The 57671-nt window shown below is 42.1% G+C and carries 46 protein-coding genes and 1 pseudogene (2 of these 47 running past the window's edge); 18 read left to right on the forward strand and 29 right to left on the reverse strand.

Going from position 1 to position 57671, the window contains the following annotated elements:
- The 12 genes from ALT761_RS16435 to ALT761_RS20960 all read right to left on the reverse strand — a co-directional run.
- On the reverse strand, positions 1-1231 hold the 5' portion of the coding sequence (locus ALT761_RS16435; RefSeq protein WP_129740009.1) for a M20/M25/M40 family metallo-hydrolase. 1064 nt of this gene lie to the left of the window's left edge; the window shows 1231 of its 2295 coding nt (coding positions 1-1231); the start codon lies at positions 1229-1231; its stop codon lies off the left edge, out of view.
- A gap of 168 nt (positions 1232-1399) precedes the next feature.
- Complete coding sequence (locus ALT761_RS16440; protein WP_129740010.1) at positions 1400-2779, reverse strand: hypothetical protein; 1380 nt, start codon at positions 2777-2779, stop codon at positions 1400-1402.
- Between the two features lie 118 nt (positions 2780-2897).
- Positions 2898-5327: an ABC transporter permease gene (locus tag ALT761_RS16445; protein WP_129740011.1), complete on the reverse strand. Its 2430-nt coding sequence runs from the start codon at positions 5325-5327 to the stop codon at positions 2898-2900.
- Complete coding sequence (locus ALT761_RS16450) at positions 5327-6034, reverse strand: ABC transporter ATP-binding protein (protein WP_129740681.1); 708 nt, start codon at positions 6032-6034, stop codon at positions 5327-5329. Before ALT761_RS16450 ends, ALT761_RS16445 begins: the two co-directional genes overlap by 1 nt.
- A gap of 60 nt (positions 6035-6094) precedes the next feature.
- Positions 6095-7336, reverse strand: coding sequence for an efflux RND transporter periplasmic adaptor subunit (locus ALT761_RS16455; RefSeq protein ID WP_129740012.1), 1242 nt, complete (start codon positions 7334-7336; stop codon positions 6095-6097).
- A gap of 71 nt (positions 7337-7407) precedes the next feature.
- The gene (locus tag ALT761_RS16460) at positions 7408-8340 is read right to left on the reverse strand and encodes a 3-oxoacyl-[acyl-carrier-protein] synthase III C-terminal domain-containing protein (protein ID WP_129740013.1); all 933 of its coding nucleotides are present in this window, start codon (positions 8338-8340) and stop codon (positions 7408-7410) included.
- Between the two features lie 38 nt (positions 8341-8378).
- Positions 8379-9659 carry a GNAT family N-acetyltransferase gene (locus tag ALT761_RS16465; RefSeq protein WP_129740014.1) on the reverse strand — a complete coding sequence of 427 codons (1281 nt, stop codon included), beginning with the start codon at positions 9657-9659 and terminating at the stop codon, positions 8379-8381.
- Between the two features lie 75 nt (positions 9660-9734).
- Complete coding sequence (locus tag ALT761_RS16470; RefSeq protein ID WP_129740015.1) at positions 9735-10172, reverse strand: hypothetical protein; 438 nt, start codon at positions 10170-10172, stop codon at positions 9735-9737.
- 18 nt (positions 10173-10190) lie between these two features.
- Entirely contained in the window at positions 10191-11135 is a 945-nt protein-coding gene (locus ALT761_RS16475) for an amidohydrolase family protein (protein ID WP_129740016.1), read from the reverse strand.
- Entirely contained in the window at positions 11128-11385 is a 258-nt protein-coding gene (locus ALT761_RS16480; RefSeq protein WP_129740017.1) for an acyl carrier protein, read from the reverse strand. The genes ALT761_RS16475 and ALT761_RS16480 overlap by 8 nt, the downstream gene beginning before the upstream one ends.
- A 21-nt stretch (positions 11386-11406) precedes the next feature.
- Complete coding sequence (locus ALT761_RS16485) at positions 11407-12897, reverse strand: AMP-binding protein (RefSeq protein WP_172602910.1); 1491 nt, start codon at positions 12895-12897, stop codon at positions 11407-11409.
- A gap of 726 nt (positions 12898-13623) precedes the next feature.
- The gene (locus tag ALT761_RS20960) at positions 13624-13959 is read right to left on the reverse strand and encodes a DDE-type integrase/transposase/recombinase (RefSeq protein WP_129740019.1); all 336 of its coding nucleotides are present in this window, start codon (positions 13957-13959) and stop codon (positions 13624-13626) included.
- A gap of 419 nt (positions 13960-14378) precedes the next feature.
- On the opposite strand from ALT761_RS20960, the pseudogene ALT761_RS16495 reads away from it, so the two are divergent.
- Together ALT761_RS16495 and ALT761_RS16500 are read left to right on the forward strand one after the other, a co-directional pair.
- Positions 14379-15530 (forward strand): annotated as a pseudogene (locus ALT761_RS16495) (IS30 family transposase).
- A gap of 1087 nt (positions 15531-16617) precedes the next feature.
- Positions 16618-17406 carry a lipase family protein gene (locus ALT761_RS16500; RefSeq protein WP_129740020.1) on the forward strand — a complete coding sequence of 263 codons (789 nt, stop codon included), beginning with the start codon at positions 16618-16620 and terminating at the stop codon, positions 17404-17406.
- A gap of 159 nt (positions 17407-17565) precedes the next feature.
- Here the strand turns inward: ALT761_RS16500 and ALT761_RS16505 are convergent, their stop codons facing one another.
- Entirely contained in the window at positions 17566-20709 is a 3144-nt protein-coding gene (locus ALT761_RS16505) for a WD40/YVTN/BNR-like repeat-containing protein (RefSeq protein WP_129740021.1), read from the reverse strand.
- Between the two features lie 253 nt (positions 20710-20962).
- Here ALT761_RS16505 and ALT761_RS16510 point away from each other — a divergent pair, with 253 nt between their 5' ends.
- Positions 20963-21220 carry a hypothetical protein gene (locus tag ALT761_RS16510; protein WP_129740022.1) on the forward strand — a complete coding sequence of 86 codons (258 nt, stop codon included), beginning with the start codon at positions 20963-20965 and terminating at the stop codon, positions 21218-21220.
- Between the two features lie 17 nt (positions 21221-21237).
- Here ALT761_RS16510 and ALT761_RS16515 read toward each other — a convergent pair whose 3' ends face one another.
- The 3 genes from ALT761_RS16515 to ALT761_RS16525 all read right to left on the reverse strand — a co-directional run bounded on the left by ALT761_RS16515 (position 21238) and on the right by ALT761_RS16525 (position 25136).
- A complete protein-coding gene (locus tag ALT761_RS16515) occupies positions 21238-22515 on the reverse strand; it encodes a histidine kinase N-terminal 7TM domain-containing diguanylate cyclase (RefSeq protein WP_129740023.1) in 1278 nt (425 codons plus the stop codon).
- Between the two features lie 247 nt (positions 22516-22762).
- Positions 22763-23881, reverse strand: a complete 1119-nt coding sequence (locus ALT761_RS16520; RefSeq protein WP_129740024.1) for an adenosylhomocysteinase — start codon at positions 23879-23881, stop codon at positions 22763-22765.
- 211 nt (positions 23882-24092) lie between these two features.
- Positions 24093-25136, reverse strand: a complete 1044-nt coding sequence (locus ALT761_RS16525; RefSeq protein WP_129740025.1) for a UDP-N-acetylglucosamine 2-epimerase — start codon at positions 25134-25136, stop codon at positions 24093-24095.
- 205 nt (positions 25137-25341) lie between these two features.
- Here ALT761_RS16525 and ALT761_RS16530 point away from each other — a divergent pair, with 205 nt between their 5' ends.
- Positions 25342-26424, forward strand: coding sequence for an ADP-ribosylglycohydrolase family protein (locus ALT761_RS16530; RefSeq protein WP_129740026.1), 1083 nt, complete (start codon positions 25342-25344; stop codon positions 26422-26424).
- 48 nt (positions 26425-26472) lie between these two features.
- A complete protein-coding gene (locus tag ALT761_RS16535; protein WP_129740027.1) occupies positions 26473-26829 on the forward strand; it encodes a RidA family protein in 357 nt (118 codons plus the stop codon).
- 42 nt (positions 26830-26871) lie between these two features.
- Here the strand turns inward: ALT761_RS16535 and ALT761_RS16540 are convergent, their stop codons facing one another.
- Positions 26872-28080 (reverse strand): M24 family metallopeptidase, encoded by a 1209-nt coding sequence (locus ALT761_RS16540; protein WP_129740028.1) that lies wholly within the window; start codon positions 28078-28080, stop codon positions 26872-26874.
- 84 nt (positions 28081-28164) lie between these two features.
- Complete coding sequence (locus tag ALT761_RS16545; protein ID WP_129740029.1) at positions 28165-29964, reverse strand: sensor histidine kinase; 1800 nt, start codon at positions 29962-29964, stop codon at positions 28165-28167.
- Between the two features lie 84 nt (positions 29965-30048).
- Between ALT761_RS16545 and ALT761_RS16550 the strand changes: the two genes are divergently transcribed.
- Complete coding sequence (locus ALT761_RS16550; RefSeq protein WP_057789594.1) at positions 30049-30468, forward strand: BLUF domain-containing protein; 420 nt, start codon at positions 30049-30051, stop codon at positions 30466-30468.
- Positions 30469-30594: 126 nt separating this feature from the next.
- Here the strand turns inward: ALT761_RS16550 and ALT761_RS16555 are convergent, their stop codons facing one another.
- From ALT761_RS16555 to ALT761_RS16605, 11 genes are all read right to left on the reverse strand, one after another.
- Entirely contained in the window at positions 30595-31302 is a 708-nt protein-coding gene (locus ALT761_RS16555; protein ID WP_129740030.1) for an HAD family hydrolase, read from the reverse strand.
- A gap of 82 nt (positions 31303-31384) precedes the next feature.
- Entirely contained in the window at positions 31385-32416 is a 1032-nt protein-coding gene (locus ALT761_RS16560; RefSeq protein WP_129740031.1) for an ABC transporter ATP-binding protein, read from the reverse strand.
- 10 nt (positions 32417-32426) lie between these two features.
- Positions 32427-33251 carry a carbohydrate ABC transporter permease gene (locus tag ALT761_RS16565; RefSeq protein ID WP_129740032.1) on the reverse strand — a complete coding sequence of 275 codons (825 nt, stop codon included), beginning with the start codon at positions 33249-33251 and terminating at the stop codon, positions 32427-32429.
- 3 nt (positions 33252-33254) lie between these two features.
- Positions 33255-34127, reverse strand: a complete 873-nt coding sequence (locus ALT761_RS16570) for a carbohydrate ABC transporter permease (RefSeq protein WP_129740033.1) — start codon at positions 34125-34127, stop codon at positions 33255-33257.
- Positions 34128-34195: 68 nt separating this feature from the next.
- Positions 34196-35503 carry an ABC transporter substrate-binding protein gene (locus ALT761_RS16575; protein ID WP_129740034.1) on the reverse strand — a complete coding sequence of 436 codons (1308 nt, stop codon included), beginning with the start codon at positions 35501-35503 and terminating at the stop codon, positions 34196-34198.
- 160 nt (positions 35504-35663) lie between these two features.
- A complete protein-coding gene (locus tag ALT761_RS16580) occupies positions 35664-36995 on the reverse strand; it encodes a hypothetical protein (protein ID WP_172602945.1) in 1332 nt (443 codons plus the stop codon).
- Positions 36996-37671: 676 nt separating this feature from the next.
- On the reverse strand, positions 37672-39420 hold the full coding sequence (locus ALT761_RS16585; RefSeq protein ID WP_129740035.1) for a diguanylate cyclase: 1749 nt from the start codon (positions 39418-39420) through the stop codon (positions 37672-37674).
- Between the two features lie 244 nt (positions 39421-39664).
- Complete coding sequence (locus ALT761_RS16590; RefSeq protein ID WP_129740036.1) at positions 39665-41806, reverse strand: GGDEF domain-containing protein; 2142 nt, start codon at positions 41804-41806, stop codon at positions 39665-39667.
- A gap of 207 nt (positions 41807-42013) precedes the next feature.
- On the reverse strand, positions 42014-42514 hold the full coding sequence (gene pedF / locus ALT761_RS16595; protein ID WP_013782738.1) for a cytochrome c-550 PedF: 501 nt from the start codon (positions 42512-42514) through the stop codon (positions 42014-42016).
- Positions 42515-42678: 164 nt separating this feature from the next.
- A complete protein-coding gene (locus tag ALT761_RS16600) occupies positions 42679-44466 on the reverse strand; it encodes a PQQ-dependent methanol/ethanol family dehydrogenase (protein ID WP_129740037.1) in 1788 nt (595 codons plus the stop codon).
- Positions 44467-44670: 204 nt separating this feature from the next.
- Positions 44671-45570, reverse strand: a complete 900-nt coding sequence (locus ALT761_RS16605) for a substrate-binding periplasmic protein (RefSeq protein WP_129740038.1) — start codon at positions 45568-45570, stop codon at positions 44671-44673.
- A 183-nt stretch (positions 45571-45753) separates the two neighbouring features.
- On the opposite strand from ALT761_RS16605, the gene ALT761_RS16610 reads away from it, so the two are divergent.
- The 12 genes from ALT761_RS16610 to ALT761_RS16665 all read left to right on the forward strand — a co-directional run.
- The gene (locus ALT761_RS16610) at positions 45754-47025 is read left to right on the forward strand and encodes a hypothetical protein (RefSeq protein WP_232043482.1); all 1272 of its coding nucleotides are present in this window, start codon (positions 45754-45756) and stop codon (positions 47023-47025) included.
- A 47-nt stretch (positions 47026-47072) separates the two neighbouring features.
- On the forward strand, positions 47073-48017 hold the full coding sequence (locus tag ALT761_RS16615; protein ID WP_232043601.1) for a PQQ-dependent catabolism-associated beta-propeller protein: 945 nt from the start codon (positions 47073-47075) through the stop codon (positions 48015-48017).
- Entirely contained in the window at positions 48008-48727 is a 720-nt protein-coding gene (locus ALT761_RS16620) for an ATP-binding cassette domain-containing protein (protein WP_129740039.1), read from the forward strand. The genes ALT761_RS16615 and ALT761_RS16620 overlap by 10 nt, the downstream gene beginning before the upstream one ends.
- Before the next feature lie 60 nt (positions 48728-48787).
- On the forward strand, positions 48788-49681 hold the full coding sequence (locus ALT761_RS16625; RefSeq protein ID WP_129740685.1) for an ABC transporter permease: 894 nt from the start codon (positions 48788-48790) through the stop codon (positions 49679-49681).
- The gene (locus ALT761_RS16630; RefSeq protein ID WP_129740040.1) at positions 49678-51372 is read left to right on the forward strand and encodes a leucyl aminopeptidase; all 1695 of its coding nucleotides are present in this window, start codon (positions 49678-49680) and stop codon (positions 51370-51372) included. The genes ALT761_RS16625 and ALT761_RS16630 overlap by 4 nt, the downstream gene beginning before the upstream one ends.
- A gap of 95 nt (positions 51373-51467) precedes the next feature.
- Positions 51468-51539 (forward strand): pyrroloquinoline quinone precursor peptide PqqA, encoded by a 72-nt coding sequence (gene pqqA / locus ALT761_RS16635; protein ID WP_073324441.1) that lies wholly within the window; start codon positions 51468-51470, stop codon positions 51537-51539.
- 70 nt (positions 51540-51609) lie between these two features.
- Complete coding sequence (gene pqqB / locus ALT761_RS16640; RefSeq protein WP_013782730.1) at positions 51610-52530, forward strand: pyrroloquinoline quinone biosynthesis protein PqqB; 921 nt, start codon at positions 51610-51612, stop codon at positions 52528-52530.
- A 1-nt stretch (position 52531) separates the two neighbouring features.
- The gene (gene pqqC / locus ALT761_RS16645; RefSeq protein WP_129740041.1) at positions 52532-53287 is read left to right on the forward strand and encodes a pyrroloquinoline-quinone synthase PqqC; all 756 of its coding nucleotides are present in this window, start codon (positions 52532-52534) and stop codon (positions 53285-53287) included.
- The gene (gene pqqD / locus ALT761_RS16650) at positions 53287-53562 is read left to right on the forward strand and encodes a pyrroloquinoline quinone biosynthesis peptide chaperone PqqD (protein ID WP_129740042.1); all 276 of its coding nucleotides are present in this window, start codon (positions 53287-53289) and stop codon (positions 53560-53562) included. Before pqqC ends, pqqD begins: the two co-directional genes overlap by 1 nt.
- A complete protein-coding gene (gene pqqE, locus ALT761_RS16655) occupies positions 53555-54718 on the forward strand; it encodes a pyrroloquinoline quinone biosynthesis protein PqqE (protein ID WP_129740043.1) in 1164 nt (387 codons plus the stop codon). Before pqqD ends, pqqE begins: the two co-directional genes overlap by 8 nt.
- A gap of 10 nt (positions 54719-54728) precedes the next feature.
- Positions 54729-56489, forward strand: coding sequence for an insulinase family protein (locus ALT761_RS16660; RefSeq protein WP_232043602.1), 1761 nt, complete (start codon positions 54729-54731; stop codon positions 56487-56489).
- A 129-nt stretch (positions 56490-56618) separates the two neighbouring features.
- Positions 56619-57671 carry the beginning of a TonB-dependent receptor gene (locus ALT761_RS16665; protein WP_129740045.1) on the forward strand. The gene runs 1392 nt beyond the window's last position, so the window shows 1053 of its 2445 coding nt (coding positions 1-1053); its start codon is at positions 56619-56621; its stop codon lies beyond the right edge, outside the window.

A 57671-nucleotide genomic window follows, 5' to 3' on the forward strand; every position in this document is an offset into this window, starting at 1 on the left:
CCGTGGTCCAAAGCGCTAACCAATTCGCTAAGTGATTGCTATTCCAGGGTGTAGTGTATCCATTTATGAATATCATTATCATGTTAAGCAAATAAGCACCAGCGCCTGCGACAACCAAAGATAAAACGAAAGTTGTCAGCCCACTTACCACGCTACCCAAGCTAAACTGAGTTAATTTCCTAATGCGCCATGCCGCAAAAGTGAAAAGTATTGTTAACGATAAAGCTAGGAACAAAGAATAAGATTCTGGCCAACTAACAACTCCATATCCCAAGATATCAGTAAACACTAAATCTCCAGGTTTAGTCGTCGAAAAATCAAAATCCATCAGCAGAAGAAGAGTGTCATAAACATTGTCTCCATGATGCTGCAAACTCCCCATGTCTAATTTTTCTAAACTGTCGTTTGCAGTATGGTAGTTAGGTAGTTTTTCTGCGTACGCAAAATTCAAACCGAATACATCTGCACTATTATATAAAGTAAGGTCTGTATTATTAGGTAAAAATTTGTAAATTTCATCAAACATCGAGTTGGTAGTTGGCCTTCTCGCACTCTCACTGTATAAGTCAATTAGCCAACTATTGTTCCTACTTGTTTCGAACAGAATACTTTGTCCACTTGAACCCCGTGCTTCAATATTTATTGCTAGTTTGACATCATCAAAAAGAGGGTTTTGCTCAATAAAGCTATGCGCTCCCAAGAGACCAACTTCTTCACCCTCGTTAAAGAGAAAAATAACATCATTTTTAGCTGGCTCACTTTCTTTCAGCATCTGCGCTATCTCTAGTAGCGCTGCAACTGCTGAACCTGCATCACTAGCCCCTGGGGCAGCAGCAACAGAATCATAGTGCGCTGATAACAAAATTGTGCCTGTATTATGCGTACCTTTATGGTGAGTAATTAAATTTCTCACCCTAGCACATACGTAACGGTTATAATATCTGCAAGACACATCATCCTGCACTTCAACTTCATAACCCATAGCGGTTAACTGTTCAGATATACGCTTTTGAACATCTCTATTGGCTGGCGAGTCGACGGGATGAGGTGTTTCATCAGCTAAAACTTTATCTAATAATACCTTTGCTTCGACGGCTGAGAATCGGCCTTGTTCAGTATCTACTGGTGAGATAGGCTGCATACGAACTTGAACTATTATTGTGCATACAACCAAGACAGCAAAAAGCCATGTATAAGATAATTTATTGTTATGAGAAATGCTACTAGACACACTTCCTCCTTTATTTTAATTGGACTTCATTGCTAGTTTTGGTTTGCTCCTTTGTGAGGCGCTTTTTTGAATAGCAATGTTGAATTTATTTTTACACTATACAGCTATTGATAACTGAGCTTTACCAATACGTAATTATTTGGTTAACCCTACAAAGGGTTAGAATAGTTAACTTTCAACTTCAAACACTATTGTCTCTTGCGCGCCTCGTGCAGAATTTATCACACCATCTTCACATTCCTCGCCCATTAATCTAAGCCAACAGCCACCATAATCCCTGCCATAGCCAAATATTCCCCAAACAACATCGTAGAGGGAGAAGGCCTTATCCCCATAACCATAATATTTTAGCGACTCACAAAAAGACTGTACTAACCAACTCGAGTTATCGGCAATAGCGTTTTGGACAATTTTTTGCCACGCTTGATTCGTTTGAAATTTGCCGACATAAACATCATCGCCCTTTAAACCTTGCCCAATCTTAATAACGAATTCGTCTTTGTTGTTAACCAAAAGCTCTATCAAATTATATTGCCGACCTTTATATTCAACCTGCTTGTCTGAAATGACAGTGGTCCATGGAAGATATTTTTCAATACAGCGTTGCTCGTCTGGGGTAAAATTTGAATGCTCTATGTATTGGTATAAAATAGATAGCGAGCGCTTATCTCCAATAATCATGCAATATGGATTGTCTGGCCAGAATACTTGGTTTGCTAAATATGCCCGGTATAGCTCTTGTGGTACTTTAATGTTCTCATCTAAGTAATGTGTAGAGGTAATTGCACCGAGTTTTTTACCTTTAAAATATACGCTGTTTAATTGAAACGTGACGTCTTGGTAACTGTTTTCAACATATAAATTTCCGCGTAGACCATATTTTTCGAGAGCGGAATCAAAAAACACTTTGAGTGTGTCTTCAAGTTCGTTCTCATAAAAGACTCTATCTGTTACGAGAAGAATATCCACTTCACCAGAAAAATTAGCAAGTGACTGAACCTTTTTTACTAAAAAGTCAAAATAGAGATGCGGGATATTTCTGGAAAAGCATTCGTATTTGTTAAAAAACGAAGAAAGTCCTTCTTGATTTCTATATAACTGTTCTACCCATTGTATCTGCCAACCTCCAATGGTTGAGCCGACATTGACTTCCATTACTTTCAGTCCACTTTCAGTCCAAATAGCATCGATTCGCTGAGCAGATTCAACCATATCGATCTTTCCGTCTAAAAATAGAGAAGCAAGTATTTCAGGTATATTGAAAAATTCTGCTAAACGCTTTGGTTGTTGATTAAATTCAAGCTTCAGCGCTTTGTAAATCAATTTTGGAACTTCTGTCACACACTCATCAAGTATTTGCTTAGTTTCTTCATTGATAAAACAGGGCCATGAATTAAGCGGGTATTCATAATGCTGCAGCATTTTAGGTATATCAGCATTCGTTAAACTGATAGGCTCTAAGAATTGCTTATTTTCCTGAGCGAAGTAAGCAAACTCTTCTGCCACCGCTGAAAGCTGTGCATGATTTTTTATAATTTCGGGCTTCATTATTATTCTTAAGCTCTACATATCACCATTGTTTTTGTTCAAAGTTCGATAGGATGTACCAAACAATTTTAAACTGGGAAACAAAAGTAGTTAGTTATCAAAAATTCTCAATCGTCAATTAACTTTTTAATGCGTGATTAGGATCTAATTTACAGGCTCTTGACGCTGGCAACCATGACGCAGCTATACCAACAATAAATAAGGTAAATCCAACAATCGCAAACAGAACAGGTTCAAATGTCGATACGCCATAAATAACTGATTTTACAAATTCACCAATAAATACGGCCAATACTAGTCCAATAACTAGCCCCAACATTATTAAGATACTTCCCTGCTTCAAGAACATCGAACGAATGTCCGCAGGCTCAGCTCCTAGAGCGACACGAATCCCAATTTCTTTAACTCTTTGGCTAACCGAGAAAGCTAAAAGTCCACTGATACCAATTGCAGTAATAGCAAGAGCCAGCGCAGAAAACAATGACAACAACTGAGAAACCATTTTTGGTGAAGACACCTTCATCGAAATCGCTTCACTTAAGCTAATCACTTGATTAATAGGTTGTCCCGGATCATGCTTTGCCACCGCTGATTTAATTAAATTAGACACTGTATCTAGGGCTTGAGAAGATTTTACCATTAGGTTTAACGCTCCATTTGGAAACTGCATGTAACTCAAATAAATCTCTTCAGAAAAAGGTTGATCTGGAGACACTTGTTTAACATCGCTAACAACCCCCACTATGGTTACCCAAGATTTGCCTTGGTCAAATGAAATACGCTTATTGATTGGGCTATTTGACGGCCAATGCTTTTGCATAACTGATTCACTTATCAAAGCAACATCCAAGTTATTCTCGTCATCATCTGATCTGAAAAAGCGTCCTGCAATAAGCTCGATATCGAGCATCTGGAAATACTGACCACCCACCGTCCTAAAATTAATTCTTTCTCCACCTGAAAGACTCGTATTCACGCGGTCATCGAAAGTTACGTTTACATTACCTAATGAAGTGCCAAGACCATTTCCAAAAGGATAAGCTGTTGTGATTGCCACTTGCTCAATCCCATTGCTATTTTTTAAATCAGTCTGAATTTGCCTGGTTAAGTTTCGAATAGAATTATTTTCATATTTTGACCAGTTTAAAGGAATGGTAGCAACTGTTATATTGTCGCTTTCAAACCCTAAATCGATGGACTGTAAAGAAAGGTAACTCTTAATCACAAGCCCTGCAGTTGAGAGTAATAAAAACGCAATCGCTACCTGACTAATGATAAGCCCTTTTCTAACATTTTGTTTTTGGCGGCTCATGGTAGCGTGCGTACCACCTTCTTTTAGTGGTGTTAAAATGTCTTCTTTACCTAAGGCAGGAATAAGTCCAACGATTACGCCCGTTAATAGGGATATTCCCAAGTTAAACAATAATACATCTTTATTGATAGCAATTTCCTTAGCTCTTGGTGAAAACTGTTCAACAAACGCAATCAAAAAGTCCAGCGAATAAAAAGCAATCAGCAATCCTAATAGCCCACCTATCAAAGAAAGTATCAAGCTTTCACATAATAACTGCCGCACTATATTCCATTTACTAGATCCAAGAGCAGCCTTAATTGCGAGTTCTTTTTGCCGTTTCGATTGTTGTGCGAGGGACAAATTAATGACATTAGTACAAGTGATCAACAACACCAGCAAGGTGGTAGCAATTAAAATATAAAGTGATGGTTTTATATCTTTTGTCAGCTCTTCTTTCAGTGAATAAGCTCTGGTTCTCATTCCTGCGTCATCGGGGTAACTTTGTTGATGCTCCTTGTGCATTCGACTGGCAATTGTACCTACTTCCGTATTCACTTCGATTAAAGACTGATGTTTCCCTTTCCTCCCATATAATTTCATCATCCTTGAGTTTCGATTCTCAATAAAACCATCACTGCCTCTCGTTGGGCATCCCATTGTAGGCATATATATATCATTTGATTCAGGAAAATGTATGAATCGAGGCAAGATACCAATGATTCTATTGGCTTTGTCATTCATCTCGACTAATTGCCCAATAACATTCTCATCCCCCTTGTAGTGGTCTTGCCAAAAGTCATAACTCAGCATGATAACTGGCTCAGCATCTAAGCCATCATCCTGACTCACAAAGCTTCTTCCATAAAGTGGTTTGATTCCTAAGAAATCAAAGAAATTTGCAGAAACAACGCCTGTTCGAACCAATGCGGGTTCTTGGCCCATCATAAAAAAATACATAAAGTGATACTCTATATAATCTTCTATGTCTTTACTTTGATTGCGATAATCATTCACTTCAGCGACTGAGAATCCTGTGTTTTGTAGCCCCTTTTTTACTGCTTCTTGCCTTAATTCAACTATGTCATCACCTCTATCAAATGGTAAATCACGGAATAGAATGCTATTAACTGCCGAAAAAATCGCGGTGTTTGCGCCTATACCAAAAGCTAAAGTGAGGATGATGACGATATTTGAGCCAGGATTTGATAATAGGCGCTTAAACGAGTAGCGAATATCTCGTATTACCGCTTCCATTACACGTTCTCCAATGTTTTATCTGGATAGAGTTCAATATTTGACTCAGCCAGGTCGCCTACTATTTTGCCGTCAAACAGCTTAACAATTCTCTTAGCGTAGTCGGCATACCTACTATCATGCGTTACGATACAAATAGTCACACCTTCTTGATTCAACTCCTCAAGCAATTGCATCACGGCGTCACCATTTTTGGAGTCTAGATTCCCAGTTGGTTCATCAGCAAGTAAAATTGATGGTTTTCCCACTAACGCTCTTGCTACAGCAACTCGTTGCTGTTGGCCACCTGAAAGTTGCGAAGGTAAATGGTCAGCTCTTTTATCCATACCAACCTTAGCTAAACAAGCAATTACATTTGCTTCACGTTCCTCTTTTGGCATGTTACGAAAGGTTAGTGGAAGTTCAACATTTTGAAAAACAGTTAAATCGCCAATCAGATTGAAATCCTGAAAAATAAATCCAATTTCCCGATTTCTAATTTTAGCTCTTTGAGCGACGGACAAATTAGACACATCGAAATTATTTAAGATGAATTTTCCATTGGTTGGAGAATCTAATAGCCCAAGTATAGAAAGCAAAGTCGACTTGCCACATCCACTAGGGCCAGAAATAGATACATAATCGCCTTTATGTATCTCAAAATCGAAACCTGACAACGCGTGTGTTTCTAGCTTATCGGTATAGAAAATTTTATTAATATTTTCCATTTTGATAAGAAGGTTGGTACTGTTATTCACTTGATTCTCCCATTTAGGTTATAAACGCCCTTAATTCAATTGTATTTTTGGCGAGTTTGGCCATGACGTTGTATCCGATAACACAATTTGCTCTCCTTCATTTAGCCCTCTAATAACCTCGATGAATGAACTAGAAGCGCGACCTAGTTCAACCGAAGATAAAGACGCAACGCCATTTTCATCGACTTTGTAAAGTTTAGTTAAACCTAAAGCATCAACTTTGATTGGTTTTTCTATGTAAAGAGCACTTATGATTCGCTCAATTTCAATACTACCGTTTATCCTTAAGTTAGGCCGTAATGCTTTAGGTAAATCGCCATTTAAAGCTACATCTACTGTAACAGTGCCATTGATAACGGATGGATCAATTCTAATTACTTGACCTTCGAACGATGCATTTCCAGTCGTTAGCTTTACTGTTTGTCCAATGATGACCTCTCTTGCTTGACTTTCAACTACCTTCAACTGTGCTTTTAATTGATTTTGCTTCGTGACCAATGCCAAAATTTGCCCTTGCGCCACACCTTGACCTTCCTCAACCATTACCTCTTGTACTATACCTTCAATTCCGGCTCTGACATTCAAAGCATCTACTAACTCTTTTTGCAACGATACCTGCCTAGTTAACAAAGCTAACTCGGCTTCTTTTGCAACAACCTCTGACCGATGAACGGCCGGTAATCGCTCGAGTCGCTTCATTTCTATATCTAACTGTTCCCTATATAAAGCTTCCTCAAGCTTCGTTTTTTTATAACTCAAAATCGATACAATATTATTTTCGATTAACTTTTTTTCAGAGTCCATTTGAAGCGAAGCTATCTCATGCTTCATTTTATATGATGCAACAATAGACTGATAGCTATACAACTCATTTTGATTTTTTTCTTTCAGAGCTTTCAACTGAGCCTCAGCGAGCAAAAATCTCGACTTTGATTCATCATACTGTTGACTTAGCATGGGGTTACTCAGTTTCATTAACAACGTATCTGGCTCAACTAATGTTCCAGGCTGAGCTAAGATGCTTTCCACTCGAGCCTTTGAAATAGTTGGCACGAAGCGATTATCTATAGCTACGAGTGAACCAGTGCCACTTACAGTTCTGAGCATGTCACCACGTTTTACATGATCAATATAAACTGTATCCTTACTAATCTTAGGCAGTGCAGAATCCAAATTGAATAATGCAAAAAAGGTTGACACAACCATGATTGCACCGATTATCAGAACACCTTTTTTTTTACTTTTTGTGCCAGTTTTTCTTAGATAATCCATTATAAAAAGTCCTCAGTTTCATAAAACCTCCCTTAAGCGAATTCGATTTTGAAGTGCTCAAGTAAGCTCAGTTAGTTCGCTCTAATGACCATTGATGCCATGAAGCCTGGTGCATATGACTGCAATAAATACAAGGCTCCAGAGTGTGCTTCTTCATTTTTCAAATAATGTGCAAAATTAATCAAAGGATCCGAGCAAACACAATGAGCCATGTTCATTGCTGTACCATTGTAAACTTGCTCTTTTTTTAGTGACAATGTATCTGCACTAAACTGAGTTACGGGTTTGTAAAAGTTCGTTGTAAATACTTTAGTAATATCATTTATGGTAGCGCCTGACTTTGAAAGTACGTTCTGCGTAACTCGCTGCGAGAGTTGTTTTCTCGAATTAAAGTCATCCTTACCATTTGCTCCTTTAATGTCATATCCGTTTTCGTAGCACATTATTTGATGGAGAGCACTAGTAGAATGTCTTACAATGCACGAACTCACTGCGTCACTGATAACACCGAATGATTTAACTCTATCATCTTCAACCGATATTTGGTCAAAACTGATAACGAGTATATTTTTATAACTTTGGCATTGAATATACATCCTGGCTATATCTATTGCCGCCAATAACGACGTACATTCCTGTAATGTAACGGCAATTGGAATGGCCTGCTCAATGTTAAGCGTTTTGAGCATTTGGCAAACAAGGCTGGGCTCATGATGGATGTGGGCCAAGTTAGCCGAAGCAAATATTACCATATCCACAGGTTCATTCATCTGTGAAAATTCCTGCAAGGTCTTCTTTGCTGGAATAGTAATAAACTCATGCAACGAAAGGTCATTACGCAAGTAACTATTTGAGCCCAACAATTTCTTGTTTAATGGAATACTAACCGCCTTGAACTTTTCTTTAGCATTGGTTATTGATTCAATGTCTTCAACCCGATTACCACCTTCAAAATGAATCGCGCTTATACCTACTTGATGACTTTTATCAGTTGACCAATTCACAATTAACTCCGTGTTTATTAACTAAGAAAGTCGTGGCTTTATGAGCTTTGCTGTTTTTCATAAGCTTTCGCAATTCCATCATACATTTCGTAAAACAGGTCACAAGTTTTACGCACCACTTTTAACGCTTCTTGCTGCATACTAGCAGTTGTGCAAACGTCAGCAACTACACTAATTCCCTCTTTAACATGACCAACATCTTCTTTTTGATGCACAGAGAAAAAATAGAGGTCTTTTTCTGTGAGGTTATAAGTTTTTGGTAATAATTCGTGGCGAGCCTCACCAGCAGCTTCTTCAAGGTTTTGACCTTCACTTGCGATCATTACAGCTGCGCACCCCAAATGAAAGGTCATAGGATTTTTTACAAGATCCATTCGATAATCAATCAACTTCTGTGTACTCGGCAGCGCAACAACAGCATCTCTATCCTCATCACTTACACCGATAGCACGAATGAAATTTTGCATTAATTTAACGTGATTTCGGGTTTTCGAAAAGTGGCCAGTTTCTTCTTCAAATAGATTGTACAGCAATCGGCGCTTATGCTTGCCTTCTGGGCAGTGATAGTAAAGGGTTTCAATGTAATCAAGAAAGTGCTTTGTGAGCTGATAACCTTGAAGAGTCATCATTCTTAGCAATTGCCAATTTTGTTGACCATTAAGCACTTCAAGTATTAAAGGGTGTGTCATTGTTATCTTTGATTCGAGCTCAGTTCTGAGCAGTTTTTTAAAGGTTTCATTGTCCAAAAGCCCAGTACCGTTTTTCTCCCTCCCCTGAATCAAATGCTCAAGACGACAAATTAACAGGTTTGTTTCAGTATAAAGGTATAAGCCGGGATTTGATTTTCCTGCAACTCTTGCATAATCTTTTAATTCACCGAAAGGCTTAAATCCAATTGACTCCCAAAGCATATGGGCCTTAGAATTTTTTCTAACATCTACCGTTAACACGTCTATACCAGCGGCTTTTGCACGCTGAGCTATATTTAAAAAGGCATGTTTCATAATACCTTGTTTTTGGTAATCCGAACGAATAATGCCTTTTGAAACTTCTGCTGTATGCTCACAATTAGGCATTGAACTTTTAGTAAGTACTGCCATACCGATTATGTCAGGCCCTGAGAATATCGTGAACAATTCTATTTTATTTTTTGCTAATGAGTGATTGAGTTCGTCAACGATTTCTTTTCCACGCTGTTCAGAGATTTCTTCTTGGTAACCAATGATAGGTTCTGTTTTTAAGGTATCATTATATAAATCTATTATCATCTTCCCTTGTTCTTGGGTGATATTATTTAACCAACAAAAATCTGTACTCATGATTTACCCTGATTTCTTGTAGTGGCATTAACGCCAATTAATTTAAATTAAAAAAACTATGAGCGAACAGAAACATTAGACTGCTTCATTTTGCTCAAAATAATCAGACAAGTATTGCTGAGAATGCTGTTTAGTTGATGACAAAACGTGTTTTACATAGCTTTCTCTTTCGAACCAAATTATTTTAAGATCCCAAACACAAAACGACTCATCAACAGCTGGACGCCAATGTGAATCGTATCCAATAAAAACTTTAATAAAACACTCGTTTTCATTAGCCCAATAGCAGATAACCAGATAGTCTTCTCTTACACCTGAATGCCGAATACAAAAGCCGTATTTGCTATCGATGAAAGACTTTTCAGTTTTCAACATACTTTCCGCAAGTTGAAAGCCAGCTGAAAAAGTCGTCGGATTGACATTATCTCCGCTGTAAGAAATATCATATTGCTTAAGCACTGTATGGCCGAAATCTATATTTCCAGCATAAATTGTTTTTCGATCTTTATACACAATATTACCACCCAATGACTATTGGCGTTGACCAATTAACCTAAGTATATTTCCTGCCATTATATTTTTGATGTCCGTGTTATTTGCATCTCTTAGAGGTCCGTCATCGCTCATCAACCCTTCGATCATAGCGGAAAGTGACTCTTTCATTGAAAAGACTGGCCAATCGCTTCCAAAAATCACTTTATGATTGATTTTCAATCTAAACAAGTCATATAAATGTGACTTCCATCCATTTGGGTTCAAAACTGATGGAAAGCCGGAAAAATCCAAAAATACGTTGGGACGATATTGGCAAAGCAGTTTGGATTGTTCAACAAAATTAACGCCACCATGTGCTAAAATAAAATTGACCTTCGTAAAATCTTTTGCAGCTTGATCTATTAGGCTTGGAACAGCCATTTCAAAATTAAGAGTGGGAGATGTAGGTCCTGTATGTAAAAGTACAGGAAGACCATATTGCTGGCAAAGTTCATAAAAAGGATACAACCGCTTATCACTTGGTGAATATCCACACGGAGGATAAAGTTTCAATCCATCAAACTGATACTCTTTAATACAGTACTCAAAAAATTTTAATCCAGTCTGCCCCCACCTAGGATCAATTCCCTGAAATACAAAAAAGCGGTCTGGGTGGCGTTTTTTTGTTTCAAAATGCTGTTTAGCTAAATCTCTGTATGAAAAATCTGATTCGAAAATATAGGTAAAATCGGGTGCGAGCAACACTGTCTTTTCAATACCAGCATCATTCATTTGAGAAACTAGTTTATCACCATAATGATCATCATATTGCGACAACAACATCGACTTAATATTTTCACTATCAGTTTGGACTCCCTGTGCTGTTAGCGATGCGTTAATATTGCTTACTACTCCATCAAAAAAAGCACCAGGGATACATCGACTAGAAGATAAATGACAATGCCCATCTACAATCAGTTTCGGTCTTTTGATTTCACTCATTATTAACTAATAACCCGTCAATATATTCCGTTACGCTATTTATAGAAGGACATCCTAGCAACGCCTCTAATCGGGAAGTAAGTGAAAGATTAAACTCTTGCTCCATTAGCGTAACTAACATTATTACATTAATAGAGTTAAGCCCTAAATCCTCAACGAATCTAACATCGCCACTGAGCTCTTCTTCATACTCGCTTTCAGAGGAAACTTTACTCACCAGCTCAATCATTTTATCTAGAGTCTTATTCATTAATTTTAGCTCTCTGTAATTCTACTTACTTGATTCAATTCTATTTTCGAAGTTTGTATATATTGCTTTCCGATTTAATTTCAAATTGCGTGTCAGCATTTCATTTTCAATCGTAAAAATGGTATCCGTGAATACAAAATTTTGAATCTGCTGGTACGATTCAAGCGAGTAGTTAATCGCTTGAGCTTGCTCTAATATATTACTGCAAAATTCTTTGTCGGTATTAGGTACTACGATAACAGCATGCACTTTTTTAGTTTCTTTACTAATTACGACGACACTTTGTAAAACATCAACAATTAAATTTAGTCTTTTCTCAATCTGTTCAGGGTGGAACTTTATGCCTCCTGAAGTGACAATTATCTCTTTTTTTCGACCTATTAAAAACAAGAATCCACTTTCATTAAACTCACCTATGTCGCCTGTGGCAATTAAGCCAGAACCCAAATAAGTGTTTTTATTATCCTGGTCACTACATTCAAAATAGCCTCTTGAGAGCGGAAACGGTCTATCTATCAAAATTTCTTTGTCATCGGTCAACAGAACGTGATCGCGATTTATAGGCTTTCCAACTGAACCAATGCAATTTTCACTAAAAGTATTCCACGCAATCATCCCCGTTTCTGTCACTCCATAGGCCTCGAAAAGAGGTAATTCCCATTTTGAAAATGCTTGCAGAATATTGGTTCGAATGGGTGCCATTCCAGTAATCATGAATCGAACATTATTGCCTAAAAAGTTTGACACACTTTCTTTCGCATTTTCGTCCTGCAAATATAAGTGATAAATATTCTCATAAATTGCAGGTGGTGCAATAATAAACGTAGGACTTACCCTTCTCAACTCATTAAACACCACCGAAAAATGGCATAAAGCAATTGACGCCCCTGAATAAAGACAACCATAAACTGACAACCTTTGTTGATAATTTGATAAGGGTAAAAAAATTAGATGCTTGTCTTCATTGTTTAGGCTAAATGCGTTCACAAAATCGAGAACCAATCTTTCAGTACCTTGTGAACTTATCTCCAATCCTTTCAGGTAACCTGAAGTTCCGGAAGAGTAGACTCTTGTTAATAGATCACTTTGATTAGATCTTACAGCATTCGAATTCACTACTATAGGTTCACCACTAAGCGCCACATCCAACAGACAGACATGCTGCACTTGCTCAATGACATTTTTATTGTTAGTCACCCAAAGAGCTATTTGGTTTTCCCTCTCAAATTTTTTTATATTATCTAATTGAGACTCCTCTGGGAAAAAGTGAATGATTGAGCCAAGTTCAATTGTAGCTAAATCCCAAACCAATGCCTCATAACAATTTGGGCTCTGTAAACCTATAAAGTGTCCCTTCGAAATACCAGCTTTGGATAACCTACTAGCTAGATTACGCACATCTTCAACAAATTTATCAAACGTGACGAAAATTTGTTGACCACTACTCGACTTAGTATCAATTGTGCTATTAGAAAAAAGGAGAGCTCTTTCCAACAAATGAAGTTTTTTCAAATTTGTCACTTCCATTGATCGTATTATTTTTCTGCAAAAACCCTATCAGAAATAAAGTTATTGAGCAACACACGTCCCCTTAATTTTTACCCTTACATCTCACGCGTGAGATGTAAGGGTAAAAATTACTACTCATTTGATGTAAAGGAATCCGATATACTTCCAGAGAACTGTTAAACCCTATTAACCATACACCAGTTCAAGTACCCTAGGTGGCTACATTAAATTGTCACGTCCTGATAATCGAAGATGTTCTAGGATTATCCACTGTAAAGACTCGGAGCCAGCACGGATATCCGACTTACCTTTACAAAACCTACGAACTCATCAATTTTTGTGAAGGGAGTGTTTTAAAAATTACCTCTGACTTCTTATTTTCTATCGAGCAAAAATATAAATCCCGATATAACTCAATCACCCCAAAAAAAACTATAACACATTGATAAAATTGAACTATTAAATCTTCCCCAGTTAGTCACACAAAGATTATAACTCAGTTTCAGTGAAATATAAGACGAACTCAAAAATCTTATAGAGGCACCCCATCTATCGTCCACCAACACCTTCAATTCTGTCAAACTGCACTTAAGCTAAAACTAAAAACTACACTTATTGTTAAAACGCATATAATTAGCAAAATCAATTTTCACGTATTTCCGGGTCAGTTGTGGCACTTTGAACAGCCAGTCATGCTTCAAGCTAACGAAGAATCTTTCCACCACTGCATTATCCCAGCCCCACATCACCCATTCTGGCTCGTATACTATCGCTGTTTAGCCGGGTTCGATAATGCTTGCCAGTGTATTGTGAGCCTTTGTAGTTATGAAACACCAAGCCTTTAGGTGGTTGGCGCAGGTTATACGCTCTCATCATTGCTTTACTAACCAAGTCTATGGTCATGCGTTTATCAATCTGCCAGCCAACAATTCTGCGCGAGTATAGATCCATGACGATAGCTAAATACATCCAGCCTTCGCCTTTTTTCAAGTGCTTCACAACGCCGGCCCACACCAGATTTGGAGCGACTGGATTTAGATACTGATTTAATACATTGTCAGCCACAGCATCACTGTGTTTGCGCCTGGCAGTAACTTTATAGGCAACTCATTGCGTCACCACCAAGTTCCAGTTTAGCCATCAGCTTTTGTGTGTCTTAATCACTGATTGCGAAGCCCTCATTGTATAACCGAGTGCGCAGCTCTCGATAGTCCAGACTATTGCGGCATTGCTTAGATATCCCCTTCGCTGTGCGATATAAATACAGCTACTCTGTTTTAATTACGTTAGCCGGTTTAGTCAGCCAGACTTAGTAGGCCGAGCGACTGACATTCATGCGGTTGCAAAGCTGAGTGATAGGATACTCCGAAGCTACCTGTTTTATCTTTTCAAAACTTACTTTTCCTTGAGCAAAAGAGCGCCTGTAGATTCAAAAAACCAACGCAACAGATTTACTAAAAAACTGATTTGCGTGAATACTTTTGATGAAACGACCAAAACGAATTTTTACTCAGGGCGAGAAGGAACTTGTCTTTGATTTATGGAAATAAGGAGCAGACTTTAGTGATATCGGCAAATATTTTAGCTGCTGCGTCTGGAACTGTTTTACAGCATAAAGAGAAAACGGAGGGATTAACCCTCCTCGAGAACCACACGCACTAATCACCTTACTCAAAGTGAGCGTGAGGAAATCAGAGTCGCTTTGTCCGTTAAAATGTCGTTAAGAGCCATTGCTAAATTGCTTAACCGTTCTCCGTCAACCATATTAAGAGAAGTGGCAAGAAACCGCGGCAAGGCTACTACAAAGATGTCGATGCCGATAACAGGGGTGACCGTATGGCTAAGCTGTCTAAATCCGGAGTATTAGAGCAATTTCCGGAACTAAGGCGAATAGTGATATCCAAGCTCAGTTTAAGTAATCTACAGAGCAGATTTCTGGCTTGTTACGTTTGGAGTTATCGCGGAAAAAGTACATGCAGGTTTCGCATGAGACGATATATAAATCAATCAACGTTTGCTCTAAAAACATCATTCATTACCCTTACAGCCAGCATTTGCGAAAAAGCAGGCCAATGCGCCATAGCCGATTTCATCGACGAAGTGGAGATAGGAGTTTAACTAATATTGTGAATGGTATCTCTATCCATGAGCGCTCAAAGAATATCGACAATCGTAGAGCGTCGAGCATTGGGATGGTGATCTTTTATCAGGTCAAAAAACACCCACATTGCCACGCTTGTAGACAGGAGATCACGCTTAACCGTAATCCCAACACTGGTGGGAAAAGATGCTGAGTCTGTGTATACAGCATTGCCGGCTACTTTTAAGCAAATGCCCCGCCAATATCGTAAATCCTCGACTTTGGAGCGAGAAATGGATTAGCTAAACATGCTGAGTTAACAAAGGAAATTGTTATTCGGTTTACTTCTGTGCTCTTCAATGCCCATGGCAAAGAGGCGCTAATGAGAGTAACAACAACCTTATTCGCGAATACTTTCCCAAAAACAGATTTATCACCTCACTCTCAAGAAAGGCTGAATACTGTAGCTACCCAATTAAATGAGCGCCCGATGAAAACATTGAAATTTAAAGCATCGTCGCTCATGATTGAAAAGGGTGTTGCGATGATCACTTGACTCTTCACTGGCCTTTTTTAGTGTATCTTTTTCCATCCTTAACTCTTTATTTTCTTTGCGAAGACGGATCAGCTCGGCACACCCATCAGCGACAAGGCTTCACCAGACTGCTCTGCTTCAGACTTGGCTTTAAGTCATAAAGCAATTTGTCAATGACCCTAAAGAGGCGGCCGCCTTAGGCACGCTGTTGCCTCGCTCAGTCAGCAATGCGACTGCTTCTTACTTAAATTCGTTGGTATATATTCTTTTTTCATGCTGTTATTTTACACTTCGATGTCAGGATTATATTCCTTTATTTAAGTGTCCGGTCTGATTATAGCAGATCATTAGGGCCGCCCACGCAAACAAAACTAATATTACACGAAACAATTAAATGCCAAACCTGTGATATAACTTAACGGTAAGCATTTTTTCAGCTGAACTTGCAACCTGTATTTTAGGTGTTCCTGCTTGGATCCTTTTCGACGAATTCCTTATCAGTACTAACATCCACAAATATTTGAAACTTTTTTAGGCTTTAGTGTCTGTGTGTGCACAGCACGACTTGGCTTTCCATTCACCACATTTGCCCAGGTAAGATGCTTAGCATAAACATAGGTATTCACCGCTCATTTAACAATTTCTTTATCGAGGGCTTCCGCCAGGCGTCAACTTAGCCTTAGTCTGACGCCTCACTCACCGAAATTTTCGTTAGTAAACTTAAGATTAAGTGTTTCAAAAACTGTTTGTGCATAGGAGCATGCAAAGAATTTGCAAAGCCCCTTTAACCCTTCTAACTAACTGATATTAATACAATAAAACAGACACAAACTTTTCAAAATCCGTTGCCAGCAATGGCGTGGCGGTTCAAGTCCGCCCACTGGTACCATCTCTTTTCTTACCAATGAAAGAGATAACAATAAACCGACTTAAAGTCGGTTTTTTTGTGCCTTATAGGTAGCCCCACCCTGATGATAATGTACTCTGCCCTTTATTCTCGCCGTAATCCAACTGAAACATAAACACTATAACTTTATAGAATTCGAGTCATTGTGTGTGAATCTATTCTGTTCACAAAACAGAGCAAAGCGAGTTGATATAGTTTTCTATGAAAAAACTGAAACGCTATCAATACGAGCGATACGCCATTCTCTGCCAACTCTCCTATCCCGACGCTGAAGCGCACTACCGCCAAGTATTAAAGCCCTTTCACGAACGTCACTTGGTCGATAAATATGGCCGGATGAGCGTCAGGATCCTTTGGGTAGATAATAAAAAAGAAGCCATTGTGGTATTTAGGGGCTCGCTGGGACTAAAAGACTGGCTCGCAAATTTGGTATTTCTACCCACTAGAATTAAACAAGTCGATAAAAAGTTTTATGTACATTGGGGCTTTAGTCGACTACTTCATCAACCCATGTATTCAAGCACGAAGACGATTGACCAAGCACTGCCATTGCAAGAGCTTTTGGTTAAAGTACTAGAGCCTCTGCAAAATAAGGGTAAGCGTTTTACGTTTATAGGGCACTCTTCCGGTGGCGCAGTAGCCGTGCTGATGGCCGATTATTTCGAAAGAAAAAATACTAAAGCGGTTAAGCGTGTCGTAACCTTTGGCCAACCTGCAGTGGGCAGTCGCTCATGGTATAAAAACTATCTATTACATCACAAAACATACCGTATTTGCTGCGACTTAGACGTAGTAACATTTATGCCTCCTTTCCCTTTTTACTTTTGGCACGTGGGTAAAATGCTATGGCTGCACGACGATCAAATTTATGAAAACACGCCCACGCATAAGCGTTTTTTTAAATCGTTAAGTAGCTGGCTATTAAGACCTATTACCTACCATTACATGAGAAAATACATCAGAAATAAGTCTTTATTTGATGAGCATTAGTGTGTATTCACGCTATAGCGTTTTTGATGTGAAGGCCTAATTTAAAAAACAAAAAACCGACTTAACGTCGGTTTTTTGTTTAAAGTGTGCCGATAATACTATCGAACACCTTCATCGTACCTTCATTTTACAAAGTACAATTCAATACGCACAAGCAGCCTACAAACTTTCTAAATCGTAAACGCCCTTTTCAGCAAGCGCTTCATTGACTGGCTTAACATTTTCACGAAATAGAATTTCTAACTGTAGTTTGTACTTCTGCCATCTGGCCTCTAAATCGTCTAAACGTTGTACCGCCCCAGCTTGTGCTGGCGCGCCGGTTCTATCGAAGTTATCCATTAAAAAGCGAACTTGTCGGTCGAGCATATTTGGCCAGTTAATGTCGTCTTCAAAGGTTTGGTGCTTAGGTTGAATAACCAATGCTTCCCAATCATCAATAGCGCTAACAATACGGTCAATTGATGCCGACACTTCGCTGGCTAGTACCACGTTAGACTCAGTTACCCCATTTAGCGTTTCACGCACGTTACGGGCTTTTTGCAAGTGCTCAAATAGCTCGTTTAGTAAGTTTTCACTGGCCTGAATGCTTTGCTCAACAATTTGTAATTGGGCGGCATCAGCTTCCTCCCTTGGGTCTGGCAATACCTTAAACGGTCGGGTCTGAGACTGCTCACCGACAGTGATAGTCGCTTTATAGTCGCCAGGCATTACTCTGGCGCCATTCCAGCCGCCAAATAACTTCACATTATCAATACAGTTCAAAGGTGAGCGTCGTAAATCCCATACAAACTCGTTATAACCTTCATTTGTTGAAGGGTGTGTAAACTTCAGCGGGCTGCGAGCGTCTTCGTTACCCTTGGCGCACTTTTCAAACGCATCTGCGGTTGACGATAACGTACGCACGAGTTGATTTTTCGAATCAAAAATATCAATGCGAAGACTTTCACTCTCTTCAAGCTCCTCTTTTAAGTAGTAACGGAACCTTGCTCCGCGAGGAGGATTTTTCGCTTCTGGTTGGCCGCTCATATTGCCGCCAGACAACAAGCGCACACCGTCGACAGGGCTAAATTGAAACAGCGCTTCATTGTGTAATGAACCACTGACTTCACGCAGCGGGTTTATATTGTCCAAAATCCAAAAGCCGCGACCTTGCGTTGCCACAACTAAGTCATCACCTTTTACCTGCATATCAGTTATTGCGACTGGCGGTAAATTAAGTGCCATCTCCTGCCAGTTTTTACCATCGTCAAAACTGACAAACATACCGCTTTCAGTTCCCGCGAACAGCATACCTTCCTGCTGCTTATCCTCACGTACTACGCGTACAAACGCATCTTCAGGCAAGCCTTTATCTATGCGAGTCCAGCGTTTTCCGTAGTTTTCTGTTTTATAAATATAAGGCTGATAGTCGTTCAGTTTATAGCCGGTTACCGCTACATAGGCTTTACCCTCAGCGTGAACGCTTAGCTCAATAGCATTAACCTGTGCTTCTTTTTTATGAGGCGTAATGTCTTTCCAATTTTCACCTTCATCTGTGGTTAAATGTAACTTGCCATCATCTGCACCTACCCATAGTTCACCTGCATTTGCTGGCGATTCAGCAATATAGAAAACCGTATTGTAATATTCAGCACCGGCTTGTTCGTTGGTGATAGGTCCGCCGTTTAAGCCCTGCTTTTCTACCTCGTTGCGGGTTAAATCTGGGCTTATCTCTTGCCAGTTAACACCTCTATCGGTGGTTTTTAATATCATCTGCGTACCGTAGTACACTGTTTTAGGGTCGTGCTGCGACACCAATACCGGCGCATTCCAGTTGGTACGGTATTTCTGATCTCGCGCGTTGCGCCCAAATACGTATTCAGGATAAGGCATAATAGGGCGAGTAAGCCCCGTGTCCTTGTTGAACTCGGTTAATGTGCCATTAATAGTGGTGGCGTAAATCAGCGTAGGATTGTCGGCATCAAAGGCGATATGTGCGCTTTCACCACCACCTACGGCGAATTGCTCGGCTATTCCAATGCCCCCATCATAGGTAGAAGAAGGGGTCGCCATTGTGGTGTTATCTTGCTGGCCGCCATAGACATGGTAGGGTTCAAGGTTATCGGTTACTACACGATAAAACTGCGCAGTGGGTTGGTTATAAATACTCGACCACGACTTTCCACCATCAAACGTTACGGTTGCGCCACCGTCGTTGGCATTTATCATATTCAGGCTGTTTTCAGGGTTTATCCACATATCGTGGGTATCACCGTGTGGCAATGATTTAATCTCAAAGGTTTTGCCGCCATCGATAGACTTATGCAGCTGTACATTCATCACATACAGGGTGTTTTCGTCGTTAGGGTCAACCTTAATATGATTGTAATACCAGGCTCTGGCTTTAAGAATATTATCGCCATTCATTAGCTGCCAAGAAGCACCAGCATCATCGCTGCGGTATAAACCACCTTTATCAGCTTCAATTATGGCGTAAACGCGCTTCGGGTTAGAGGCAGAAATATCTATTCCCACCTTACCAATAAGCTTAGGCAAGCCTTTTTCTAGTTTATTCCAAGTCTCACCACCATCTGTGGACTTATAAATACCGCCGCCGTCACCACCAGAGTTTACAAACCAAGGCGTTCTTCCATGGTGCCACATGCTGGCGTAAAGCACTCTCGGGTTAGATGGGTCTAGTGCTAAATCTGCAGCCCCTGTGTTGGCATTAACGTTAAGTACGTGCGTCCAGTTTTTACCACCATCGGTAGTTTTAAACACACCGCGCGCTTCATTTGGCGCCCAAATATTGCCCTGAACAGCCACCCACGCGACATCTGGATTCGTGGGATGAATACGAATTTTGGGAATTTGACCACGGTTTTCTAAACCAACTAGCTCCCAGGTTTCACCCGCGTCGGTAGACTTATATACACCTTTACCGTGGCTGGTGGTTACACCGCGAATAGGCCCTTCTCCCGTACCCACATAAATAACGTTATGATCTGAGGGGGCTACAGCAATTGCTCCAATGCTACCTACTTTAAAGTGCTTGTCAGACAACGGTTTCCAAGACAAACCGGCATTATCTGTTTTCCATACGCCACCACCAGCGGCCCCCATATAATAAAGGTTTGAGTTACCATCAACGCCTGAAACGGCTACGGAGCGCCCCCCGCGAAACGGCCCAATATTACGATATTCCATTTTGTCGAAAAGCTTGGGGTTAACGGTATCTTCTAGTGCAAATGCCGGGAAAGAGAGACTAACTAGCGTGCTAATAGATACTGCTAAAGCGGCTAGTGTTCGCCGTAATGTCATCATTGGAAGCCTTTTTATATTTTATTGTTTATGAAGGATAGGTGCTTATGATTTATATAGTGCAACGTATTTAGCCATACGGTAAAGGCTAAATAGCTAATTCATTAGGAATTCGTATTGCCTTAATGAGTTCATCCACTTGTGTTTTTTTTAAACATTACCATTAAAGCATAGTGAAGGGATTTTAATTGGTACGACAAATACAGCATCTTGTCGCATCGAATAACGGAAGTGGAAATGGAAAAGGCAGTGCAATATGGATTTGTTTAGCGATACCCTGTTCGCACTTAGCGTATTTGTCGGTTTCGCTTTCATTGTCGGCTTCTTTGCTCTTATGTATCTATGGGCCAGAAAACAAAAAGGCGCTGCGATAGTGTTTGGTATGTTGATGCAGATGATTTTACCCGATCCCAAGGTGCAGCATACTATCGAAATGGTTACCGAAGCTAAGCAAGAAAAAAGCGGACAAGAAGACAAAAGCGAAGATGATAAAGATAAGGACGAGCTAAGCTAGGTTCAATAAAGACAATATTAATCACTGAAGGTGGCAATGCAGACCGCGTTTTTACCTTGGTTCTTGGCGCGATATAAAGCTTCATCTGCACCCGATAGCATTTGGTTTGCCAAGTCCTGTACTTCGTCCACATTGGTTACAGTCAATTGTTCTGGCATAACACTAACTATACCGAACGAACAAGAAGTATTAAACGTGCACTCGCCTTTACCGAAATCTGTTTTTGCAATGCGCTCACGAATTCGTTCTACCGTAGTCGGCGCATAATTTTCATCTTGTTTGCTGGCAAATAAAATAACGAACTCGTCCCCTCCCAACCGTGCTATACAATCAGACTGACGAATATTGTCTTTTATAATAGTTGTAATTTGGGTGAGCAACGCATCACCATTAGCATGCCCATATTGATCGTTGATATTTTTGAAGTTATCTACATCAAATACGCATACCGATAGCCCGCTCAACTCCCCACGTCGCATTAGGTTCACAGCTTCCGTTAAACGTATCTCCAAATAACTGCGTGAGAATGCTTGGGTTAAATGGTCATACATAAGGCGGTTACTCAGCAACCGCCTTTCTTCATAAAGATCATCTATATGTAAAACCAACACCCACGCAATACATGAAGTAACCGAAAATGAGCCTATCCAACTCAACGGCGGTAAATCAACAACCTGAATACCGGTGAACGTATCGCAAAGGCCTGTAATCACCCACATCACATTTGCTACCAACAGCAATAACACCGTATTTGTATTACTATTTTCTTGCCTAATGCGTTGTCGATTAAACACTCTCACAAGTATAAAAATACAATAGGCGGCCAGTACTAATATCCACGCTCCCCACAACTGGAATAATGCTCCATATTCCAAGCCTGTGTAGTACTGAGATGTTGAGTAGAAAGCATTATTAAGAAAGTACGGATTGGGTACCATGGTCAACAAGGAAAAAGCACCACAAATTACGTAGCACCACTTCAGAAAAATAGGCACTTTGTATTGAAAAAAAGCAATGTAAAAATGCAGACTCAACACTATGGTAAACATAGCCGCAATAACGGTTATACGGTTAGAAATACTCAGATAGGTAAGGTTTTCGCTTGAATTAACGAGTACGGCAAATGCACCAAAAAAAACACCACTGGTTAATGCTGAAAACGCGAAAATAAGGTAATAATTTACGAACTCTTCATGGCGGGAGATCAAGCGATAATACAGAAGCAAAAAGAAAAAGCTTAAAAGAAAGCAGATACTGGCAGTAATAAACAAAGGAATAGAAGATGCTTGAATCATACTACTTGCTCATCTCCCCAACTCCTTTTAGTTATGTGCCTTCTGTAAGCGTCTTAGCGAAATAATTCAGTACATTACGCTTACATGTTAATAGCATGTTAACGCAAAAGCATTCTACTCGCTTGCTCTTTCTATAACGAACTTTGTCAATCTGGTAACGATAGAGGGCTTATATTACGCAGCCCCATAAGGTAGAACCCCTTATATCTTTGATAAACCTATCATCAACATAATAAGGGGTAGCGCCCTAAAGCGCCGCCTTCCATGCCTTTTCAGGTAGTAAATATAAGCCATTTTTGTGGGTACTACCTTCCCCGACAATATGCCCAATACCGGCTGCCATTACCGCCAAGGTAACGTCGAAAGCATTTAAGCTATCACCATAGCCTGCGGTAAGGTTAAACATAGAGCCATCTGCCAGTAAAAATAGGGTTTTACCATTTAAAGTATAGGCATTCACATAAGGCATTGGTTCACTGTGATTGGCATTTTCTTTAAGATATGGCACATCGATTTCTTGCGCCACATGCCCAACATTTAATATAAAGGTACCTTCTTTCATCGCATCCAAGTGCTTTGCACTTACCACGCCGTAACCACCTGTGGCAGTGGCAATAACATCGGCATCTTTTACCGCATTGCCCAAATCAACCACTGGCCAGCCATCATATTTAGCTTGTAGCGCGCGAGCAGAGTCGAGTTCAGCAACTTGTACTTGTGCACCAAAAGCCTTTGCAGATGCCGCCACGCCCTGCCCCACTAAACCATAACCTATGACGACTACTACTTTTTCATGCAGGGTAAGGTGTGTGGTTTGGAAAAACGTTTGCCATGCACTTAAGCCCACCATGTGGCGATTATGTAAGCCTTCTTTTACGGGCAAATCATCCCAGTTAAAAATAGGATATTCAGGCTGCATACCGTTTAACCGCGTAATGCCTGAACCAGTCGCCTCCAACCCCGCAACAATACTTGGAACTGTTTCATTCGACTGCACTTTTTCATGCAAACGTGTGGTTAAATCCGCACCCATTTCACACAAGTGTGTGGGTTTCCAAGCCAAGGCTTTATCAAAAGAATCTGACCAATCGGCGTTACTCATGTCTCGCCATGCATGCGCCGTTGCCCCTTTATCTACCAGATACTTTACTAGATCATCTTGAACTGTAGTGGGATTACAAGTTGTCAGAAAAACCTCACACCCACGCGATAATAACCCTTCAACCAATGGGGCCATCTTTAAATCTAGGTGCATATTACAGGCTAACCTAATACCGTCTAAGCTGGGAAGAGAGGAAATAGCGTCACGAGTGCGCGGCATATGTAAACTGGCCCATGAAAGCTCAGCTTGAAAATCTTGATACATAGAAAAGTCTTAATGTCGAAAAAGGGAAAGCACTATAGTACGCCACAATATCTTTGCTCTACAACTATCATTTTTCACTAATCTATTGAAATAACACATTGATATGTATAAAGATAGTTTTATATTGTTATGCTGAGTTTCAAGTTAACGATGCCTATACTGCGCGACAAACCCAGCGCGACAAACTCAGCGTTTTAACTCACTGTCATCCTCAAAACTTCCAGTAGTTAAGTTTCTTTCTAATTTTGAAGTTTCTTAATAGGTTTCTAGGCTTTTTATCAACCCAGTTACTGCCCACCATTTCTTCAACCGCTTTCACCACCCGATGTGACGACTTTCCGTCTAGATAGGGGGTAATCGATGGCCCGTATTTTTGAATGCTATCGATAAGTTCGGGCGAAGGTGACAACGCTTGTTTTATTGCACCTTCTAGCGCATCGCTTTCTGTAATGTTAATAAAACAATCGAGCGGGTTGCGGTTATTTACCGTCACGACAGGTTTATTTAAAAGTAAGAACTCTTGAAAAATAGAAGAGTTGTCACAAATCATCACATCCGCTCTGTGCAACGCTTCGATGACTTGATTATTTTCAAAAAACATTAGGTTTTCACATTCTAACGCCTTGTATTTTTCAACCGTAGAGGCGGCCATTTTCGGGTGCAGTGTCACTAACCACTGCCAGTTCCCGCTTTGACTCAACCGTTTAACCTCATCATAGACGAACTCGGCGCAGGACAAGGATGCAGAGAAAGTGGAACCAAATAGCACCTGTGGTTTATCGAAATGTTCTTTCGATTGATATTGAAATAATGAGTCTAATTTTACCCACCCGGTTTCAACCACATTGTAATGGCCTTTATTACTGCCTGTTAATGTACCCGTGCGTTCAGGCCCTTCTGTGCAATATAAATCGAACAGCCCACGCTCAGGATAAACATTGCCTCGCTTACTTTCATTAAGACCATGAAAAACCTGTACTTTAATGCCGGGAATGAAATTTGGCACCCTATCGCCGGGTACGAACACCGCATCAGGTTTAAAGCTTATCGCTTGCTCAATGGAAGCTAATGCCTGCTCGTTTTCGTGTAAAAAGTGTTTGGACGCATCATTTCCCACCACCAACCATCTAACCTGATGACCTTGCTTTATCGCTTCATTTTGTATGGGACGAAGTATGTCGAAGGAGTAATTTTGTTCTACATATAAAAGAAAATTTAAGGGTTTCCCCACAGTACTTAATGGCGATGCATGCATATTCTTACCCTTCAATTTCAAACCAAAACCAAAACAACGAATAGTAATGAGGCTGCCACTTTTTAGCAAATGGCTTTTGCAATCGTTACGCTGCGATCAATATTCACGCAGAATACGTACAAAGCCCTTAGATCATTCAATGTTTTTTGCTCATCGATTTTATATTGAAACCGATAGGTATATTAGCTATTAAGGGGAAGACTCAGTGCCATCTGAATTACATAAATCACGGGCAATAGCGGCGCTTAAAAATGCATTTATTGCTGACGCTTTGGCAATGCCAGTACATTGGTATTATAACCCTGCGGACATTTTAAAAGATTTCCCCGGCGGCATTCAGCAATTTGAAGACGCACCATCATTTCACCCCTCCTCTATTATGTCTTTGCATTCCACCAGCGAGGGGGGCCGGTCCAAAGCGTCTAAGCATGAAAAGAGAAACATTGTAGGCGACGTTATTTTAAAGGGTAAACGACAATATTGGACTGGCGCTAATCAGCATTATCATCAAGGCATGAAAGCCGGAGAAAATACGCTGAATGCGCATTGTGCAAGAGTACTACTTAACGTTTCAGCACCACACTATCAACAAGCTACTTTTTTAAATGAGTACATTAAACTGCTGTGCGCAGATAAGCCAGCTCACCCAGACACCTACGCGGAATCGTATCATAGAGGCTTTTTTGCAAATCTAGTAGCTGGTAAACCTGCCGATAAGTGCGGTGCAGTGACGCACGATACGGCATCTATAGGTGGCCTTGTTACCATTGGGCCTTTAGCGCTCAATTGCGCCCTAAAAGGTGATGACCTGAGTGATATTCAAAACCTATGCAGAAGCCATTTGTATTTAACGCACCCCAGTGACGCGCTAGGTGTAGTTTGTGATTATTATGTCGAGCTGCTGTATCGATTGCTCTACCGCACGGACGAATCGCCTCAAGACATACTTGAAGATATTGCCCTACGGGGGAACCATCTTTCTTTGGCAAAGCTGGTTGCCAAGAATAAAAGTGATATCGAAATAGTGGGCCGTCAATTCTCTCCTGCATGCTACATTTCTGATGCATGGCCCAGTGTGCTGTATTTTGCTTATCGCTACGCAGAAGATGGAAAAAAAGCACTCACAGCCAACGCCAATGTTGGAGGAGATAACGTGCACCGTGGTTTTGTATTAGGTACACTCGTAGGTTTGATTGCAGGCGCGCCAATTCGCAACATGTTTGAACAACTTGCTGATACAGAAGCGTTAGAGCATGAAATTCAGCAAGCTTGTAAATATGAAGAATGAAGAATAAACCATTAAAACGTTAAGATTAAAAGCACGGACAATCAAACAATGACCATAGAGCGAATAGAAACAAAACAGCGTATGAGCCGCATAGTAAAACATAACGGCACTATCTATTTATGCGGCCAAGTGTGCGCCGATGCTACCCAAGGCATTACCGAACAAACTCAAACCATGTTAGATAAAGTGGATACCTTGCTAGCACAAGCGGGTAGCGATAAAGAACATATTCTATCAGCCACTATTTACATCAAAAGCATGGAATACTTCGCGGGGATGAACGCCGTATGGGACAACTGGGTGCCAGAAGGACATGCCCCTGCTCGCGCTTGCGTTACCGCAGATATGGCTCGTGAAGCGCTGTTAGTTGAAATAACAGTAGTCGCTGCTGAGAAGTGTGTATAAAACCCGCTTTATACTCTTCCAGCATCTCCCCCAGAGAGCCTTTTAAAAAGGCTCGTCTATGGATTTACTTGGCTCGGTGAACCACACTGCGCCAGTGTCAGATACATAGAAGTGATCTTCTAAACGAATACCAAATTCGTTGGGCACCACTATCATAGGCTCATTGCTAAAGCACATACCTGGAGCTAAGGGGTGTGGATTATCCTTCACCAAGTATGGCCACTCGTGAATGTCCATACCAATGCCATGCCCTGTTCTATGAGGTAAACCAGGGAGTTTATAATCTGGGCCTAAGCCATCAGACGCTAAGCTGTCTCGCGCGGCCTTATCAACATCTCCACAGGGTACGCCTGGCTTTACTGCATTAAAGGCGGCGTACTGCGCGCGTTTTTCACTTTCCCACATCGCCTTTTGCTTTGCCGTTGGCTTACCAAAGCAGTAGGTTCGCGTAATATCAGATAGATACCCATGAACTTTACAGCCGGTATCAATAAGTACTAAATCGTTTTCTTTTAATACTTGCGGGTCTTTTACCCCATGTGGAAATGACGTTGCTGTACCAAAAAGTACAATGCAAAAGTAGTTGCCACTGGCACCCACTTTTCTGTGAGCATCATTGATAAAGGCTTCTACTTCTGTGGTAGTAATCCCTGCATAGAGCATACTGGCTGTAGCTTTATGCACTGCAAGAGTCATATCCATAGCACGCTGTATAAGCGCAAGCTCATTAACCGATTTGTGCATTCGGCAGTGGGCAGTAATCTCTGCGCCATTAATAATGCTGGCGCCTTCAGGAAGGGCTTTATTAAACCCGTCAACAACGAAAAATTGAGTCGATTCATCTACCGCGATTTTCTTGTCACCACCAGTATCAATTTTACCCAGTAAACGAGCAACCAGTGCATAAGGGCTTTCATGCTCTTGCCACCCTATAATGTCGCCGTTAATCACTTTACGCTCTTCAAGGGAGTCGATTTCAAAATAAGGTGCCACGTAGATAATATCGCCAGAGGCAGGAAGAATAGCGCCCACTAAACGCTCACTGGCATACCATTGCATGCCCGTAAAGTAAGATAAGTTGGTGCCGGCATTAAGGTACAGCGCAGCAATACAATTTTGCTGCATATATTGCTGAGCTTTATCTATGCGAGATAAGTATTCACTTTTTTGAATAGGCGCTACATCGCTAGTCATATTTGAAAGACTGCCCAGTGCTTCTTCCTTTGTTTTCCCGCCAATAAGTGATGTCATAACCTGCCCTTATAATGTTATTCGTTGATAAAGCAGGTGCACTGTACAACACTGAAATGAAAAGTCGAGAAGCCAGTTAAAGGATCATTCATCCCCTACCTGCTTGGGTAATTTAAGCGTAAATGTGGTGTCTAGGTCGTTCGATTCTTCCATAGGGGCAAGTGTTAGCGTTCCGTGCATTTTCTTCGCTAAATTAGAGCAGACAGACAACCCCATTCCCGTTCCTTTACCTACATCTTTAGTCGTGAAGAAAGGGTCAAATACATGCTTTCGACTTTTTTCAGGTATACCTCCCGCATTATCAGACACATTAATTAGCACACACTCTGTTTTTTCTGTGACCTCAACTTTAATAATCTTCTGCTGAGTTTGCTTATCTGAAGTGGCATGAGCTTGAATCGCATTTTTGACCAAATTTGCAAGTATCTGTTGGATAAAACCTTTATGTGAAGTTATCTGAATATCGCTATCGATGAGCAGTTGAACTTCTACCTCATCGCTCAATTCATATTTAAGCATTCGAACGGTTTCACTGATAACCTCACTGAGGTTTAACAGTTGGTTCTCAAGTGACTCTTTGCGAGAATAACTCCCTAGATCACTGATGATATCTCTTACTCTAAGCAAACCTTCTTTTGAATCATGTACAAGTGCTTTGATATCTTCGGTCACAAAATCAATCTCACTGGTTTGTTTAAAGCTTTGTATTGATTGGGTGAGCTTCTGGTTTACTGGTTGCTCAATCTCGTTAATTGATTGGATAAGTTGCTCATGTAAATCCACCATGCTGATTAACGTTTCTACATAATGGTCGAGGGGATCAAAGTTACTAATAACAAACGCCAATGGATTGTTTATTTCATGGGCAATTCCTGCTGCCATATGCCCCACAGATGCCATCTTTTCTGCATGAATTAAATGGTTTTGGGTTGTTTGTAGCTCGGCCAAAGTTTCTTTTAAACGCTGATAATGCGTGGCCATTCGCGATTCGGCAAATCGCCGTTCTAATATTATTTTGAGTTGTAAAGAAGCATCACGCATAACATTTAGCTGCGTGGTAGATACGCTGTCTAGCGCATCTTCACTTATGAAACAAATAATGGACGCTAAATTATTGTTATACACAATTAACGGAAAAACCAAATAGCTTGCCACTGGGTTTGGCAGTATTTCAATTAATGCCTGCATAGCTTCAAGCTCTGGCGACAAGTTAACCACGGGGGCTTTACATTGCAGGGCTAGGTTGATGATATATTGCTTAGTATCATCATCTACAGTATCAAGTTGGCTCTGGCTGATAGAGGGCTGTGATGTTTGAACACTGGTAACTTTAGCGGGAGTAACCACTAACCCACTATGCCCACCACAAAATTGTAGCAAGGCTTCTGCATAGGATGCGATTAATGCTTGAATGTTCTGACGTTGATGGGAAAATCGATTCACCGAGGTGAGCATATTCACTTGCGCATCTTTTTCCATTAGATGCTTTTTGTTAATGATAATACGCTTGATAATACGCGCAATTTTACGCTGTACAAACGTAGTGTCTTCCTTATTTAAGCGGATAACATCGTCCACATCGGCCTTATTCATTATTTGGCTTGGTGTGGTAGAAACGGTATCACTTACAAAGATTACCAAGGTGCTACTATGGGATGCCAATGCCGTTCGCACATAGTCCACAATTTCTATACTGTCGGACTCACTTTGAGCATCAATAATATGGAAGAATATTTTTTCTGGCGTATTGGAGCGCAGTGCTTTTTTTAGCTTTTTGACTGATGAATAATAATGAATATCGAGACTTTCGGGTACAAATTCGGCTAATTCAGATGGCGCGTTAGTGTATATCATTGCTATTTGTGGCAGAGTAGAATTCATCATAGATTTGAAGATTTCATCCTTTTGCTCTATCTATTCTTAATAAACTTATAGTTTGTTTTTACAAAAAGGAGTATTAATAACTCTATGAAAAATATAGTGCGCTTGATTTATTTGAGCTCGGCAACCCGAGATATGTCGCTTTCAGACATGAAAGATATTTTAACTTATGCCCGTAAAAATAATCAGTCTTTAGGTATCTGCGGGATGCTCTGCTATGACAACCGCTATTTTGTGCAAGCCCTAGAAGGTGAGCGCGAAGCGGTTAACGAGTTATTTTTTCATATTTCAGATGATGCTCGACATTCAGATGTCATTATCACCAGTTACGAATATATCGATAAGCCCACCTTTACAGAGTGGAATATGGGTTATGCTGGCAGTACGCCAATTTTCACTGAGTTACTGGCTCGATTATCGCAAACCGAGTTTGAACCCACTAAACTTCCCCCGAAACAGATTTATGCCTTGCTTAGGCATCTTTCAGCACATCAGCAAAAAGTTTAATTTTACCGACACCTGGAGTGTTTGTTGGAAAATTGTCGCTTACTTTGACGCTAAGCGTTGAGTGTAGTTTTCAACTCTAGACATCAAGCTTGAATTTGAGTACTGGCGATACACAGTAAAAAAACGTTAGACCTTAGCATTCGTTTTTAAACTAGGGTACAAGCTAAAAAATTCACTCCAATGCGATATTAAACGCACACCCTCGCGCTCACTTTCTAGTTCTATGGGTAAGTCTTTTAGATGACTGGCTCCGGTATATTTCACTACCTGCATATCAGCGGCCAACGCCCCTTGAATACCCGCTTCTGAGTCTTCAATGACTAAACACCGCTTAGGCTTAATTCCCATCTTTGATGCGGCAAGTAAAAATATATCGGGAGCAGGCTTTCCGTATAACACTTCTTTGCTTGTGGTAATGCGCCCATCAAAAAAAGTGAGTAAGTTTGCGGTTTCTAGCGCAAACGCCACACGCTCTGGACTGCTGCTGGTTGCAATACAATTTTTCACGTTCAAATGCGCTAATACATCATGTAACTGGGGAGTTGTTTGTAACTCTTCAGCAAACACTTTTAACAGCGCAGTTAGGTAGTTATCTCGAAACTCAGCCGGAAGCATGACATTGAAATCAGCTAAAATCTGCTTTTGCGCGGACTCATAACTCTGCCCTAGGAAATAAGTGTCAAAATAGTCACTTGAAACCACTACACCTAAGTCGCCTAGCATGGCGATGATGACCCGTTTACACAGCACTTCACTATCGACTAATACGCCATCACAGTCGAAGATCACAAGTTCAATGTCTGTACTATCGAGGGAGGTTTGACTGCTACCCATTTAATAATCCTTGTATATTTCGTCCTTAAAAACGTGCAGGCTATTGTTGAATGCAATAACCCGCACATCAATTAAAAACGAATTATGCTACACGTTCTTCGCCCCAAGAAAGTGAGGGAATAGTTACGCCATCTTTGTCAAAATGCATAATTTTACTTTCTGCAGCAGTTAAGTTAACCCTATCGCCATAGCTCACTGGGCAATCACCGTCAGCTTTAACCGTGAGCGCACCAGCGCCTTCTACATGCACATGTAAAAAGGTTTCTGACCCAAGGTGCTCCACTACGCCTACTTTGCCTGACCACAACCCTCGCTCTTGGGTAATTTTTAAGTGTTCTGGTCGCACGCCAATGGCATGTGTGTCGTCGCCGGCTTTAGGCATCACATCAATGAAATTCATTTTAGGCGAGCCAATAAACCCAGCTACAAAGCGGTTAACTGGCTTTTGATATAGCTCTAGCGGCGTGCCGACTTGTTCGATAATACCGCCATTGAATACCGCTATACGATCGGCCATGGTCATGGCCTCCACCTGATCGTGCGTAACATAAATCATGGTGGTATCTAAACTTTTATGAAGTTCTGATATTTCTAGGCGCATGTTCACTCGAAGTGAAGCATCCAAGTTAGATAATGGCTCATCGAACAAAAATGCCGAAGGTTGGCGCACAATAGCACGGCCTATCGCCACACGCTGACGCTGACCACCTGATAATTGACCCGGCTTGCGATCAAGATAATCGGTTAGGTTCAGCATTTTAGCCGCTTTTTCAATTTTTTCGTCAATCACAGCAGGCGCTACTTTTGCGCGCTTAAGTGGAAACGCAATATTACTGCGAACAGACATATGCGGGTATAACGCGTAAGACTGAAACACCATGGCTAAACCACGTTTCGCTGGCGGCATATTTGTGGCGTCTTCACCGTCAATATCAATGTTGCCGCTAGTCGTATCTTCAAGCCCTGCAATCATGCGAAGTAAGGTAGATTTACCGCAGCCCGATGGCCCAACGAACACAATGAATTCACCGTCACGGATATGTAAATCTAGCGGTTTAATAACATTTACGTCGCCAAAGCTTTTTGTCACTTGTTTTAAAGTAATGCTTCCCATTGGAATACTCCTACTTAACCGCGCCGAAACTTAATCCGCGCACTAATTGTTTTTGACTGAACCAACCAAGAATAAGGATTGGCACCACAGCCATCACAGAGGCTGCTGATAATTTCGCGTAAAATAAGCCTTCTGGGCTTGAGTAACTGGCAATAAAGGCCGTTAACGGTGCTGCATTCGCGGCGGTAAGAATGAGTGTCCAAAATGCTTCATTCCACGCCAAAATAACGTTTAGCAGCAAGGTTGACGCAATCCCGGGTAAGGCGATTGGTAGTAATACGTGAAAAATTTCTTCTTTAATGCCAGCGCCGTCCATTCGTGCCGCTTCAAGAATTTCATGAGGGATTTCTCTGAAATAGGTGTAAAGCATCCACACCATGATAGGCAAGTTAATCAGTGTCATTACAATCACCAAACCTAAGCGTGTATCTAGCAGACCGAAATCACGGAACAACAGATAGATAGGAATTAGCACCCCAACCGGTGGAAGCATTTTGGTTGATAGCATCCACATCAACAGGTTTTTAGTTCGCTTCGTTTGCACAAAGGCCATCGACCATGCAGCCGGAATAGCAATTAGCAACCCAAGCAAACTTGCCCCTAATGAAATGATCACAGAGTTCATAAAGTGATCGAAATAAGGTGAGCGAGCTAACACATCTTTGTAGTTCTCTAACGTCCACTCAAACATAAATAAGCTTGGTGTGGCTGAAATCGCTTCAGATTCCGTTTTAAAGCTGGTGATCATGGTCCAAAGAATAGGAAAGAAAATCATCCCACTGATGGTCCACGCTAAAATGGTGTAAATGACTTTTGATTTATTCGTGCTGTTCATTACCTAGCCCTCCAAATTCTTGCCGATAAGGCGCATTAAGAAGATGGCAACAATGTTGGCAATAATGACTGCCACAATTCCACCTGCTGAACCGCCGCCCACATCAAACTGAAGTAGCGATTGGGTGTAAATTAAGTACGTAATATTGGTAGAGGAATAACCTGGGCCACCACTAGTTGTAACCAGAATTTCTGCAAAAATAGACAGCAAGAAAATGGTCTCAATAAGAATGACTGCGGTGACTGCTCGAGATAAATGCGGCAACACAATGTAAATAAATTTACTGAACGGGCCTGCACCATCTAAATCCGCCGCTTCTAGTTGCTCTCTATCTAACGATTGAATAGCGGTAAGTAAAATTAGCGCTGCAAACGGCAGCCACTGCCACGACACAATAATGATGATGGAAAGCAACGGAATTTCTGCAAAGAAATCGATAGGGGTTGCACCAAAAAACTCGGCAAGATGAGCAAACAGCCCATTTACTGGGTTCATGAACATGTTTTTCCACACTAACGCGGAAACCGTTGGCATAACAAAAAATGGTGCTAATACCATGATGCGGACATAATTTCTGCCCCACATGGCTTGGTCGAGCAATATGGCTAAACCAATACCGCCGCAGATGGTAATAAACAGCACACCGCCGACTAGCAATAAGGTATTAAAAAATGACTCTATAAAAGCAGGATCGGTAAGAAAAAACTCGTAGTTCAAAAAGCCTATGTATTCATTATCGCCAGGCATGAGTAAGTTATAATCTAAAAATGAGAAATATAACGTCATGCAAAGCGGAACAATCATCCAAGCTAACAGCAAGGTGACCGAAGGAAACAGCATCATTTTGGCTAAGGTACGAGATTGGGTAGTCGCCATTGCTAAGCCCCTTACAAGTGAAAAAAGTGGGTAAGTGCACCTTGCACCTACCCGTGGTTAACGTTTTATTATTTTGGGTAACGCGCTTTGCGCATGGCTCTTTCAACTAGTCGCTGAGAGCTTTGAAGTGCTTGGTCTACCGTCATGCGGCCCGTTAGTGCTGCACTAAACTGCTGACCAACTGCTGTTCCTATGCCTTGAAACTCAGGAATAGCAACAAACTGGACACCCACATAAGGCACTGGTTCTACCGTTGGATTTTTAGGGTCTGCAGAGTTGATAGAATCAAGAGTAATTTGCGCAAAAGGTGCCGCATTCATGTACTCAGGGTTTTCGTAAAGCGAAGCTCGCGTACCTGGAGGTACATTTGCCCAGCCTTTCTTTTCAGCCACTAATGCAGAGTACTCTTTTGAGGTAGCCCAGCTGATGAACTTCATCGCTGCATCGCTTTTCTTACTGCTGGAAGGAATAGCTAATGTCCATGCCCACAACCAGTTGCCGCGTTTACCTAGGCCGTTATCTGGCGCTAGAGCGAAACCTACTTTGTCCGCAACTTCAGAATCTTTCTCGTTTGTCACAAAACCGCCTGCAACCGTTGCATCAATCCAAATACCGCATTTACCGGTTTGAAACAGTGCTAGGTTTTCATTAAAGCCGTTCGCTGATGAACCTGGAGGGCCATACTTGTCCATTACATCGACATAGTATTCTAAGGTGTCTTTCCATGCTTTGGAGTCAAACTGAGGTTTCCAGTTTTCATCAAACCAACGTGCGCCAAATGAGTTAGACATAGACGTTAGCAATGCAATATTTTCGCCCCAGCCCGCTTTACCACGAAGGCAAATACCGTAAACACCTGCCTCTTTGTCTGTCATTGCTTCGGCTGCTTCACGGATAAATTTCCATGTAGGTGCTTTTGGCATTTCAAGACCGGCTTTTGCCATTAAGTCAGTGCGGTACATCACCATTGAGCTTTCGCCGTAAAATGGTGCTGCATAAAGTTTGTTATCTACTGACAGGCCGCTACGAATAGCAGGCAGTAAATCTTCTACGTCATAATCAGCGCCAAGGCCATCAAGCTCTTCCAACCAACCTTGGTTACCCCAAATAGGTACTTCATAAGTACCGATAGTCATGACATCGTACTGGCCGCCGCCAGTGGCTACGTCGGTAGTGACACGTTGGCGTAGAATGTTTTCTTCAAGCGTTACCCACTTTAAATCAATTCCTGGGTTTTTCTTTTCAAAGTCGCTACTCAGTTCTTTCATGGCAATCATATCGCCATTGTTTACTGTTGCGATGGTAATGGTTTCAGCTTGCGCCGCTGTGGTTATCGCCAATGCACTGGCAATCACTAAAGATAATTTTTTCAACATCGGGTAGTTCCCCTTTAGGTTTTGAAGGGTATGACTTCCCCCTCCCCTTCATTTTCGATGGGGATAAAAGTCACACGCGTTTCATTACTTAATGTTTTGGTTGGTTTGAAAGCGTCAGCGTTTTAGATAAAACCGCTGACGCTGCTGAACGTTTATTGAATTAGAACTTCACTGAAATTTCAGACGTTATGCCATCGAAACCTGTACCAATCTGGCCACCAGAATTCGCGCCTTCGTCTTGATTAACGTATTCCACTTTCCACAAGGTTCTGTCGTTTATCCAGTAACCTGCAGATACTTGTAAACGCGTTACATCGTTGTCAGTTTGTTCAATTAGGTCAGAGGTATTTTCTGACTCTGCGTAACGTGCTGCTACGTAAAGCTTCTCAGGAAGAATATATTGTTGGGCTTCTAGCGCCCAGTACTGCACCGATGAATCGCCTTCAATCACTTGGTTTGAATCAAAGGTTGTTCCGGTTGGGTCTAACACCCCATCGGTACCGAAGTAAGTAATACCCGCCACCGCGTTACCATCGGAATCGGCAAAGGTGTAATCGTCAGACGCTTTACCTAACATCACGATAACGCTCGTTTGATCAGACGGTTGGTAAGCCAAGTTTAATTGCATAATTGACTGGTTCAAGCCTGGCAGTGCACCAACATGGGTGTCACGTTCACTAGACGCAGAGGCTGAAAAGTTATAGTTTTCGCCATCGCCGAAACGATAGTTGGTGGTTGTAACGCCATCAAGGCTTGCTACACCATCAGCGAATACAAGCTGGTCGCCCTGGTTAGCTTGAAAAACGTTTAAGCCTGCTTTGAAACCACCTTTAAACTCAAGGGTACCTTGCAAACGGTAGTTGTAGCCTCGGTCATCTTGGAACGCTTCACCGAAGCTAGACGTAGTCATGTGACCCGCCACATTGTAGGAACGAAGAATGCCGCTATCGAAGGTTTCGGTGTAGCTTAGTTGAATACCGTTCTCAGCTGTGGCGTAGTCGTTAATACCATTACCAATTAACGCGTTACCTTGGTTGTCAGCGCCATCTTGGAACCCTTTAAACTGAAAAGGAGATGCGCCAATGTTACCTACACGCAAGATAAGGCTTGAATTCTCTTTTTCATAACCAGTAAGGCCAAACATATCAAACTCGATGCCAGCGAAATCTTGGTGGAACGAGAAGTCTCTGTCGCCATTATTACCAAAGTCATTAGGTTCTTCAGCAATATCGATATCGGCTGTGATGTTGTCGGTAATTTTAAACTTGAACATCAAGTTAACGCGCAAACGGCCAAAACCATCTGATTGTGTTTCATCTTCAGGGCGAAACGCGCCGTCTTTTGCTTGAATAGCCTGATAGTTCTGCATAGCTAGAAAATTAACTTGAACACGACCATCTAAAAACTCATTAGGTTCACTCGGCGGCACATACATTGGCTTGGTTTCGCTTAATTCCTGAGCCACTACAAGTGACGGCGCCATGGCAGCCATAATCGCTGATGCCAGTACGCTTAACCCTGCAATTTTAAAATTAGATCGAGAAGTCGCTTGTTGAAGCTGGTTATTTTCTAACATGGTGAACCCTCAAGTTTCTATGTTCGGTTTTATAAAGTGATTGGAATTTTCGTCAGACTAGTGTCTGCGCATATTCTCTGTTCGCTATGAGCAAAAACCTTTGGGACAAACCAATTCGGTCACATGCTCAACGTTGGGGCATATGACCATTTTTATATTTTAACGTCAACAACTTTTTTAACAAATAGTTTTCATTTATATTTCAAAATAAAAATAACCCAATAAATTCAACTATATAATAAAATAACATCCAGATTACATTTACATTTAATGTAAACGCTAACAATTAGATCAAAATGTAAAACGACTAAATTTTGTTATTGGATTTGCAGCTTGAGAAAGAGAAGTAAAGAGCAAAAGATAATGGCCATGGCAATAAACCAAGCCAATTCTTAAATATTAGACCGTAATAGAGTGTATTTTCGAGGGACTTTTTTTAGGCGCATAATATTATGGTAGGACGAGGGTGAAGAACGACACCATGATGTAGACCATGATCTACACCATGCTATTTTGAAATTGAACTAAGTTATGTAACGGGCTTTCCGGCAGGCGTTCTGTTTGGCTTCTGCCTAGGTGACAACTACTCGAATTAACGTGGTTCTTCCGCAATAATTCTATTGCGTCCCGCATCTTTTGCTTTGTATAAGGCTTTATCTGCACGTCTAAATGCATAAACGATATCAGCAGCGTCTTTACATACTGTCCAACCTATACACGCGCCAATTTTTAAACCGCTAAGCTGCTGAAGGCTCAGTGTATTAATTTGCTTGTGAATATCAGCTAGCGTATCGCTAAAATGCTGTTCACTTACGTTTTGTTGAATAATGGCAAACTCTTCACCACCAAATCTCCCCGCCATACATTCCTTGCTATTTAAGGGCTGCAGTATTTTGGCAATTTCAATCAACACCGTATCGCCTGCTTCATGCCCGAAAGTGTCGTTAATATTCTTAAAGTGATCTAGGTCTATCAACGCCACTGCAATGTGATGATGATTATCCGCCTCTGATGAAAAGCTAGCGTCTACGAATAAATCGATACTTCTTCGATTCGGTAGGTTCGTTAGACCATCGTTAGCCGCTAGCTTTTTGAGCATTTCATTTGATGCGCTTAATGCTTTTGTGCGCTCTTGAATTAACGCTTCAAGCTTCGACGCTTGCTCGCTTTTTAATACGGCATTGGCCTTCTCGCTATCACGCTCTTTTTGAACAATTTTAACGAAAAGCCGAGACGCTAATATCACCATGAACATACACGTAATCAATACACCAACCATAAACATGGTGATAGGGTCTAATTGAAGCTCGATACCAAAAAGAGCAATAAGCACGAGTGAAAGGGTACTTAACACTACAGGGAAAACCGTCACCGCCAGCCACTTGGCCCTGTCAGAGCCACTATTGTGTTCTTTGTAAATCACGAAACTTGCGAAAATAACAAAGGGAAACAGTAGAATAACGGGCAAACGTAACGCTTCATCTAACCCTACGTAATGCCATACCAGCAAGCCGAGAACAGGCAAGATTAATCCGCAAAATATAGCAAATCTCAATCCATAAACAGTCCTATTGGGGCGCTTCAAACTAGAAAACACGGTCCATCCTGCCGTGAGCAATACGGCGTAAATACTAGCGGCGTAAGTGATGTCATTTAACTGAGGGATGGTTGGCCATAAAATTTCAAAGGCGTAACCAAATACCCTAAAAAACCAAAATGATGTGGCAAAGATAAAAGCGGCGAAACTCAAAAACGCCATCTTTCTTGTGATAGTAAAAACAACCAGACTAAGAATGGTTAGTGTCGACATAGCACCAAAAAATGTCATATCACGCTGCAGTGAATCGACATACATTTTGTTCACCTTTTCAGGGGTGGCAACAAAAAAGTTGTAGCGCAGTATTTTTCCTTCCATGTGACCATAGATTTGCATTTTATCTTGGGCGGGAAGAATGAACGGGAAATGGTAGTTTGGTACTAGCACTGCTCGGCTTGAAAATGGCAGCGCGTCGCCGGTTATCCACGTGTGGGTGCCATCTGACACGTACAGATGCTCAATCGAAGGAAAAGCAATAGAAAACCAAAGGGGAACAGGCTCATTGAGTGCATTTTCAATGGTAACTCGAAAATGCAAATATTGGTGGGGTTCACGATTTATTTCACTGCCACCGTCTACCCATAATTCATCACCTACAAGGGTATCACTATCAGCAACTGCAAATTCCATGTGACCAGTTAAGTCGAACTCTAATGCCTTATCTTCAAATAAAGCCGTGCTATAGCAAGCTGTACTTTGCACAATAAAAAACAGTGCGAAAAGCATAGGCAAAAGCCTAACCATGTAGGATCCTTATACAAACAACACACACTTTAAAATAATAATATAGGTGTGTTTAATACCTCAGGCACATCAATAATCATCACACTTGTCATGAAATGCATCTATTTTTGAGTCATTAAAAGTATATCACTAAAGGTTTGTTTTCAAACGTTGATTTCACACATTGATTTCACACATTGAAATGTATGATCGTAATAGAAGGTACAAAAAACGGCATTATCTAATTCTAAAGTCACCGCCAAACTTACTTTCCTAGTTCTCGCCTTATCGTCACCCTTTTTTGTTGAATGAGCGTCTCTAACCAAGTCTTATTGAAATCTCCAACAAATGCTTCTTCATCATTTACTGACTCTAAGCCTACCCAGGTATTTTTGCCCGATGCTTTGGCGAGATATAAACACGCGTCTGACATCTCAATCAACTTTTCCAAATGACATGAAACAACCTTGGTGGTAATAAGTGGATAACATACATAACCTACCGAGCAGGTTATCGGTAAGGCCGTGTTGTCGTGCATTTCAAATTTTTTGTCATTAATCGCTTTTACTAGGCGCTGCGCTAACACCATTGCGCTTTTGCGATCAACAAACCTTGCCACAGCAACAAACTCTTCCCCGCCCCACCGAACAATATAATCAGACTGCCTGAATACATGTTCTAATCGCTTAGAAAACTCTATTAAGACTTCATCACCTATTTGGTGCCCAAACCTGTCATTCACTTGTTTGAAGTCATCAATATCTAGAATAAAAACCAGCAAATCTGAGCCTATGGGTTTACGGCTCTTACCTTGCTGCCAGTCGGAAAACTCTCGGTTACACAGTGCGATATCTGTTTTAATAAATTTCTGTAAATAACGGCGATTCTTCAAACCGGTTAGCGTATCGGTGATGCTTTCAGACTCTATTAGCTTAAGTGACTGAATGAGTTGTTCATTTTTCTCACTCAGCTCTCGGGTTTGAATTCTAACTTTCCACTCTAGGCGTTCGTTTGCTTTGCGCAGTGTATAACGCCGGTATAATACAAAAAGAAGAGAAAATAGGATGACAATGAGCCCAATAAACACGTTTTTCAAAAGCAACTTTTCGTTTAGCGCGGCTTGCTCAAGTGCCTGCTCTTTTACTTTCAAATCTAACTCTAGCTCTTTACGTACAGACTCAGTTTGCGCTTGTACCTTTGCTATTGCTTCCACTTTATTTTCATCGTTAAGTTGTTCTTTGACTCGCATCAGTGCTTTAAGCGCAAGAAAAGCAGCATCGTAGCGCCCCATTGCTTCTAGTGAATTTACTTTGGCCTCATGAAACTGGACTTCAATGGGTAGCCGCTCTGCCTGCTTCGCTTTCTCTATTCCCTGATTAGCATAGTCGATCGAAATTTCATATTTACTGGTAAGAAATGCATGCTGCGCAGCAACTACTAAAGCATTCAAAGTAAGTGCTGGGAATCGACCACTGGCGGTACGTAATACGTTTTGGATAACCTCGTTAGCTTTGTCGTAACCACCTCTAGCGATATATATTTTAGCCAGCGTTAACTTATACATATCAGCATATTCAGTCGACTTAACTTCATTAAAAAGACGAATGGCTTCACTAGCATGTGATTCGGCAGCTTCAAAATCTGACAGCGCTAATAATGACTCAGCAATTAAGGCATTATTGAATGCAATATTTTGAATCATGCCACGCTTGGTATCTATCTCCAGAGAACTATAGAAATACGCTAATGCACTGCGATGATCTCCCATCTTGGCATTTAGACCCCCTAAGCTATACAACACTTGTGACTTTTCAGCATCACTGCCTTGTTCTACAGCATGATCGAGCGCAGTTTGGTACGCCAAAATAGCCCCTTCATAATCGCCGATAGCGCCCAACGCTAGGCCCATATAACTGCCAACAATACTTAGGCTTTTTTTATCATCTAAGGCCTTGTAAATCCGCTCGCCGCGATGGTAATAATCAAGGGACAAGGGATATTCAGATATGCTGTAGTAGGCATAACCAAGCATGGTATAGACATGAGCTAATGCAAGATCGTTAGACAAACGAGAATACGTTAACTCTGCTGACTTCAATAATTCGATAGCGTGTGAGTATCGAGTTCGGCTAATCTCATTTTCAGCTACAATGGTGGCAAGATCAGCCTGTAATTCGGGGGTCTGGGAATGATCTACTATGCGTTGCAGATCTTGCGTTAACAACTCTGCTTTCTCAATATCTCCTAACTCCCTTTCAGTGCGAATAGATGCTTTTAACGCTTCGATATCGCCTTTCTTGCCAGTATCAACTTGTTGGGCATCAACGTGCTGGGCATCAATGTGCTGGGCATCAACATGCATACTGGTGATAAAAACTAAAAAGAAAAGGAATCGCAGGATGTGCATTTAAGGCCTAAAAGTAAGTAGTTTCGTCCAATGAACTACCAAAAGAATAGCTGCAAACACCTAATACTGCACAGATTTATTTGAAATAATGTAAGTTGTTTATTTTGATAGGCGGGCGTACTTTATCTACTTTCTCTTTTTGAAAAATAGCTGGGCTATAAAAAAGCCGGGCGATTTCTCGACCCGGCCGACAAAACGGGAATATAGTTAGTCTACTTCAATTTCACCTTCTTCAATTGCTACTATTCTGCGAGCCTCTACATAGGTTTTTATGGCCCATAGTGTCTCTTGATCTAAAATGGGTTCAGACTGCCCTTCTGGAATACCGCCTAACGCAGGCATGCCTTTTGATGATCCAAAACGAAGGCGCTCTACATACCATTCATCGTCTTCCATACTTTCGGGGTCGAGCAAACGTAAATCTGGGTTTATGCCACCTGACTGCGCATGAAGACCATGACAAACGGCACAGTTATTTGAGTAGGCTGACTCGCCAAATTCATACACCTTCTTGTGAGTTTCTTCATCTAAATTACGATAAGGGTTTTCAAACACCCAGCCATCTTCAGACTCATCACCATCGGTAATTTTTTGCATTTCAGAGCTGTCAGCGCCTTGTGGCGTCACGTTGCCATGTGCAGCTAACTTGTGCGCCGTTAAGGCCAGAAAAAGCGTTGTAATTAAAAGAGATACTTTTACTTTCATCATTCATACATCCTCTCAAGCTGATGAGAAAATTATACTGAATGTGATAATTGGGGTAACTCTACTTTGGTTTTGAAAGGCTCCTCCTTTGGGAGGATAAAGGCTATTTCAGATATAAAAAAGCCGATACCTACAAAGGTATCGGCTTCTATCGTGTTTAAAACAAATTAGTTCTTAGCCACTTGTTCATAGCGCTTAGGTAATTTAAACGTCCACACCGTACCACCTTGGTTTAGGTGCTTAACCCGCTTAGCAACTTCGCCGCCCCATAAAGGCACTGCGCCGCCCCAGCCGGATAATACAGACACATATTGCTCGCCTTCCATCTCCCAAGTTACTGGCGACCCTACAATGCCTGAGCCGGTTTGGAACTTATAAACCATCTCTCCGGTTTTATCGTCAAAGGCCATTAGGTAACCTTCTGGGTTGCCTGTCCATACTAGACCGCCGCCTGTAGTCATTACCCCACCCCATAGTGGCGCATAGTTGTTATAACGCCATACTTCTTTACCGGTTTTAGGATCAATGGCGCGAAGTACACCTATAAAGTCTTCATTGACAGATTTGATAGTAAAGCCAGCACCTAAGTAAGCAGCACCCTTTTTATATGAGGTGGTTTCGTTCCAAATGTCCATTTCCCATTCGTTGGAAGGTACATAGAACAAACCCGTATCGGGTGAATACGCCATAGGCATCCAGTTTTTTCCACCTAAGAAAGCAGGACGAGCGACAACCTGTGCGCCTTTTTTACCATCGTCTGAAAGTGACGGATTACCAGGGCGCGTTTCGTCAATGTAAAGTGGGCGGCCATTCTCATCTAGACCTTTGGCCCACGTTAGCTTGTCGACAAACGGGAAGCCTCGAATGAAATCACCATCTTCACGGTTCAATACATAAAAGAAGCCGTTTCTATCAGCAGTGGCAGCGGCCTTCACCGTTTTACCTGCCTCTTCATAATCAAACGATATAAGCTCGTTTACACCATCGAAATCCCAGCCATCGTGTGGCGTAGTTTGAAAGTGCCATACAATTTTTCCCGTTTTAGGGTTAATCGCTAAACGAGATGAAGAGAAGTAGTTATCGCCAGGGCGAAGGTGAGAGTTCCAAGGTGATGGGTTACCTGTACCAAAGAATAACAGACCTGTATCAGCATCATAAGTGCCGCCTAGCCAGGTTGCAGCACCGCCAGTTTTCCATAAATCTGCAGGCCAAGTTTTACCCGCCCCGCCGCCAGAAATACCATTCTCGGTTTTTTTGCCGTCTTTCCACATATACCCCATGTGGCCTTCAACGGTAGGCCTAACCCAAATCTGTTTGCCAGTTTTAGCATCAAAGGCGTATACCTTTCCAACTACACCAAACTCCCCTCCTGAGTTACCCGTTATCACCATACCATCAATAATAATAGGCGCGGCAGTAATCGAGTAACCAGCCTTGTAGTCTTCTACTTTTTTCTTCCATACGGTTTTGCCCGTATCTTTATCGAGGGCTACCAGTTTGGCATCAAGGGTGCCGAATATGACCAAATTATCGTACAAGGCTACGCCGCGATTAATCACATCACAACAAGGCATAATGCCATCGGGCAAACGAGCTTCGTACTGCCAGAGTTCTTCGCCAGTCATTGCATTAATGGCCCATACGCGAGAGTAAGAACCCGTCACATACATAACGCCATCTTTTACCATAGGCTGAGACTCTTGGCCCCGCTGCTTTTCGCCACCAAGTGAAAATGCCCAAACTGGGCGAATTTCTTCAATGGTGTCTTTGTTAATTGCAGAGAGTGGGCTATAGCGCTGCGCGCGTAATCCCATGCCATACGATACGATATCGTCAGTAGTGGCTTGGTCGTTTTGTATATCTTTGTCGGTCACGTTAGCTTGAACGGGGGAAATTGCCCCCGCACAAACCAATAAAGCTAAGGCAATTCTTTTTAATGGTAGTGATTTATTCATAACGTTTCCTAATTGCGTATTGGCCATGAATGTGTCTGATTTTCAGACTATTCGATAGAATTAGAATAGCGGTGCCCGGTGGGCGTGCCTATGGAACGGCTGAGTGAATTGTCCCCTCCTTTAGGAGGAGGAATTAACAGGAAATGTGCCTAATAAAAGTGGAGCTATTGCAATAGCATTGCTCGCCGGCATTACTCAACAGCATTACTCAACAGCATAATAATCAGGCATTTCATAGGCGGCATGATACTGACTAAAAATGTGCGCCATTTTTTCGGTCAGTACCATCTCGGTAATTACATCGCCAACTTCATACGCTAGGGTTCGGTAGTCGTTGTGCGCGGCTATACCTAAGTCCCACTTCTGTTTTCCTATAAGAGGAAACGCGTTGCTAGCGAGTTTGAATTTTGTGTTATCAAGAAACTGAGACAAATAGCTAATTTGTGTTCGAAGGCCCATTACCGCATCAACATCACCTTTTTTCATGGCATCGATGGCAAGTTCATTGCTGGCATACTGAGAGGTGTTATTTCGTAACCTTCCGCCAAAGGCCGAGGTGAGGTAAAAATGAGGAATACTGTCTATTTCAGCACCAATGGTATGGTATTGAAACATTGCCATGGTCTCTACCTCTGGCAATTGTTCTGTGTTGTGAATTATCTGCCAGCTTTCTTGTTGATACGGTGCGAACATATGAACTAACTCATTCGCTAATAAGCCAATATCATCACGTTTTTGGGAAAATGAGCGGTCGTAGGGAGCACGCATCATTAAGTCAGCTTTTACTTTGTGAATAATGTGCCCCTTCCATAAAAAATTACGAAAATCGTCTTCCGTCGTTTCCCCGGGGGTCATCCAAGTTAACACTAATTCCACATTGAATTTAGCAGCAATTTCTTTAGCTATATCAACATCTATTCCTTTCGCTGAACCCGCTTCCATATATGAGTAAGGTGGGTAGTCATTATAAACTGCGATATTAATCTTCTTACTTTCGATAATGTCATCAAAAGACCGAGCAAAAACACTGGTGCTTAATACACTCAAGCTTAAAAAACTTAAAAGTATGAAAGGAATAAAATAAAAGGTTCGCAAACAAGTCACTACAAGAAACTCTCCTGACGCTAAGTACTTTCAATACTAATGCGCAGACAGGCATTCACGAATGCTACTTTAGCGCCATAGCATTCCTCCTTTAGGAGGATGTTATTCGGGAATAATGCCATATACCCTTTTTGTATCGCGACTGACAAAAGGCACACTTTTAAAAAAAGTGTGAAAAGAAGTGTGAGAAAAGCCCTTCGCTGGTTCATCGAAAAAGAAAAAATATGGATAGGAGTATCAATCCTATTGATAAGCGTATCGGCCTTGCATGCCAATGTTCATGCCCAATCGGGGAGTCAGCCAGAAAATAAATATGTAGTGCAAGCTGAAGCCCAACCTAGCACTACGAACATTGTCTATATTAACGTGGAGCGCCCTCCCCCCGCAGGAACGCCTTCGTATTTAACCCGTCCTAATGACGAAGGAATTGCGGGTGCCGAAATTGGCATTGAAGATGCCAATATTACAGGAAAATTTTTGGGCTATTCGCTGTCGCTTGCCCGCCTTAACGCTTTTGACTCAGCGGCTACCGATGTGATTGCCAATACCTCTGTGGTGCTTATCGATAGCCCAGACGCTCAATATGAAAAAACCGTTCGTTCGGTAGTGTCTATTAACCCCAGCGCATTAGTGGTGAATGTAGCCAGTGGCAAGGATGCTTTTCGTCAACAGCACTGCGAACTTAACGTACTGCACACCTACCCTAGCTACCAAATGAAAACCGATGCGCTTGGTCAGTGGCTTAGAACTAAGCGTTTGAGCTCTGTGCTTACCTTGCGCGGCTCCCATGAAAGTGACCAGGCTTACTTAGACGCGTTTTTACGTACCGCGAAGAAATTTAAGTTAAATATTGTTGAAGAGAAAATATGGCAGGCAAGTTTTGACTTACGACGCTCTGCATTTTCTGAAATTCCCTTTTTTACTCGAACTAAGAAACCTTACGACGCTATTTTTGCTGCCGACACCCAAGGTCAGTATGCCTACAGCTTACCCTTTAATACCCACCTTATTGTGCCCACTATAGGGTCGGCAGGTTTGAAACCATTAGGGTGGCATTTGACTCATGAGCAATGGGGGGCAAGACAGCTTCAAAATCGCTTTAAGGCCCAATATTCCCGCACCATGAACGAGGTCGATTATGCAGCCTATGCCGCCATTATCGCCGTTTCCACCGCCATACAGCAAAGTAAACAGAGTGGCACTGGTAGCAGTGCTAACGATAGTTTAACCGGTACGCAATTATTTAACGCTTTGGTAGAGGAGCAGCTTAGTATTGCAGCGTACAAAGGCAGACAATTAACTTTCAGAAAAGGCACACGCCAACTTCGACAACCCATTGCGCTAGCCCACGAAGAAGCGCTAGTGATCCACGCCCCGCTGCCCGGCTTTTTACATCAATCTGACGAGTTAGACACCTTGGGTGAAACGAATAAAACCTGTAAGGACCCACTATGATTTCTCGCTTCACGAAAAACCGCTTTATGGCAAACAGCTTTTTGATAATGAGCTTTTGGGCAAGTAGTTATAGTGCCAGTGCATTGCCACAGGCATATGTAACCAATGAAAAAGACAATACCCTATCAGTCATTGATATGGATACGTTTGAAGTCACCGACACATTAGACATTGGTGAGCGACCTAGGGGTTTTATACTAAGCGCTGACCAAGCCCATGCTTACATTTGCGCCTCGGATTCCGATCGCATTCAAATTATCGATTTAGACACCCATACTATTGTCGGTGATTTACCGTCAGGTGAAGATCCTGAAACCATAGCCCTTCACCCCAATGGCACTACTATTTACACCGCCAATGAAGATGATGCTCTGCTCACCGTTATTGATATACCCACCAGCCAGGTAATTGCACAAATAGATGTAGGGGTTGAACCTGAAGGGTTAGCGGTAAGCCATGACGGCCGCATGATGGTGGTTACTTCAGAAACAACAAACATGGTGCACTGGATAGACACCAACACCCACGAGAACATTGCTAACAGCTTAGTAGACGCTCGCCCGCGAGACGCTCACTTCACCGCCGACGATAAGTACCTTTGGGTAAGTTCTGAAATTGGCGGCACAGTCACCATATTTGATACTCAAAGCAAGCAAAAAGTACAGACCTTGTCTTTTGCAGTTAAAGGCGTGTACCGCGACAAAATACAACCCGTTGGTATATTGCTGATGAAAGACTCCCCTTACGCGTTTGTCGCCCTAGGCCCCGCAAATCGTGTTGCTGTGGTAAACACTAATACGTTTGAGATAGAGAAGTACATAGTTGTAGGACGGCGCGTGTGGCAATTAGCCTTTAACCAAGACCAGTCACTATTACTCACCACAAACGGGGTAAGCGGCGACGTGTCGGTTATTAATACTGAAACCCTCGACGTTGAAAAGACGATTAAGGTGGGGCGTTACCCATGGGGAATTGCCGTTAAATGGAAATAGATATCCAAGGGGTTAGCCACACTTACGGCAAAATTGCAGCCCTTGATGACATTTCACTTACCCTTAAACCGGGCTTTAATATTTTACTTGGCCCTAATGGGGCAGGTAAAAGTAGCCTATTTGGGTTACTCACAGGGTTACAACGGATTGGACACGGAAATATTTTATTTAATGGCAAGCCGATAACAAAAAACCGCGCTTCGATTATGAAAAATCTCGGCGTGGTGTTTCAGCAAAGTACACTAGATATCGACCTTACCGTAAAGCAAAACTTAGCCTATTTTGCCTCGCTTCACGGACTCGCCCCAGACAAATCAATTTCACGTATTACTGATTTATTGACGAAACTTGATCTTAGCGACCGCCTGAACACTAAAATCCGTCATTTAAATGGTGGCCACCGCCGTCGCGTTGAGCTGGCAAGATGCCTTATTCACCAACCTAGTACCTTATTACTCGATGAACCCACCGTGGGGTTAGATATTGCTTCTCGGCAGCTAATTCATTCGGTGGTTCATGACTTAGCAGTGAAACAAGGCGTGACTGTGCTGTGGGCTACTCACCTATTTGAAGAGGTATCGCCAACTGATCCCCTCGCCATATTGTTAAATGGGCAATTAGTAGAACGAGATATTTGCTCGGCGCTGCTTACTAAACATCAGGTATCGGATATTCATCAGCTTTGGGATGCACTAACTCATGCAAACTAATATCAATATCCGCTGTGAATGCAAACAAGCTGAGCAGGCTAAAGCACGGGACCTACTATGATGTACTGGCGCTGTTTTGTAGGCGTATTAAACCGAGAAATGCTGAAATTTTGGCAGCAACGTTCTCGGCTGTTAAGTGCGCTAGTTCGCCCCTTGCTATGGCTATTTGTGTTTGCCGCGGGATTTCGTTCAGCGCTAGGGCTTTCTATGATACCGCCCTACGAGACTTACATTCTGTATGAGGAATACATTGTACCAGGGTTAGCCGCCATGATTGTGTTGTTTAACAGTATGCAAAGCTCGCTGTCTATGGTTTACGACCGAGAAATGGGCAGCATGAAGGTACTGTTAATGAGCCCAGTACCCCGTTCATTTCTGCTTTGTAGTAAATTGGTGGCCAACACACTGGTTTCAGCAATACAGGTTTATTTATTCTTTTGCTTTGCCTTACTTGTTGATGTGCAGTTGCCCTTAATGGGTTATGTCTACGCGCTTCCTATCATTGCATTACTGTCTATTTTTCTTGGCTCGCTGGGCTTATTGCTGGCGAATTCCATTAAGCAATTAGAGAACTTTGCTGGTGTGATGAACTTCGTTATCTTTCCAATGTTTTTCCTTTCAAGTGCGCTTTATCCATTGTGGAAAATGCAAGAAGCAAGCGAATGGCTGTATAAAGTGTGCGCCTTTAATCCTTTTACCAGTGGCGTTGAGCTACTGCGCTTTGGCTTGTATGAAAAGCTTGCAGCAAAAGAGCTAGTGATTGTACTTGTGCTCACTCTAATTACCTTTACCTTCGCCGTAAGAAGCTTTAGGCCAAAACCTGCTGCTAGCTTTTCAACTACCAGCTCTGGAAACAGGGGGGCTGGAAATAAGGATACTGGAAATAAAGGGATTGGAAATAAGAGCGATGGGAAAAAACAGCGCATAAAAGCAAACCAACAAGGGCGCCCATGACAAACGTAACATTAGCACCTCACCGCAACTTACACGAAGTAGTCGCCGATTGCGTAATATGGCTTTGCTCACCCACCGATATACAACCCACCATTGAAAACATGCCACATAGCACTCAAGCATTCATTCAGCAGATATTTAACGATGAAAAATTTGTAGGCGCGCAAGGCCAAAAGGTGTTACTTCACCGGCCTGTAGAGACCGCGGCAAAACGATGGCTTATATGGGGAGTGGGTAATTTAGAAGAAAATATCAGCCTTAGTTTTGATCATCCTTCAGCTTCTCACGGCACACGTAAGCTATTTGTTGATATGTTTAAGTACGCGCTGTCGTTAAAGGCGGCAACAATCACTTTAGTACTGCCTTGGGGAACGACTTACAGTGCTATCAGCCACACTACTTCCCTCACTATGCAAAGCGCAAGCAAACAGAGAGAGCTAGGTATAGCGCTGGTTCGCCAGTTATTGCGAGCTTTTCATTTTTGTTGCTATCAATTTAAAGGATATAAATCTTCCCCTCACTTTTCATCTAACGAAATGCCGTGCTTAAACATACAAGTATCGTCAACAGACGTGGCAGCTAACCTAGTTTTAGATAAGGGGTTAAATGAAGCTTCAGGCAAAGCGCTTAATGGAGACTCTGCACTAGCATCGGATAATACCTCAGATGTACTACTAGCCTGCGTTAATTATGAGGCAGCACTGGCAAATGGTATGGGCTTAGCGCGAGATTTGTCTCACATGCCAGCGAATTTATGTACCCCAGTTTATTTGGCCGACCAGGCGACAATACTCGCGGATGCGTATTCTAAAATTACTACCGAGATTATCGAACAAGATACGTTGGAATCGCTAGGTATGAATGCCTATTTGGCAGTAAATCGCGCATCGGCATTTCCTGCTTCTATGCCGGTAATTCGTTATTTAGGAAATGGCGCTACGCAAAGCAATGACGCCAAAAACACCAAGCCGGTAGTCTTAATAGGGAAAGGTGTAACATTTGATTCGGGCGGCATCACCTTAAAAAGAGGAGGAGATATGCACCACATGATTTACGACATGGCAGGTGCAGCGTGCGTACTTGGAGTAATAAAAGCAGTTGCAGAACTCGGCTTAAACATTAACATTATTGGAATATTGGCTACCGCTGAAAACAGTATTGGCGGTAATGCATACCGACCCGGCGATATTATTACTACCCACTCAAAACAAACCGTTGAAGTGATAAGCACAGATGCTGAAGGACGCATGCTAATGTGCGATGCACTAAGTTACAGTGAGCGTTTCGCCCCCCACTCAGTCATAGATATAGCAACGCTAACCGGCGCTGCTATTACTGCTTTGGGGCACCAATGCAGCAGTGTAATGAGTAATTCCCGCCCACTAGAACAAGCACTAATCAAGGCTGGTGAACACGCCCAAGATCCAATTTGGCCATTTCCATTATGGCCCGAATATCAAGACGCTATAGCCTCTTCTCATGCCGATATGACAAACGCAGGGAAAAACTCACCAGGTATGATTACCGCAGGCTGCTTTTTATCCCGCTTCGCTAAAAATTTTCCTTGGGCTCATATGGATGTGGCTGGTACCGCATTTAAATATGGTACTGCCAATTCGGCTACCGGCCGCCCTATTCCCTTACTGGTGGCCTATTTGCAACGCCTAGCCACTGTCCAAAAATCATCATGATTCATGGTAATTCTCCTCCTTTAGAAGGATATCTGTTAACAGATAATCAACATATACTCATATTGAACTCACCCAAAAAGACAGAGGAAATGACGATGTGGACTAAACCTCAATACACTGAAATGCGCCTAGGTTTTGAAGTAACGCTATATATCAGCAACCGTTAGACCTAAGCCATCGTGATAAGTAATCAAAAGGCTGCTATTGCAGCCTTTTTCAAATACCCAAGGAGTAGTTATGCAGGTATTGATTCTTGGCGCAGGCGCAGGCGGCGGGTTCCCTCAGTGGAATTGTCATTGCGAAAATTGCAAAGGCGCACGTCAGCACACCATTAAAACAACTCCCCGCACCCAATCGAGCATTGCGGTAAGTGTCGACGGGAGTAAATGGGTATTAATTAATGCCTCTCCCGATTTACGGGAACAAATAAATAGCCACCCTCAGCTTTGGCCTGAAGAGCACGTTGCCCGTGGCACACGTATTTCATCTATAGTGCTCACCGATAGCCAAATAGATCATACCACCGGCTTACTTACACTAAGAGAAGGGTTACCACTTCCTGTGTACTGTACCGATGTAGTAAACGAAGATTTAACCACCAGCTTTCCCTTATTTACCGTGCTTAAACACTGGCACGGCGGCCTTCAGCAACGTTCCATCAGTACTGACTTTCACCATACGTTTGTGCCCGAAGGCGCAGATGGGCTTTTATTCCAACCTGTAGTATTAGAGTCGAATGCGCCGCCCTATTCTACTTATCGCGACAACATTGTTCCGGGCAATAATATTGGCCTTAAAATTACCGATACTCAAACAGGTCACGTACTTTTTTATGCGCCAGGGTGTATGCAAGCCAACGACACAGTGAAGCAGGTTATGGCCGACGCAGAGTGCGTGCTTTTCGATGGCACCTTATGGGTGAATGAAGAAATGATTGACCATGGCTTTAGCCAAAAGCTCGGTACGCAGATGGGGCACATGCCAGTAAATGGCGAAAATGGTGCCATTGCGCTGCTTAACCGCTTTAATGTTAAGCGCAAAGTCCTTATTCACATTAATAACACTAACCCCGTGCTGAATGAAGATTCATCAGCCTTTCATGCATTGCAAGAGCAGAACATTGAGCTGGCTTACGATGGCATGCAAATAGAGGTGTAACATGTTGAAACCTGCATGGACAAAAGAAGAATTCGAACAGCAATTACGCGCTAAAGGTGCGTATTACCATATCCATCATCCCTTCCATAAGCGTATGAATGCAGGGCATTGCAGTAAAGAAGAAATACAAGGCTGGGTGGCAAACAGGCTGTATTATCAAATGGCTATTCCAGTTAAAGATGCAGCCATATTAGCAAGCTGTGAAGACCAAGAAGTAAGACGCACTTGGATTCAGAGGCTTATCGACCATGATGGCCGAGAAGGTGATACTCGTTTAGGCGGTATTGAAGCATGGCTCCGTCTAGGGGAAGCGGTAGGGCTTAACCGTGATGAATTACTTAATGAATCTCACATATTGCCCGGCGTAAAATTCGCGGTAAATGCCTATGTGAATTTTGCACGCCGCGCATCGTGGCAAGAAGCCGCTTGTTCATCACTTACCGAAATGTTTGCGCCTGAAATACACCAAAGCCGTCTTGATACCTGGCCCACTCACTACACGTGGATAAACCAAGAAGGGTTTACCTATTTTCAAATGCGTTTAGGGCAAGCAAGGCGCGATGTAGAACACGGCCTTCAAATAACGCTCGACCACTTTGTTACCCGCGAGCAGCAAGAGCGTGCTTTGAACATTCTTCAATTTAAAATAGATATTCTGTGGAGCATTGCCGATGCCATCTGTTTTGCCTACGAATATGGCAGAAAACCTTTCGATGGCATTGCCAATCAACAGGTTTGCCACACAGGGAGATTCTAATGACAAGCACAGCGAAAACCCCATCGATGAACCCTTTATTTCGCTTACAATACGAAAAAGTGCAAGATGGTTATGTGCTTCTCTTTCCCGAAGGCATGATTAAATTAAACCCTTCGGCGTCAGAAATCTTAACCCTTGTTGATGGTGTGCGCTCTACAGATGACATTGCCGTAGCGCTTAGAAAGGCATTCCCCGATGCACCTGAAGATTTAGAAGATGACGTAACCGTATTTTTGCAACACGCTGAAGAAAAAAAGTGGGTGGTTTATGACTAACCAGGCATCGCAAGCTACCAAGGCTTCACAACCTTCCAAAGCCACTACTCCACCTTTATGGCTACTTGCTGAGTTAACCTACCAATGCCCGCTGCATTGCCCCTATTGTTCTAACCCCGTGAATATGGAAGAAACCTTTAACGAGCTCACTACTTCTCAGTGGAAGAAGGTGTTTAAGGAAGCCAGGGAAATGGGTGCGGTTCAATTAGGTTTTTCCGGTGGAGAACCCTTGTTGCGCAAAGATTTAGAAGAGTTAGTCGCCTATGCCCGCGAGCTTGGCTTTTACACCAACTTGATCACCTCTGGCATAGGCATGACGGAAAAGCGCATTGCCAAATTAAAAGATGCGGGGCTTGATCATATTCAGCTTAGCTTTCAATCAGCCAATGCTGAAGTTAACGACCTTATTGGCAATAAGCGCCACTCGTTCAAACAAAAGCTGAATATAGCCAAGTTAGTCAAAGACTACCATTACCCTATGGTGCTGAATTTCTGTATTACCGCCCAAAACATTCATGAAATTGAAGAAGTCATGGCTCTTAGCACTGAACTTAAGGCCGATTTTGTAGAACTTGCCACGGTGCAATATTATGGTTGGGCATATGAAAACCGTGAGCACTTACTCCCTACACAAAGCCAGCTAGAAGAAGCTGAGCAGGCCATCAACCAGTATAGAGACCGGCAAGATGGCGGCCCTAAATTTATGTTTGTCACACCCGATTACTACGAGAATAGGCCAAAGGCGTGTATGAATGGATGGGGAACTACTTTTTTAACGGTAACCCCAGATGGCAGTGCGCTTCCTTGTCACAGTGCCAAAATTCTACCTCTTACCTTTCCAAACGTGAAAGACTCATCGGTACAGCATATCTGGGAACATGATTTTAGTTTTAATCACTTTAGAGGCGATGACTGGATGCCCTCGCCATGCAAGACCTGTGATGAAAAAGACAAGGATTTTGGCGGGTGCCGTTGCCAAGCCTTTTTGCTGACCGGGGATATGCATAAAACCGATCCGGTTTGCGATAAGTCACCCGATCACCATTTGATGAAAACTATTACCGATAAAGCCGGGCAACCGGCAAGCTCTACCTTAAAATTTCGCACAGTGAAAAATGCTATCCCTGTAAAGATGATACAAGACGTGACCGCTTGAGCGCTTTGTGATGATTAACATCAGGTATGTGTCACGCAATGCTCAAAGGCCTGAAGGTGGCTCAAGTAGCTCAAGTCACATAATCAGCGCAGGTAGTACTCGGTTTCATGACAGTTCTGGCAATGGCACTAATACAGGCATTGCGGCGAAGACAAACAAGACAGGCAACCTAGAATGCAGAAAATCACCATTCACGGGTGTATTTGTTGTCAATACGCCAGCACATGCTCACTCAGGCGTATCTCATCTGGCTGAACACATGTGTTTTCGTGGGTCGCCTTGCTACCCTGCCGACCATGAGCTTTTTGTAGCAAATGCTTTGCTACCCTTGTCGATAAACGCGACGACCTACTCAGGCTGTACGTATTTTTATGTGCAATCTGACAATAAAGCGCTTTTTATCAGTGCGATTCAATACCTGTATAGCGGCCTAGTGAATACCCATTACGAAAAGAGTAAATTTGAAACAGAGCGAAGTGGCGTTCTCGTAAATGAACTCACGCTGCTTGAACGCAATATCGATTATTTGAATAACATGGCCATACGCCGAAGTGATACCAGTACTATGGCTTACAAACATGCCGGAGGTTTTTCAGATTCGGTATTAGAAATTGGTTTTGACGACCTCATTGATTATAAGAAGAGATGGTATGACGGTGAACACATCACCCTTTTAGTCAGTGGTGCAGATACTGACGGCGATGAAATTATCTCGTTGAGTAGACAGGCTATAGCAGAAATTAGTGACATAGGCTGTAATACAAAGTCATGTGATGCTATGCCTTTTAATGAGGCCGCTGAAGCGCCCGCCAGTACTTTGAAACGAAAGGCTACAGTTCCTGTTTGCCACATTAGCCGTCAACTTACGAATAATCACCAAGTGAAGTCTATCGAAAACGATGTGTCTACGTGGTGGGTGCCACAGGAATTTACTTACGACTTACTTGATGTCGAACACCAGATTAAAAGCAGGTTTATCGCTTCAGGCCACTTCTTTATCGATGATGAAGTAAACCATGCAGGCATGATTGCTCTTCGATTTATACACAATACCAAGACCAATACTCAAGCGCGTACAGATGCGCATAAAAAAGTGGTATCGGTATTAACTGAATTCAATGTAGAAGCCAAACCTCGTTTATTTACAGACGCTAAATTACCCCAAGCAGTACAGCAACTTATTCGAGATTATCAACAGCAAGCGAATTCTCGGTATAGCGAACCACGCTCGTCTTTAAAAACAAAACCGTTTACCGAGTACCTTAATAATGTGCATGTTTGCCGAACAGGTACGCATGAAACGTATGACAAAGGTAAGCGCGCAGACAGACCCATAAAAAATAACTGGGTTTCTACAACAGAGGTTGCCGTTGAGTTAAAAGACAAAAAAAGCGCGCAACTCGCGGCCGACTTTCCCTCGCTATTATCACTAGAAAACTTACCAGCATTACCTAAATTACTGCATAAGCTCGCCGAACCGACTGTTAAGGCGGCACAAAATTCTGAGGAACGGTTTCAGTGTATTGGCAATAACTGGGTATACAGGGTTGATGCCCAATTCCATCGCCATCTTATAGTTATCATGGCTAGCGCCTCGTTTTGGCAACCTCGTACTACCGGAGAATGTTATGCACTAGGGGTAGCGCGTTTTAAAGGCCTTATTTTTATTTATGGGGCTCAAGATAGGCAGGCCTCGCGCCGTAACCTCTGGTGTAAAAACACGCTCACCCAATTTGACCTTGATACTGGTGTAAGTAAAAGCCCTGCATAATAAAAATCCGCCACTTAGGACTTTTATATACTACCAATTTACGACTATTCCTCCCCCTTTAGGAGGATATTTTTCGGGACCCACCTACACGATACTGATTGCATACTCGTTCATAGAAGAATCAGGAACATGCTAATAAAACACACCACGCCTTTAGCTTACGCACTCATCGCTTCAAGCGTGTCTCTAGCGCTTTGCAGTAACGCCTACGCCAATACTAAAACAGACAGTCTGCTAGCAAACAACGATGTAGAAGTAATAGAAATCCATGGAGCAACCACACTACAAACCGGGAGTGATGCAGCGCCAATTTTTGGAACCGTTCAATCGCTGTCTCAAGAGGAGATAGAAGCAAGTGTAAGTCGCTCTTTGCCAGAACTCTTGAAATCACAACTTGCCAGCGTGAATTTAAATGATGCACAAAACAACCCGTTTCAACCCGATTTACAATACCGAGGTTTCACCGCGTCGCCATTGCTAGGCTTGCCTCAGGGTATTTCGGTATACCTAAATGGTGGCAGAATCAACGAGGCATTTGGCGATACTGTAAATTGGGATCTAATGCCCCTTGATGCTATCGATACAGTGTCACTTTATTCCGGCTCGAACCCGTTATTCGGTCAAAATACACTTGGGGGCGCACTGGCATTAAATACGAAAACAGGCTTTTCCTTCGATGCCAACGAAGTAGATGCCACCGTAGGGCAATATGGCCAGTCTGCGCTGTCGATAGAATCAGGTGGGAACAACGGTAACTGGGGCTATTACATTAATGCCAATCATTATGAAGAAGATGGATGGCGTGATTACTCGCCTTCAGAGGTAAACCAAGTATTCAGTGCAGTGTCTTATCAAGACAGTAAACGACGAATAGATTTTAACTACTTGTACGCCGATAGTGAGCTGTTGGGCAATGGGGCTTCACCAATTGAGTTGTTAGAAATTGAAGGTCGTGAAGCGGTTTATACCCACCCGGATCAAACCAATAATGAGCTACATCACTTTAGCCTTTCAGGCGATTTGCAGCTAAGTGACAATCACCTACTCTCGTTCAATGCTTTTTATCGCGACAATGAAACCACCACCATAAACGGAGATGACAGCGACTTTGGCGCCTGTCAATTTACAGATGGCCGCATCACCTTGTGTGAACTGGAAGATGATGACGATGACGATGGCCTT

Origin of the sequence: Alteromonas sp. 76-1 (assembly GCF_900654235.1) — a bacterium.
Classification (GTDB): Bacteria; Pseudomonadota; Gammaproteobacteria; order Enterobacterales; family Alteromonadaceae; genus Alteromonas; species Alteromonas naphthalenivorans.

Excerpts from the sequence above, each read along its gene's own strand:
- ALT761_RS16440 (WP_129740010.1), bottom strand. The coding sequence starts at position 2,779 with ATGAAGCCCGAAATTATAAAAAATCATGCACAGCTTTCAGCGGTGGCA.
- ALT761_RS16445 (WP_129740011.1), bottom strand. The coding sequence starts at position 5,327 with ATGGAAGCGGTAATACGAGATATTCGCTACTCGTTTAAGCGCCTATTA.
- ALT761_RS16450 (WP_129740681.1), bottom strand. The coding sequence starts at position 6,034 with ATGGAAAATATTAATAAAATTTTCTATACCGATAAGCTAGAAACACAC.
- ALT761_RS16455 (WP_129740012.1), bottom strand. The coding sequence starts at position 7,336 with ATGGATTATCTAAGAAAAACTGGCACAAAAAGTAAAAAAAAAGGTGTT.
- ALT761_RS16465 (WP_129740014.1), bottom strand. The coding sequence starts at position 9,659 with ATGAGTACAGATTTTTGTTGGTTAAATAATATCACCCAAGAACAAGGG.
- ALT761_RS16475 (WP_129740016.1), bottom strand. The coding sequence starts at position 11,135 with ATGAGTGAAATCAAAAGACCGAAACTGATTGTAGATGGGCATTGTCAT.
- ALT761_RS16480 (WP_129740017.1), bottom strand. The coding sequence starts at position 11,385 with ATGAATAAGACTCTAGATAAAATGATTGAGCTGGTGAGTAAAGTTTCC.
- ALT761_RS16500 (WP_129740020.1), top strand. The coding sequence starts at position 16,618 with ATGAAAAAACTGAAACGCTATCAATACGAGCGATACGCCATTCTCTGC.
- ALT761_RS16505 (WP_129740021.1), bottom strand. The coding sequence starts at position 20,709 with ATGATGACATTACGGCGAACACTAGCCGCTTTAGCAGTATCTATTAGC.
- ALT761_RS16510 (WP_129740022.1), top strand. The coding sequence starts at position 20,963 with ATGGATTTGTTTAGCGATACCCTGTTCGCACTTAGCGTATTTGTCGGT.
- ALT761_RS16515 (WP_129740023.1), bottom strand. The coding sequence starts at position 22,515 with ATGATTCAAGCATCTTCTATTCCTTTGTTTATTACTGCCAGTATCTGC.
- ALT761_RS16520 (WP_129740024.1), bottom strand. The coding sequence starts at position 23,881 with ATGTATCAAGATTTTCAAGCTGAGCTTTCATGGGCCAGTTTACATATG.
- ALT761_RS16525 (WP_129740025.1), bottom strand. The coding sequence starts at position 25,136 with ATGCATGCATCGCCATTAAGTACTGTGGGGAAACCCTTAAATTTTCTT.
- ALT761_RS16535 (WP_129740027.1), top strand. The coding sequence starts at position 26,473 with ATGACCATAGAGCGAATAGAAACAAAACAGCGTATGAGCCGCATAGTA.
- ALT761_RS16540 (WP_129740028.1), bottom strand. The coding sequence starts at position 28,080 with ATGACATCACTTATTGGCGGGAAAACAAAGGAAGAAGCACTGGGCAGT.
- ALT761_RS16545 (WP_129740029.1), bottom strand. The coding sequence starts at position 29,964 with ATGATGAATTCTACTCTGCCACAAATAGCAATGATATACACTAACGCG.
- ALT761_RS16550 (WP_057789594.1), top strand. The coding sequence starts at position 30,049 with ATGAAAAATATAGTGCGCTTGATTTATTTGAGCTCGGCAACCCGAGAT.
- ALT761_RS16555 (WP_129740030.1), bottom strand. The coding sequence starts at position 31,302 with ATGGGTAGCAGTCAAACCTCCCTCGATAGTACAGACATTGAACTTGTG.
- ALT761_RS16560 (WP_129740031.1), bottom strand. The coding sequence starts at position 32,416 with ATGGGAAGCATTACTTTAAAACAAGTGACAAAAAGCTTTGGCGACGTA.
- ALT761_RS16565 (WP_129740032.1), bottom strand. The coding sequence starts at position 33,251 with ATGAACAGCACGAATAAATCAAAAGTCATTTACACCATTTTAGCGTGG.
- ALT761_RS16570 (WP_129740033.1), bottom strand. The coding sequence starts at position 34,127 with ATGGCGACTACCCAATCTCGTACCTTAGCCAAAATGATGCTGTTTCCT.
- ALT761_RS16575 (WP_129740034.1), bottom strand. The coding sequence starts at position 35,503 with ATGTTGAAAAAATTATCTTTAGTGATTGCCAGTGCATTGGCGATAACC.
- ALT761_RS16580 (WP_172602945.1), bottom strand. The coding sequence starts at position 36,995 with ATGGCTGCCATGGCGCCGTCACTTGTAGTGGCTCAGGAATTAAGCGAA.
- ALT761_RS16585 (WP_129740035.1), bottom strand. The coding sequence starts at position 39,420 with ATGGTTAGGCTTTTGCCTATGCTTTTCGCACTGTTTTTTATTGTGCAA.
- ALT761_RS16590 (WP_129740036.1), bottom strand. The coding sequence starts at position 41,806 with ATGCACATCCTGCGATTCCTTTTCTTTTTAGTTTTTATCACCAGTATG.
- pedF (WP_013782738.1), bottom strand. The coding sequence starts at position 42,514 with ATGATGAAAGTAAAAGTATCTCTTTTAATTACAACGCTTTTTCTGGCC.
- ALT761_RS16600 (WP_129740037.1), bottom strand. The coding sequence starts at position 44,466 with ATGAATAAATCACTACCATTAAAAAGAATTGCCTTAGCTTTATTGGTT.
- ALT761_RS16615 (WP_232043601.1), top strand. The coding sequence starts at position 47,073 with ATGAGCTTTTGGGCAAGTAGTTATAGTGCCAGTGCATTGCCACAGGCA.
- ALT761_RS16620 (WP_129740039.1), top strand. The coding sequence starts at position 48,008 with ATGGAAATAGATATCCAAGGGGTTAGCCACACTTACGGCAAAATTGCA.
- ALT761_RS16625 (WP_129740685.1), top strand. The coding sequence starts at position 48,788 with ATGTACTGGCGCTGTTTTGTAGGCGTATTAAACCGAGAAATGCTGAAA.
- ALT761_RS16630 (WP_129740040.1), top strand. The coding sequence starts at position 49,678 with ATGACAAACGTAACATTAGCACCTCACCGCAACTTACACGAAGTAGTC.
- pqqB (WP_013782730.1), top strand. The coding sequence starts at position 51,610 with ATGCAGGTATTGATTCTTGGCGCAGGCGCAGGCGGCGGGTTCCCTCAG.
- pqqC (WP_129740041.1), top strand. The coding sequence starts at position 52,532 with ATGTTGAAACCTGCATGGACAAAAGAAGAATTCGAACAGCAATTACGC.
- pqqD (WP_129740042.1), top strand. The coding sequence starts at position 53,287 with ATGACAAGCACAGCGAAAACCCCATCGATGAACCCTTTATTTCGCTTA.
- pqqE (WP_129740043.1), top strand. The coding sequence starts at position 53,555 with ATGACTAACCAGGCATCGCAAGCTACCAAGGCTTCACAACCTTCCAAA.
- ALT761_RS16660 (WP_232043602.1), top strand. The coding sequence starts at position 54,729 with ATGATTAACATCAGGTATGTGTCACGCAATGCTCAAAGGCCTGAAGGT.